Raw genomic sequence first — 57,671 nt, 5'->3', positions numbered from 1 at the left:
TTGCCGCGGATCGTCATTTCGCTTCTGATTGGTGCCGGGTTGGCGATATCCGGCTGCGTTATGCAGGGCATTTCCCGTAATGAGCTGGCGGACCCCGGCATTTTGGGGATCAATGCGGGAGCCGGATTAATGGTTATGCTGTTCATTTCATTTTTTCCGAGCACGGCCGCGGCTCCGGTCTTTCTGCTGCCGGTACTCGCCCTGATTGGTGCGGGCGGCACCGCGGCATTGATATGCGTGCTGGCTTACAAGAAGAATCAAGGCTTTAAGCCGACGAGCCTTCTGTTGACGGGAATCGCCGTAGCGGCCGGCATTAGTGCGGCTATGATCGTGCTGACGCTGCGTTTAAGCCCGGAAAAATATCAGTTTGTTGCCACCTGGCTAGCAGGCAGCATCTGGGGCTCGAGCTGGAAGTTCGTCCTGGCATTGCTCCCATGGATGCTTGTGCTGCTGCCCTTCGTGATGTACAAAGCGCAGGTGATGAACGTTCTCAATCTTGGAGAGCCGACGGCGACCGGACTGGGAGCCTCCGTTACAAGGGAGCAATTGAAGCTGCTGGCAGCGGCGGTCGGTCTGGCTGCCTCCTGCGTCGCGGTGAGCGGCGGCATCGGATTCGTCGGGCTTATAGCGCCGCATCTGGCCAGGCGCTTGGTCGGTGCGAAGCATCAAATGCTGCTTCCGGTAACGGCGCTGGTCGGAGCCTTGCTGGTCATCACTGCCGACACTTTGGGCCGCTGGATCATTCAACCGTCCGAGATTCCGACCGGGATCGTGGTTGCCGTGATTGGCGCTCCGTACTTCCTGTACCTGCTATCCAGGACAAAAGCTTAGCTGCCCAAGATCGCTGGGATCTAGCGCAATCTTGCGACGGGTAAGGGCTTGCACATTTTTTAACGCCATTACGGATTTAAGGAGGTCCTTATGCTGCGCCGATTTTTTTCCTATTACAAGCCTTATAAAGGGCTATTCATATTGGATTTTTGCTGCGCTATCTTTGCCGCTTTGTTGGAATTGATATTCCCGGTAGCCGTCAACCGCGTGATCGACGACTTGCTGCCAAGCGGGAACTGGAAGTGGATTTTATACGCTTGCCTTGGGCTTCTCGGCATTTATGTCGTCAGTTCTTTCCTGCATTACGTAGTTACGTATTGGGGTCATAAACTCGGTATCAACATTGAAACGGATATGCGCAAAAAGCTGTTCGATCGGGTTCAGAAGCAATCCTTCCGTTTTTTTGACAACAACAAGACGGGACATCTTGTTTCGAGAATGACCAACGACCTGATGGATATCGGTGAGATTGCCCACCATGGCCCGGAAGACCTGTTCATCGCCGTCATGACGCTTGCCGGAGCGCTGGGCATCATGCTCGGGATCAACTGGCAGCTTGCCGTGATGACGTTTGTGATCGTTCCTTTGATGATCTATTTATCGCTGTATTTCAGCGGGAAAATGTCGGCAGCGTTCAAGCGCATGTTCTCCGATATTGCCGATTACAATGCACGCGTGGAGAACAACGTCAGCGGGATCCGCGTGGTTCAAGCCTTCTCGAACGAGGAGCATGAAATCACGCGTTTCGCCGAGAACAACAACCGCTTTCGCGTGACGAAGCTGATTGCTTACCGCATCATGGCTTGGAACTCGTCGATCAGCTTTATCCTGATGAAATTCATCTCCCTGTTCGTGCTGGTATGCGGCACCTGGTTCGTGATTGAGGGCCGGATGACCAACGGGGAATTTATCGCTTTTGTCATGCTGTCTAACGTGTTCCTCGGTCCGATTAAACAAATCAATGCGGTCATTGAGATGTATCCGAAGGGAATCGCCGGCTTTAAGCGGTATTTGGAGCTTCTGGAAAGCGAACCCGACGTCGCGGATATGCCGGGTGCCAAGCCGTTCGGCCATGTACGTGGTGACATTGCCTTTCACGGCGTAACCTTTGGTTACGAGAACAAAGACCACGTCCTGGAGGATGTCCATTTGTCCATTCGCGCAGGCGAAACCGTCGCGCTTGTAGGGCCGTCCGGAGCGGGCAAGACCACGTTGTGCTCATTGCTGCCTCGTTTCTATGACACGGAAGCCGGAAAGATAACGATAGACGGGATCGATATTCGCGACATGACGCTGCAATCCCTTCGTTCCCATATTGGCATCGTCCAGCAGGACGTGTTCCTGTTTGATGGCAGCATCCGCGAAAATATCGCTTATGGCAGGTTAGATGCTGACGACAGCGACATCATGAAAGCGGTGGGCCGTGCCCAGCTTGAAGAGCTGGTTGCTTCGCTTCCGGATGGGCTGGACACCTTGATTGGCGAGCGGGGCGTGAAGCTGTCCGGCGGACAGAAGCAGCGACTGTCGATAGCCCGGATGTTCCTCAAGAACCCGCCGATCCTCATTCTCGACGAGGCGACGTCCGCGCTTGATGCGGAAACCGAAGCGGCGATTCAACAGGCGCTTGCCGAGCTCTCGGAAGGACGAACGACGCTGGTGATTGCCCACCGGCTCGCAACCATCAAGAATGCGGATCGCATCGTGGTCGTTGCGGACAAAGGCATCGCCGAACAAGGAGCCCATGAGGATCTGCTCGCGACGCACGGCATATACAGCCGTTTGCATCGAGCTCAATTCGGGGCTTGATTCAACTAACACCATACTTAGGAGGATGTAAAATATGTTCAAGTCAAAATTACGCGTCATGCTCACCATCCTTGTCTTATGCTCGATCTTCATCTCGGCATGCGGCGCAAATGGAAATACGGCGAATCAAGCCGGTTCCGCAGGCGAAACAGCAACAGGGACGGATACTGCGAAGACTGAAGCCTCAGCCCCAACAATCAAAAAGGTGCCGACAATTAACGGAGACATCGAAATTCCGACGGATCCTCAGCGTATTGTAGTGGATGCCTACTTGCCAACGCTGCTGCTGCTCGGTGAAAAGCCGGTAGGCGCCACCGCGACGGATTTGGAGAACGTCCATATCCAGGACCTGATCGATGGCATAGAGAACACCGGGGATAGCTCTGCGGAGAAGATAGTGGAACTTAACCCCGATCTGATTATCAGCGCGAACTCGGACCCGGAGCTATACGAGAAATTGTCCAAAATCGCACCGACCGTCATTCTTCCTTATGAAACCTATCGAGGCGTGCACGAAGAAGTAGAGGGACTCGGCGCAATCCTTGGCAAGGAAGAAGAAGCAAAAGAATGGCTTGCCGGTTTTGATGAAAAAATCGAAGCGCTGCGCACAAAAGTGAACGGTGTGTTGGAAGAAGGTGAGACGTTCTCGATCTTCGGCGCATTCGGCAAAACCTTCTACCTGTACGGTGACGGCATTTATCGCGGGGGCTTGGCCATCTATAAGGAACTCCAGCTAACGCCTCCGGCAACGATCCAAAAGGAATTGATTGATGCCAACGTGACTTACAAGGAGGTTTCCTTGGAAGTGCTCAAAGATTATGCTGGCGATTATATTTTCTTTGATGAGTCCAACGGGGCCGAGATGGATAAGAAGGATAAGGTGTGGACTTCGATTGAAGCGGTGAAGCAGGATCGCGTGTTTTATCTGGATGCCAAGCGATTCTGGCCGTTTGATCCCATTGCGGTCCTGGCTCAGGCCGAGGAAGTGACGGACATGATCGTCAGCCAAAAAGAGAAGGAGAATGCGAAATAATCAATTTTCGAACATGCGATAGAGATGGAATATATGAAAAGGGCAAGGTCCGTGATCACGGACCTTGCCCTTGCTGTTGTATCAGGAGTGCTTATACTTATAAATCAGGTCAAGCGTGCATCTGAGGTTGTGGGCTCGTCTGAGACTTTTAACTTATCGTTCAGGATGCTGTCTTCAAGCACGCTGAATTTGTCCCCGTATACTTTCGTAATATGTTTTTCGCCCCATGCACAGAGCATATCTAGAATTCCGCTCAAACTTCTGCCGTACTCGCTGAGCTCATATTCCACTTTAGGCGGCACTTGATTATGAATAATGCGATTGATCACGCCATCTTCCTCCAGCTCTCGCAGCTGCTGCGTCAGCATTTTTTGGGTGATGTGCGGCATGAGGCGCTTCAACTCGTTGGTCCGTTTACGGCCATGGGTCAGATGGCAGAGGATCACGCATTTCCACTTGCCCCCGATTACTTCCAATGTTGCTTCGACGGCTATATTGTATTTCTTCGTTTGCATATGGAGCCTCCTATTCTTGATAGGCACTAAAAAGTGCCTAGGGTACTGTCAGGTACCTACATTACAAAAAAGTACGTTCTTCACACAAGTGATGATATGAATCATAATAGCATTTGCCAGCTGGATTACACCATACGTCATATTTTTACAATATACAAGCAAGAGAATAGGATAGGGGGAAAATAGGAACATCATGACTATAGATAAAAAAAGAAGTTTGCTTGCGCTAATAGCGCTTGCCGTCAGTGCCTTCGCCATTGGAACAACGGAATTCATCAGCGTAGGGCTTCTGCCGTTGATTGCGGAGGATATGAATATCTCCGTGACGACAGCCGGATTAACTGTGTCGATGTATGCGCTGGGCGTTACCTTCGGTGCGCCGATTCTCACGTCGCTCACATCCAGAATGTCCAGGAAAACCTTGCTGCTCTGGATTATGATCATTTTTATTATCGGTAACAGCTTGGCAGCGAGCGCAGCTTCCATTGGCGTCCTGCTTGCAGCACGGGTCCTGTCGGCCTTTTCACATGGCGTATTCATGTCGATCGGCTCGATTATTGCCGCAAGCGTGGTGCCTGAGAACCGCAGGGCATCGGCGATCTCCATTATGTTCACGGGCCTTACTGTAGCCACGGTCACCGGCGTTCCGCTCGGAACGTTTATCGGTCAGCAGTTGGGCTGGAGGTTTGCTTTTGTCGCGATTGTTGCCGTCGGCATCGTTGCGCTGATTGCGAACAGCATCCTGGTCCCTTCGGACCTGCCTAAGGGAGAACGGACTTCATTCCGCGACCAGGCTAAATTGATGACGAACGGCAGACTGCTGCTCATGCTCCTGATTACGGCACTCGGTTATGGCGGGACCTTTGTTGTCTTCACTTATTTATCCCCATTGCTTCAGGATATAACAGGCTTTAACGAAAATACGGTGGCCGTCATCCTGCTTGTCTATGGGATAGCCATTGCAGTCGGTAACGTGATCGGCGGAAAGGCGGCCAATCGCAACCCGCTGAAAGCCTTGCTCTATATGTTTATAGCCCAAGCCCTGGTACTGTTCGCGCTTACGTTTACCGCACCGTTTCAAGCGGCGGGACTCATCACGATTATTCTTATGGGATTCCTGGCGTTCATGAACGTGCCGGGTTTGCAGGTTTACGTTGTGATGCTGGCCGAGCGCTTTGCGCCCGGAGCCGTGAATATGGCGTCCGCGCTGAACATTGCCGCATTTAATGCCGGTATCGCCATCGGCGCATTTCTAGGCGGCTTGATCACGAATTCCATGGGCCTGATTCATACGGCATGGATCGGAGCCCTGATGGTGGCCGGTGCGGTCGTGCTCACGGGCTGGAGCTTGAAGCTGGAACGAAAGGATTCGGATAATAAATCGGATAAACCGGATATGCCAGCGGCATGAAGCAACATTTAGGATGAAGGGAGGTGATGACGGAGCGGATCATGGGAGATACTGCACAATAGGTTCATCAATTTATCACTATCCAAAAAAACTTCGGAGGTTTATCAACATGACAGCAAAACACTTACAAGATACAACCACTTTATATAATGGCGTCAACATGCCTTGGTTTGGTCTAGGCGTATTTAAAGTTGAAGAAGGACCGGAGCTGGTGAATGCCGTTCGTACGGCCATTCAGCACGGCTATCGGAGCGTGGACACCGCCGCCATATACGGCAATGAAGAAGGTGTCGGACAGGGCATTCGCGAAGGCTTGGCAGCTACCGGATTAAAAAGAGAAGATCTGTTCGTCACATCCAAGGTGTGGAATGCCGACCTGGGTTATGAATCGACTTTGAAGGCTTATGAGGAAAGCTTGCGAAAGCTGGGATTGGAGTATTTGGACTTATACCTTATACACTGGCCGGTTGAAGGGAAATATATAGAGGCGTGGAAGGCGCTCGAAACGTTGTACAAGCAAGGGCGCGTAAAAGCCATCGGCGTGAGCAATTTCCAAATCCATCATCTGGAGAAGTTAATGAAGGAAACCGACATCAAACCGATGGTGAACCAGGTGGAATATCATCCCCGATTAACGCAAAAAGAATTGCAGGCGTACTGCCAGGCGAACGATATTCAGCTAGAAGCTTGGTCTCCCTTAATGCAGGGTCAGCTGCTGGATCAGGAGGACCTTCAGATCATCGCGAAGAAGCATCATAAATCCATCGCGCAGATCATTCTTCGTTGGGATCTACAGAACGGTGTGGTGACGATTCCGAAATCGACCAAAGAGCATCGGATCACCGAGAACTCCGATCTATTTGATTTTGAATTGTCCATGGAGGATATGCAGCGCATCGACAGCTTGAATCAGGATCACCGTGTGGGACCGGACCCGGACAATTTTGATTTCTAAAAAATCGGCGTTTACCGCAAGCATTTAAGTGTAATGAATAGTGCGACTCTCCTGAGCTTCTCCACCCTGGTGGGGATCGGGAGGGTCCATTCCTACATAACGAAAAGGAGCGAGGATCATGAACTTGGATTTACAGGGTAAAGTCGCATTGGTCACAGGCTCGACATCGGGCATCGGCAAAGCGATCGCCATGTCGCTGGCAGCCGAAGGAGCGTCCGTCATTATCAATGGAAGACACGAGGATAAGGTGAAGCAGACGATCCATGACATTCGCGCCGTCCATCCGGATGCCGAGCTGCGTTATGCCGTGGCGGATCTCGGAACCGAGGAGGGCTGCCATCAGGTCAGGGAAGCCGCCCCGGTCGTTGATATTCTAATCAACAATTTAGGCATCTTCGAGCCTGCCGAATTTTTCGATATATCGGATGCGGAATGGTTCAGGTTCTTCGAGACGAATATTATGAGCGGCGTCCGTTTAACCCGACACTATTTGCAGAACATGATCAGCCGCAATGAAGGCCGAATTATTTTTATCGCGAGCGAAGCAGCCGTCATGCCGTCCCAGGAGATGGCGCATTACAGCGCTACGAAGACGATGCAGCTGTCCCTTTCCCGGAGCTTGGCCGAGTTGACGACAGGAACCCGCGTCACGGTGAATACCGTTATGCCCGGCTCCACCCTTACGGAAGGCGTCGAAACGATGCTGGATACGCTGTATCCCGATGAGAATCTTACCATCGAAGAAGCCGAACAGCGGTTTATGAAGGAAAATCGGCCGACTTCCATTATTCAGCGGCTGATTCGTCCGGAGGAAATTGCCGATTTCGTCGCCTACCTGAGCAGTCCCAAATCCTCCGCGATCAACGGTTCGGCACTCCGGATTGACGGCGGCTTGGTACGAAGCGTATTCTGAGCAAGCCAAAGCCTAACGCATTCGATGGCATGCTATCGGGATGAACGGTACTTTAGCCTGAAAGAGTTGGGTTTAAACCCGGTATAACGAACAAAGCAGCGAATGAAATACGGAAACGAGCCGAACCCGGATTCCTCGGCTATGCGTCCGATCGGCTCGTTGGTGTGGATCAGCAAGCGTTTTGCTTGCTCGATCCGATGCCGCGTCAGAAACTCCAGGGGCGTGCAGCCGAACGTTTTTTTCATGCAAATGGAAATATAATTCTGGTGAAAGTGCATGGCATCGGACAATTGCTGGTAGCTGACCGGCTCTTTGTAATGTGCTCTTAAATAGTTGGCCGTTCGTTCGGCAATGGCATAATGAGGATGCTGCTGCTGGATTCCTTCTTCTTCGGCTTGGAACAACAGCAGCAGCTCATGCATCAGCTGCTGCTGTTTCCAGCGTGCCGCGGAAGATGGCGATTGCTGGAGCAGCTGCAGTTGTTCAATCAGACGTCCGGCCTGCGCTTTCGAAGACAGTTCTCCGTACTTGGGAATATAGAAAGAGAAATTATCAAATTGCACATAAGGGTGATCCGATTGCGATAAGGCAAACGGGATCCGTTCCTCCGCTTCAATCCACGGTGCGACCGTCTGAAAATGCAGCCAATAAAAATGGGTTTCCTTCTGACAGGGCAGGTACGTACGGTGTGCGGCATCGGGTCTTAGAATCAGGTGATACCCTGCCTTTACGCTGTAAGATACTCCGTTCTCTTCCAGGAATAACTCCCCTCTGGTCACGAGAAGCAGATCAAAGACACCGATGTTATACCGATCCGGATGTCGATCTCCCTCCTGGTAGGTATCTTCTCCGCAAATCATATAATGCGGCAATGGCGGAGCCGTAAACTGGAAAATCATCTCCGGCCGGTCCTCCTTCTCCAACAGGCTTTTCTCCATGATAATCGTTTTGTTGCTCCGGATTCAATCCATCATGATGTTGTAATCGGATAAAAAGATGTTGTTTCTGTGTATAGGGAAACGCCGGTTGAGATGATATATTTCTACCTGAGTAAGCACCTATAAGACAGAACAAGGAGCGTGGAAGTTGATGCTGCATCAGACGGCTTTTAATAGTTTGCCGCTTAGAGCGATTAAGCCGGCCGGCTGGCTTAAGGATCAGCTGGAGATTCAAGCAAGCGGGTTTACGGGACATCTGGAGGAACAGTGGAAGGACGTCGGAGCAGACAACGGATGGCTTGGCGGCCAGGGAGAGAGCTGGGAGCGGGGACCGTATTATGTTGACGGTTTGCTTCCTTTAGCTTATTTGCTGGAGGACGAGTCTTTGATCGCTAAAGCGAATCGATGGGTCGAGTGGTCGCTTGCCAGCCAGCAGGAGAACGGCATGTTCGGTCCGGCGCGCATCACCTCCGTGAATCAGGATATCGATAAGGATCAGGATTGGTGGCATTATATGATCATGCTGAAAGTGATGATGCAGCATGAGGAAGCAACGGGCGACGAACGCATCATTCCGTTTCTGACCAAGTTCTTTACTTACGTCCATTCGGTCATTGAGGAACAGCCGCTGCGGGGCTGGGCCAAAACCAGGGGGGCCGAGATGCTGCTGTGCATCGCGTGGCTGCATAAACGAACGGCGCAGCCTTTCCTGCTGCAGCTTGCGGATACGATCGCGGAACAAACCACGGACTGGAGCGGTATTTTTCATGATTTTCCGTTCTGGCGCAAGGTTGAAGAGTGGGATTGGACAACCCATGTCGTGAACGTGGCGATGGGCATCAAAACGCCGGGCGTGCTGTATGAATTACACGGAAATCCGGTGGAGCGGGAAAGCGTGCACCGGGGCATCGATTCCTTGATGACGTACCACGGGCAAGCGCACGGCATGTTCTCGGGAGACGAGTGGTTGTCCGGCACCCATCCGAGCCAAGGGGTTGAATTGTGTGCCGTCGTCGAGTATATGTTTTCGATGGAGCAGCTGACGCGCATTTTCGGGGAGGGACGCTTCGGGGATATTTTGGAGAAGGTCGCGTTTAATGCGCTGCCTGCCGCCATCTCTGCGGATTGGACCTCGCATCAGTATGATCAGCAGGTCAACCAAATGATATGCAACGTCGCTCCGCGGGCTTGGAGCAACAGTCCCGATGCCAACGTATTCGGTCTGGAGCCGAATTTCGGGTGCTGCACGGCCAATATGCATCAGGGCTGGCCCAAGCTGGCCTCGCACCTGTGGATGAAGGACCAGGAGGACGGGGTAGTTGCCGTTTCCTATGCTCCCTGCACGGTTAGAACAACGGTTGGCCGCCAGGGCGTGTCCGCTGAGATTGCGGTCACCGGCGAATATCCATTCAAGGATCGCATTCAAATCCATCTGTCGCTTGAACGCGCGGAATCATTCCGGATATCGCTGCGCATCCCGGCCTGGTGCGACCATCCCGTCATTACCTTGAACGGGCGCGAAATGCCAATTCAGGCAGAGTCCGGTTATGCCGAGATCATGCAGACCTGGCAGAGCGGCGATCTGCTGGAACTGTATCTGCCTATGGAAGTGAAGACCGAGTCACGCAGCATGTATGCAACCAGCATTACAAGAGGACCGCTGGTGTACGTGCTGCCTGTGAAGGAGAACTGGCAGATGATCCGGCAGCGTGAGATGTTCCACGATTGGGAGCTCTATCCTGCTTCCCCATGGAAATACGGACTGATGGCCGATACGTCGTTCGAGGTGCTGGAGCGGGAGGTGGTCCGTCAACCGTTCCTGGCTGCCGATGCGCCTGTACGGGTGAAGGTGAAGGGCCAGCTGATCCGGGATTGGAAAATGGAAGGCAACAACGCCGGAAACCCACCGCTGCATCCGAACACGGACGGCCAGCCCGTTACGGAATTGGAGTTGGTTCCGTACGGAAGCGCGAAGCTTCGGATCGGAGAATTCCCTCTGATCGGGGATCGGACCAGAATCGCTAAGAATTAAGCAGGTATGTTAACACATTCGAAAACCGCGGATATCGCGGTTTTTTTGTTGTACGAATCTATGTCCAAATCACCAAAAGGAATGAGCAGAAATATTGCGATTACCTCTGAAAGATGTCGCAACCCTTGTTCCGTAGTGCATGAAGAATGCGAACAAGCGGTAAGCACCGCAGGTATTCATGAATGCGGGATATGTATCCATTGCGGGCCGGGCCTAAAAATAGCCTTTACACTCAGCGCGGAGAATCGAATCAAGATAGACGACAATTGTGGGCTGCACTATACGGGCTATTTTTAGATCGCTGTTTTCATTTTGTCACATAATCGGCCTCCTTCCTGTCTTGTTTAATGACAACGCATGAAGGAGGTTTCTTCGATTGAATGCAAAGCATGATGTGGCCATTGTGGGTGGAGGTATTGCCGGACTGACCGCGGCTCTTTATTTAGCGAGAGACCTGACAAACTCAAATATCTAGAGGAGGTAGTGAGATGAGAATCATCGAATTGGAACTGAGAACCGCCCGGTTAGCTGAACTGAAGGAGTTCTACACTGAAAGACTTGGATTTGCTCTAGCAGATATCACGGAACATTCCATCACGATCGTTGCCGGTGAAACGAGGTTGACTTTCGTTCGAGAGGAGGAGGAAGGGGTACGGCCGTCCTACCATTTGGCAATGAACATCCCCGAGAACCAAATTCGCGAAGCGAAAAGCTGGCTCCTGGCCAAAGGCTGTCAGGTGCTTTCCGCTGCACCGCTTCCGTTTGCTGGAATCCAGGCAAACGAAGATATCGCCTATTTCGAAGGAACGGATGCGCATGCCTTCTATTTCGAGGATCCTTCGGGGAATCTGGTGGAGTTCATCGCGCGGCATCGAATGGATAATGCATTATCAGAGCCTTTCGATCATGAATCCATTCTGAATGTCAGCGAGATCGGCTTTCCGCTTCGCGGAAGCGTATCCGAGGCCGTTCAGCGCCTAGATTCTCGATTTGACGTCACGCGTTATATCGGGGACGGAAAGACGTTTCAGATGCTCGGTGACGAGTACGGAATGTTCATCCTGGGGGATATGGCCATCGGATGGTATCCTTCGATGAAGATTCCGGAAGTTCATCCTATCGGAATGACGATTCTCGATTCCAAAGAAGGGGAGTTTCAATTGGATCCGTACCCTTACACCATTCGTGCGGTTTCCGAAAGGTTAGTCTAAGGGAGGAATTAACGATGGAAGTACAAAAAATAACCGCAATCCGCTCTTCGCTGCCGGCAGCCGCTCAATATGCGCGGCTAGGTTTTAGTATATTGAACGTGCTTTTTGCGATCTGCATCGCGCTACAGGTGTTCTTGGCTGGATTCGCGCTGTTCGTGGATTCGTCTCAATGGGGGATGCATGGTAATTTCGCCATGTACTTCGCGCCTATCCCCGTATTGTTGTTTATATTGTCTTTTCCGGCCAGACTGCCCAAGGGCATGAAAGTTAAGAGTTTGGTGCTGATCGGCCTAATCCTTCTGATCTTCGCGACGGCTGTCTTTTCGGAAGAAATCGGTTTTGCGGCAGCGGCACATCCCGTCATCTCGCTGGGCTTATTCTTGAACGCGTTGTTGATTATGAGGGAGATGACGAAAGGGTAGATGAGAGAAAGAAGCCTATAAATTTGCCATAAACAATGATAAAGCAAAAGCTGGAAAACACGAAGTCACGTATATATACCTGTTTCCCAATCGTCTTTTGAATAGAGTGAAAAAAATTTATATATAATTGTATAAAAGTAAATCTATGGTATTCTGAGAGCAGAAGGATTAGGTTGTTCCCCGAACGGGACCATTGTTGAGTAAAAATTTGATATCAAAAATTTAGGAGGATGAAAAATGAAGGTCAAACGAATTGTTACAAATGTTGCGACGCAGGACATTTCCAAAGCTTCGTATTTTTACGGGGAAGTACTTGGACTTGATCAACTAATGGATATGGGATTTATTGCAACATACGGTTCGCATGAGAAAATGGGCACTCAGGTTAGTTTCCTATCAGAGGGAGGCTCTGGAGCACCTGTGCCAGATCTGTCAATTGAGGTTGATGATCTTGATGAGGCGTTAACTCGGATAAAAGAAGCAGGAATTCCAATTGAGTATGGACCAACCGAGGAGCCATGGGGGGTTCGGCGTTTTTTTGTTAGGGACCCATTCGGGAAACTTATCAATATCCTTATCCATCTATAAATAATAAATGGAGCAAATCGTTGCATGGGCAGCGATAGCCCGGCAATGGAACTCGTCCAACAAATGGGGCAGACGTATGGAGAACTTCATCGTTACGGGCCCATTTATGAAGTATATTCAAGCCGGCAACGGACAACGCTTAAGGTTAAGTAAATCTTATGTGGGAGGTCATAATTTCTTGAAATTTGAACTAGGACGTTGCTTACTGAATGAACGATTGGTGGAATCCGGGAAGTCAGCGGAATGGTTGGCAAAAGACTTGCTTATTAAACCGGAACGAGTATACGACTTTATGGAGAACAAAAGAGTGATGCCACTCAAAATTGCCATATCGATCGCCGATTCCATCGGTTGTGACGTTCGTGCTTTATATGAATTAATTCCGCAGCATAATGAAGCAAAGGGAGATTCGCGGAATAATGGATAGGCTGCACTAAGACTACAAATGTGATCCATTGATCTAAGTTAACGGGAATCGATTGCTCTATCAAAATTAGAAGGCAGCTGATCATTTGTGATCGGCTGCCTTTTTTAAACTCTCCGCAATTCATGAACCGATTAGATAAGCATTTAGTTATATTTCACTGCACATAGTTCATTAGCTAACGGGCAGGATTATTCAATTAAATCATAGAATACCTAATATGGGATTTGATCTTAGGAGGGCGGATATGGATTTCACATTTATTCGGCACGGTCATGGAGAACATCTCAACGATTATCCAAATCGGTTGAATACGCTCCATCCTAGTCTTACAGAGTACGGCAAATTTCAAGTAACGCAGCTACGAAATGAAATTAAAATGGATCCTGATGATTTAGTTCTTGTAAGTCCCACTAAACGTACAATTGAGACGGCAACGATTATAAAAAATGGCATGGATTTCATTATTTCTCCATTGGTTGGTCCGAGAATGTTTCCTCAGAACCCCGAACTTCCTTTTTTAGCTTGCGATCACATCCTTTCTAAAACGGAAATTACCCATTTGTATGGAGATACTGAAATTCTTGATTTCAATTTGGATTGCTGGAAAGAAGGGATCAATAGGATCGAACAGAATATTTTCGAAGGATATGCTGCGCGGTTGTTAGAGTGGATCGGGGAAAGTTATAAAAAAATATTCTTTATTTCACATGATGGTACGATAACGAATTATCGGATATTGCTTGGAGAAAAAGGATTGACCAGGAAAGATTTTCTCGGGGAGGCTGGGGTATACCGAATGAGCTTGTAACCTGTTGGTACTTTTGTCAAAGGAGATCTTCATGAAGAAAAAAATAATAGTGGTCCTATTGCTTGGTTTTGTTGTTCTGGTAAGCGGAAATGCTCAACGGGATTCAATCGCTACGCCCCTTTATGAGGGCCGAAGCCTCGTTATTGGTGTAATTGGAGATACACCGCAAGTAGGGGAGAAGGAGCATGTGGATTTTCGGGACATTACGTTTGAGCAGTTAGAGGATCCGTACTTTTCCTCAGACCTTGACGCCATTTTCATAACGAAAGAACATTTGGCTAAAGCATCCGAGCCTAAGTATACGGAAATTTACCAAAAGGCGGACATACCCTTTTTCTTTATCGAGTCCAAGAAGTCCCACGTCCCCTTCACCGTTAAAGAATTGTCCTATAACGAGGTTCCGGATCTTTCACCGGATACGTACGTAACAGGTTTCTACGGCAAGAAGGCTCAATACTGGGATTATGGCTTACATAACGATGCAATGAATGAGACCAATATCAAGGTAACGTACTCCAATATCTTTACGATCATCGAGTCGCTGCACAGCGAAGATTCCGAGCCAATATATCGCACTGGAGGGTAAGCCTGGGGGTTACATTGGTCATGCAATTGATCTTCTATCCGTGTTAAACCATAGAGACATCCTCTGAAAGGCTGTGATGAACATCGGAAACCCATTGCGGGAAATCAATTGGGTGGAGAAAAGCAATACCCTTGAAGTTTTGCTCGAGCATGAAGGTTCATTTCAAACAGTCTCCTTGGATTCGGGGCTGGAAGCAGAAGTAATGAAAATTGCCGCGCCAACGGCAGACTACGTACTGAAAGTATGGAACAAAGCGTCCAAGCCGAATGTACATGCTCAATATCAGATTTTGAATGCATTATTCACGCATGGAAGTTCAGTCTCTGAGCCTGTGGGCTGGGGAACGAACCGAAATGGCGATTCAACATTGCTGACCAGTTATGACGGAACGTCCGTTCAAACGGTCGATCCGGGTAAACTAACGAAGCTGGTGAAGATTTTAGCGGATATACATAAACTCCCGCTTGAAGATTTTATTGGTGACCGATTACCCCGATATGAGTTCATTGATTATTTCTTTCCTCGCATCGAGGAGCACCCCGATATCCGGATTCTTCTGGAAGAACTTCTTCAGCGTGCGGATATGAAACCATCATGTTTGATCCATGGCGATTACCACCTAGGCAATATTCTTGAGACTAAAGACAAGCTGACGGTAATCGATTGGACGAACGCCCAATGGGGGGATCCCAGATATGATGTTGCTTGGTCGATTATCGTAATGTGGGTATTTGCAAGCGAAAAGCAAGCCTCCATCTATCGTGCCGTATGTTGTGCCGAGTATCGTTATGATGAACATGACCTTGAATTGTTTGAAGCCATAGCCTGTCTGAGAGGAATCATGCTGTTTAAGGCGAATGATGTACCTATCGGTCATCGTACCATCTCAAGGTTTAGGTCCATATTGTCCAAAAACGAATATTTAAACGACCAATTGCTCTAAAGCACTCCTAGATGAAAATCAAGCTAAATGTGTAGCAGTATCAGGTTATGCTTAAACGGTTGCTAAAGAGCATTAGAAGAGATTACGCAGGAATGGCATTTGGGGAAACTCCCGTATGTCGGTTGCACCGCATTTAATGGATAAAGGAGAGTTGTTGCCCATTGGAAACAATCGCTTGCGTCACGGGAGCCGATCGGGGGTTGGGATTGAGCTTGGCGAAATGGCTTCTTGAAAACGGATACACCGTGTTTGCCGGACGCTATATGGAGGATTGGGACGCGCTGGATCGATTGCTGGAGGATTATCCGGACCAGTTGGAGCTGATTCCGCTTGATATCGGCGACGATGCCAGCGTGCAGCAGGCAGCCAAGCTGATCCGGGATAAGGCGCCGCATTTGGATCTGCTCATAAACAATGCCGGCATCACGAAACGGTCCGATCTGGCGAACATTCAGGGCGAACTGGATTTTGCCGACATGGCCCAAATCTACAACGTCAATACCCTTGGACCTCTTCGGGTAAGTCATGCTCTTATCGAACTGCTGCTTCAAGGAAATAACAAGCTCGTGGTCAATATCTCATCCGAAGCCGGCAGCGTTAGCAGAAATAAACGCAAGGAGATGTACGGCTACTGCATGTCGAAATCCGCGCTCAATATGCAATCCTCGATACTGCATCAGCATCTGTCAGCCGATGGAGGCCAGGTCATGGTGTTCTATCCCGGATGGCTGCAATCCTACATGAGCGGCGAACTGAATCAAGAAGCGGCCGTGCCGCCGGACGTGTCTGCCGATCGCATCATGAAACTTGTGATGGACCATAAGGCATACGTTGGCGAACAGCCGATTTTTCTGGATTATGAAGGACAAGTGTGGCCCTGGTAAAAGGGCGGGAGAGGAGACTGCAAATCTATGAAAGCGATTGCGCTGGGACAATACGAGGGAGCGAAATATCATCCGTTTAAGCAAATTGACCGCGAACTGCAAACCATTTTCGAACCTGCGATGGACGTGGAATGCACGGATGATTACGCCGTACTGCAAAAAGATAAGCTGGAGGGATATGATCTGTTCATATCGTACGCAGAGTTTTCGGATGGGGAGATGCCCGAAAATCAGGTACAAGCGCTTATATCCTATGTGCGCAACGGCGGGGGGCTGTTAGTTATCCACAACGGCATCTCGCTGCAGCGGAGCACGGAGCTGGAAAAGTTAATCGGCGGGCGATTTACGGGACATCCGGCATATACGTCGCTGCCCGTTCGATATCAATCGGGGAGCCATCCGATCGTGGAGAGCTTAACCGATTTTACGATCGATGAAGAACCCTATCGGTTCGAATTGAGTCCGCATGAAACAACGGTCGTCTTTGCGGAATACGAGCATGACGGCCAGCGCTGGCCTGCGGCGTGGGCACATCCATACGGCTCCGGCCGGGTGGTATATCTGATGCCAGGTCATCATTTGCCGTCTTTTCGGATAGAATCCGTGCGTCATCTGATTCGGGAGAGCGGGCTGTGGGCTGCCCGAAAGTGCGTAGACTAGAAAATCGGCACGCATTATAGGCATTCCATCACCGCCATCGAAGGCGGTGATTTTTAATTTGCGCGGAATAGTTCCTGCTGCCAAACGCATTCGTTCCGCCCGGATCTGTATTTTCGGAAAATTCTAAAAAAGAGGGTTGACAGCAGCATGTCCCTTCTTGTAATCTGTGTATGTAATCGTTTACGTAATCGATTACATACAGGAATCAGGATGATATTTTGAGGTGAACGATGATTGGCAAAAGCAACGATTAAACAAGTAGCAGCGGCAGCAGAAGTATCAACGGCAACCGTTTCAAGAGTGCTTAACAACAGCGATTACGTAAGCGAAGAAATTAAAGAGCGGGTGATGGCGGCCGTGAACCGGTTGAATTATCGTCCAAGCGCCATCGCACGCAGCCTGAAGCAGGACCGGACGTACATGATCGGCGTGATCGTGCCCGATATTTCTAACCCCTATTTCATGGGCATATCCCGAGGCGTTGAGGATATTGTAGGCAAAGAAGGCTTTCAGTTAATATTTTGCAGCTCGGACGAAAACCCGGAGAAGGAGAGACGATTGCTAAAGCTTCTGCAGGAAAAGCGCGTGGATGCCGTCGTATTGGCAACGTCGGGCGGGAACGACCCGGCGATCAAGCAGATCGCGGATTCCAACATGCCGATCGTGCTCGTGGACAGGAAGCTGGACTCGCCGGAAACAGGATCGATGCTCGATCTGGTAGCCGAGGACAATACCGAGGGAGCCTCGCGCCTAACCCGGAAGCTGCTGGAGGAAGGACATACGGCTATCGGCGTAGTTAACGGGCCAACGAGATCAAGCACGGGGAGGGAACGTCTTGAAGGCGTCCGGAACGCGATGAAGGCATTTGGCCTGAACGAGGGCCCCATGGTGTATAACGGAGATTTTTCCACGGAGGACGGAATCCGGGCAGTTCAGCAATTTCTGAACGCAGAACGCAGGCCAACCGCCATCATTTCCCTGAATAACCGCATGAGCCTTGGCGTCCTGCTCGAGATTGTGCGCAGCGGCCTGAAGATTCCTGCCGACATGGCAGTAGCTTCTTTTGGCGAGGTGGAAGCCGGGCCTTTACTCAAGGAATCGGGGCTCTACTACATGGAGCAGCATCCCTACGATATGGGAATCAAGGCCGGAGAAATCCTTCTAAGCCGAATACGGGAAGAAGTCCGGCAGGATCCACCGGCTTATGAAATATACAGCAATGATGTCAAACAGCTGAACTGATCGTACATGCCGCCGCTCTAAAAACAGAGAGGATGATGGAGATGCATAATCAATCAAACATCTGCAATCGATTGCAGAACGAATTGCCTAAAATCGGCATTCGCCCTATCGTGGATGGCCGGCGGGGTGGTATCCGGGAATCGTTAGAGGATGTCACCATGGATATGGCGAAACGAACCGCTCGCTTGCTCACCGAACGGCTAAGGCACAGCAATGGGCTTCCAGTGGAATGCGTGATTGCCGACACCTGTATCGGAGGGGTAGCTGAGGCCGCACGAACCGAAGAGAAATTTGCCAGGGAGAATGTAGGTCTTACCATTTCGGTGACACCATCCTGGTGCTATCCGACGGAAACGATGGATACCCACCCGACCAGGCCAAAAGCAATTTGGGGTTTTAACGGGACGGAACGTCCCGGGGCCGTATATTTGGCGGCGGCGCTGGGAGCGCATAATCAGAAGGGTCTGCCGGCCTTCTCCATCTATGGACGCGATGTACAGGATATCGGGGATACCGAAATAACGGCGGATGTTCAGGAGAAGCTTCTGCAATTTGCCAAGGCAGGCCTTGCCGTAGCGACCATGAAGGGGACCTCCTACTTATCGATGGGCACCGTATCCATGGGCATCGCGGGCTGCATTGTCGACGAAAACTTTTTTCAGAGGTATCTGGGGATGCGCAACGAATATGTGGATATGACCGAATTCGTAAGGCGGATCGAGCTGGAAATTTACGATCATGACGAATATGAGCGGGCACTGGCCTGGATTAAACAGAATTGCAAGCCGGGAACGGACGTCAATCCGGAGCATTTAAAGCGGTCCGAAGAACAGAAGGAACAGGATTGGGAAACCGTCGCGAAGATGGCGCTGATTGCACGCGATTTGATGGTGGGCAATCCGAAGCTGGCAGCCATGGGATATGGAGAAGAAGCGCTCGGCCGACATGCACTGGCTGCAGGATTCCAAGGACAGCGTGCCTGGACGGATTACTTCCCGACGGGGGATTTCATGGAGGCGATATTGAATTCCTCTTTTGATTGGAACGGTCTGAGGGAGCCGTATATCGTCGCAACGGAGAATGACAATCTGAATGGAATCACGATGCTGTTCGGTCATCTCCTGACGAATGCAGCCCAGGTGTTTGCAGACGTTCGTACATACTGGAGTCCGGATGCCGTGAAGCGAGTGACGGGATACGAGCTGGAGGGCATTGCGGCCAACGGCGTGATCCACCTGATCAATTCAGGACCGGCAGCACTAGACGGAACGGGAAGGCAATCGAAAGACGGCAAGCCGGCCATGAAGCCGTTCTGGGATATCACGCAGGAGGAAGTCCAGGATTGTCTGGATGCAGTCAAGTGGTGTCCGGCTATTGATTTCTTCCGCGGCGGGGGATTCTCCACGGACTTCACGACCCGGGGAGGCATGCCGGCAACGATCGCCAGAATCAATATGGTCGCGGGTGTCGGACCGGTCCTTCACATCGCGGAGGGAATAACCGTGGAGCTCCCGGAGGCCGTGCACGATGTATTGGACCAGCGAAGCGATCCCACTTGGCCGACGACCTGGTTCGTCCCGAACCTTACCGGCGAGGGACTGTTCAAGGATGTTTACACTGTTATGAGTAATTGGGGATCCAACCATGCCGCCATGAGTTATGGCCATATCGGCGGAGATTTGATTACTTTGGCGTCGATGCTCCGCATTCCGGTATGCATGCACAACGTGCCGGAGGAACGGATCTTCCGGCCAAGCGCTTGGACCGCTTTCGGCGGGCTGGAGCCGGTTTCCGCCGATTACCGGGCATGCGCGTCTTATGGTCCTTTGTACAAATAGGAGGCAGATGATATGAAGCAGTTATACACCATCGGGGTTGATTTCGGTACGGAATCGGGCAGGGCCCTGCTTGTCGATATCACGACGGGCCAAGAAGTAACGACGCATGTGACGCCTTACGCGCATGGAGTCATGGACGAGGTGCTGGTCCATTCGGGTTTGAAGCTGGAGCCGGATTGGGCGCTGCAGCATCCGGAGGATTACTTGGAGGTTCTTAGGCACTCGATCCCCCGCGTGCTGTCGGATGCAGCGATATCGGCTGATCAAGTCATCGGCATTGGCATCGATTTTACGGCATGTACGATGATGCCGCTGGATGCAGGCGGGACCCCGCTCTGTATGACGGAGGAATGGAGGGACCATCCGCACAGCTGGGTGAAGCTGTGGAAGCATCATGCGGCGCAGGAAGAAGCGAACCTGATCAATGCAGCCGCAGCTTCGCGGGGCGAGAAATTTCTTGCGCGTTATGGAGGAAAGCTGTCCTCCGAGTGGATGCTTGCAAAGTCTTTGCAGATTCTGAGGGAAGCTCCCGAATTATATGAACGGTCCGTGTTGTTCATGGAAGCTGCCGATTGGGTGGTCATGCAATTGACCGGCCAGCTCGCGCGAAGCAGCTGCACCGCCGGCTATAAAGCCAATTGGCATAAACGGGAGGGTTATCCGTCCAAGGCGTTCCTGCATTCGCTCGATCCGAGGTTCGGAAATCTCGTCGAGACGAAGCTGAGAGGAGCGATCAAGCCCCTGGGTTCGAAAGCAGGCGGATTAACCGAAAGTATGGCGGCGATGACGGGGCTTCTGCCGGGAACCGCGGTAGCCGTAGCCAACATCGATGCCCATGCGATGGTACCGGCCGTCAGCGTCGTAACCCCGGGGAAGCTGGTACTCGCTATGGGAACCTCTACTTGTCACTTGATTTTAAGCGACAAAGAAGTGACCGGCGAAGGCATTTGCGGCGTCGTCGAGGATGGGATCATTCCCGGTTATTACGGGTATGAGGCAGGACAATCGGCCGTTGGCGATATATTCGCCTGGTATGTGGATGAGGCAGTTCCGGAATACGTTAGGCTTAAGGCTGCAGAAGAGCGGCTTGGCGTTCATGAGTGGCTCGAGAAGGAAGCGGCCCGATACGCGCCTGGACAAAGCGGACTGCTTGCCCTGGACTGGTGGAACGGAAGCCGTTCCGTGCTGATGGATGCCGATCTTAGCGGCGTCATGCTTGGTTTCACCTTGCAGACCAAGCCGGAGGAGATTTATCGGGCCCTGCTCGAAGCCACAGCCTTTGGTACCCGGGCTATTATCGAGGCGTTTACCGATAGCGGCATTGAAGTTCAGGAGCTTTATGCTTGCGGCGGATTGCCGCAGCGCAACCGGCTGCTGATGCAGATTTATGCCGACGTTACCGGCAAAGAGATCAAGATCGCAGATACCGTCCAGACGGCCGCTTTTGGCGCAGCCATGTTCGGTGCGGTTGCGGCAGGCAAAGATCAGGGAGGATATGGCAGTATCGTGGAAGCTTCGGAGGCGATGGCCCGCGTTCGGGAAGAAACATTCAAGCCGATTGAAGCTAACGTCCGAATGTATGACCTGTTATACAAGGAGTATAAAGGACTTCATGATTATTTGGGCAGGGACGAAAATGGGGTGTTGAAACGGTTGAAAGCGTTAAGAAGTAGTTTTAACTCTGAAGGATCAACGGATTCGGCCCGAGGATAGACAACGGGTTATGACTCACATAAGGAATGCAGGCTGTCGTGTTGGTAGCATGGCCTGCATTCCTTAACCACCCATTCTGCAATCGATGTCACATTGTTGGCAAATCGTTTTAAGAAGCGCTTTTTACCAACGCCATCAACTTATAAGGAGCGATCATCCATGGACAATCAAACAGCGTTATTTTCACTCAGCCGCAAGCGATCCGGAAAAAGAAAAAGGGAATCCAGCTACGACCGTTCGGGAGGGAATAAGGATTACTTCTCCATCCAGCCGGGCGACCTGACCGAAATTTGCAGCATTCCGGGAGCGGGTGCCATCACCCATATTTGGATGACCATGGCGACCGACGCCCCTGCCGAGGAATTGTATCTGCCGCGCAAAGTCGTACTCCGCATGTACTGGGACCAGGAGACCGAGCCCAGCGTGGAAGCGCCGATTGGCGATTTTTTCGGAATGGGGCACGGCCTCACCAAAAATTATACGTCAGCGGCGTTGATGATGAGTCCCGAGGATGGCAAAGCATTCAACAGCTTTTTCCGCATGCCGTATGGGAATGGCGCTCGTATAACGATCGAGAGCGAAGCGGAGCATCCGATTAAATTTTATTTCTATGTGGACTATGAATCGTACGATAAGCTGCCCGAGGAGGAGCTGCGATTCCATGCCCAGTGGCACCGGGAAAATCCGACCGACGGGATCGCGGATCGCGGGGTGGATAACGCTTTCTACGAATTCGGCGGCAAGAATACGACGGGCAGCGGCAACTATGTCATTTTGGACGCGGTTGGGAGGGGCCATTACATCGGCTGCAACTTCAATGTCCATAACCTCCGCGATACGCGGGAATGGAACTGGTACGGCGAAGGAGACGACATGATCTTCATCGATGGGGAGCCATGGCCTCCGACTCTGCACGGCACGGGCATGGAGGATTATTTCAATACGGCCTGGTGTCCGCAGCAGGAGGTGTGTACCCCGTATCATGGCATCATTTTGGGCGGCGGCCCGAACTGGAGCGGAAAAATCTCCACGTACCGGTATCATATCCTGGATCCGATCATGTTCGATAGCAGCATTAAGGTCACGATCGAGCACGGTCATAACAATCATCGGAGCGACGATGTTTCCTCGACGGCGTACTGGTACCAGGCGGAACCCCATCGTTCCTTCCCGAAGCTGCCAAAGGTGGATAAACGCTTGCCTATGCCGGATACGAAGCCGCTCAATCCTGCAAGTTTGAATCAGATATTCGGTCATAACAATCCCTGATTTTCGCGGGTGGAATATGGGAATCCACAATCAGATCGGAAAGGGGAGATGAGCTTGAAATGGAAAAATGCCCTCTTCGCAGGCATCATTTTGCTGTTAAGCGGCTGCGCGGGGGGCAGCAAGGTGAATCCTCTGCTTGATGCGACAGACAAAAGCTTTTTATTAAAAGGCATGACCGGCGTGGAGCAGGTTTCGCAATTAACCGGGGAATCCTCCCCCAATCGTACCGATCAATACGCCGTGTACGGCACCGATCTGGGTTCCATGATGAATGACGGGGAACGAACTTACTTCGTGTTCGGGGATACGTTCGGCGAGAGGGCGCCTGATCAGACAGGCGGAGGGGGAAGCTATTGGCGCTCCAATACGATAGCCTATACAACGGACGCTCATCCGGCTGACGGTATCGCATTCGAGGGAATGATCACGGATGAATTCGGCACGGCGAAGGAACTGCTGCCTTCCGCCAAAATCGATTACGAAGAAATGACGAAAATTCCGACCCATGGCATTGCGGCAGGCGGCGCCTTGTATTTGTACTACATGTCGGTCAACCATTGGGGCGATCCGGGGAAGTGGGACGCCAATTACAGCAGCGTGGCCAAATCGACCGATAACGGTGAAACCTGGGAGCTGCAGGACCGGGTCCGTTGGCCGGGAGACAGCAATTTCATCCAGGTTAGCCCCTATAAGGTGGAGAATGAAGCAGGCGGTTCGGATATTTATTTTTGGGGGATTCCTTCGGGCCGCTTTGGCGGCGTTCAGCTTATGAAGGTGGGCGAGGAGCACATCGAGAATATGTCCGAGTACCGATATTACAGCGGATTGAACGATGACGGCAGTCCCAGGTGGAGCGCGGATATGAAGGATGCCAGGTATGTGGTGGATGACACCGTCGGCGAGCTGTCCGTAGTGTGGAATTCTTATCTGGAACGCTGGCTGATGACCTATTTGAAGGAAGGCCAAGGGGTTGTCTTACGTGAAGGCATGACGCCTTGGGGGCCATGGGGCGAGCCCCTGGATTTGGTCCGAGCCGAGGATTATCCGGGGCTATACGGGCCCTATATGAACGATCGGTATACGGAGAATGACGGGCAGACGATCTATTTCACATTGTCTTTATGGGATCCCTACAATGTTTTCTGGTTTAAGGCTTCGCTCGAAAAGTGAGGCGCGGATTCCAAGAATGATCGGTTTAAATGCGGACCAGCGTTTAAATAGTTTGATCCATTATAAGGAGGGTTCATGATGCAGAAAAAAACCATCGGCTTCAAATCCTGGCCTGTTCTGTTCTCCGTTGTTCTTGTTCTGGCGATGCTCGTTACGGGCTGCGGCGGACGATCTGGCGGTCCCGGAGGAGGAGCTTTAAGCAATCCACCGGAAAATGAAAGCGCAAACAACGGAAATGAAGCCAGCGGCAAGGTTGTGATCGATTTCTGGGCGCAAAAATTCGAGGATACCACCGATGCCTGGTTCAAGAAATGGGTCGCCGAGTTCAATAAATCCCAGAGCGAGGTTGAAGTGAAGCTGACCATCGTTCCGGCCGACGCCTGGGACCAGAAGATGAAAGCAGCGCAGGCCGCAGGCAAGGCACCGGACATCCGAACGATCAACTACGGCAATGTGGCCAATGCGGCAAAAACGGGTCAACTGATGGCCCTGAACGATTTAATGGAGCCTTCAGCCTTCGATGATTTGTACGACAACATGAAGGACTTCGTATCCGTTAACGGTCAGTACTATGCTTATCCGAAGCTGGTTGAGCCGTCTGCCGTGATGTTCTATCGGAAGGATATGTTCCAGGAAGCCGGGCTTGACCCCAATCAGCCGCCGAAAACATGGGCTGAGCTTCTGGATGCGGCCCAGAAGCTGACCAAGAAAGGCGTGTTCGGCTTATCGATTGCGCAAACTGCGCCGGATCTGGGCTGGTCGAGCTGGGGGCTGCAGTATAACGGGGCAGGTCATCTGGCGGTTACGGAGGACTGGTCCCAAGCGGACGTGAACAATGACGGTTACAAGGCCGTTTTGGACTTTTACCAAAAAGCGTACCAGTCCGGTGTCATGCCGAAGCAGGCGTTGGCCGGATATGCGGACATCAAGCCTTTCGGCGAAGGCAAGATCGCCATCCAGATTTGCGGTTCCTGGGCGATCGGTCAGCTTCGCAACACCTATAAAGACATGGTGGATAAGGTAGGAATTGCGCCGATGGCATCGATGGACGGCGATTTGACGAAGCCGACGGCAACGCTCGGCGGCTGGTCGTTGGCGGTGGACGGCAAATCCGAGCATCCGCAGGAATCGGCCGATTTCATCTCCTATTTGCTCGCAGGCGACCCGAACATCATGATCGATTTTTTCAAGACGTCCCAGTTCTCCAAGTTCTCCCCGCGCAAATCCGTGGACGAAGCGATGAAATCCGATCCGGATGCATCCAAGGATGAATGGCGTGCACTCGTATCCGAGCGGATCATTCCGCATTCGCAGGCTGAGCCGGTCTATCCGTGGGACATCAGCTTCGCGCTCGCCACGTCCATCGAGTCCGCCATGAAGGGTACTTCGGTGGATAAGGCGCTGGCGAAGGCAGAGAAAGACATTAACGATTTCATCGCGAAGAATAAACTTGCCGGTACGAATCCGAAAAAATAGTGTTGGCAGCCGTCCGGAAATCCGGTTTTCGAAATGTTATTTTCGGATGGCTGCTTCATCCTTGGCCAATGGTGGTGACGCTACATGTTCAAGAAAAATTATCGGCAGGACAACGGCGTGGCTTACATGCTGCTCGCTCCCATCGTCATCCTGCTGACCGTCTTTGTCATCATTCCGTTCTTCTATGCACTGCGGGTGAGCTTCTATAATTGGAGTTTCTATCAGGATTCCACCTTTGTGGGCTTGCAGAATTTCTATATGGTGCTGACCGATGACCTCTTTCTCCAATCCATCTGGGTAGGGCTTAAGTTCGCGCTGATGGTCGTTCCGACGATGCTGATTCTCTCGTTTCTGTTCGCGAACATCATTAAGAATCTGGGCTCCGGTTTCGCAAGCGTTGTTAAGACTTCCGTCTACATTCCCACCATTATTTCCGGAATCGTGGCGTCGGTCATCTTTGTCTTCATCTTCGATTATGCCGGAGGCCTGGCCAATTACATCATCGGGCTGTTCGGATCGGAGCCGAAAGCCTGGCTTGCCGACGTGGCAACGGCGCTGCCGAGCATCGCGGCTCCAGCCGTGTGGCTGGGCTTCGGACTCACGACGCTCATCATGCTGGCAGGCCTCCACGATATCCCAAAAAGTTACTATGAGGCTGCCGAACTCGAGGGGGCGGGCACCTTCGTTCGCATGTGGTACATCACGATTCCGCTCATGCGCAATGTGATCCTGTATCTGCTCGTAACCGGATTTACGGCGCAAATCTCCCAGTTCGAGCTGTCCCTCGTCATGACGGGCGGCGGCCCGCTCAGCGAGACCACGACGCCGAACCTCTACATCCTGAACCACTTCCGAAACGACGTCATGGTCGGCAACTCCATTGCGGCATCGCTGCTGTTGTTTGTGGTCCTTGGCAGTATTTCGGCCATTATCTTCAGAGTACTGAATTCGGAAAAAGCGATCGACGGATAAGAAGGCAGGAGGATAACATGATGAAATCGTTAAACGGGGTCCAAAAAACATTGATGACGCTCTTGACCGGACTGGTGACGATCATGGCGCTGTTCCCGCTGCTCTGGGTCATCATTGCCGGTTTCAAAGATAAGGCGGAGGTGCTTGCAACGCCGTTCCGTTTCTTCCCGAAGAAATGGATGGTTCAGAATTACACGGATATTCTGAGCGACGCGACCTTCATTCAATCGATGCTGGTCACATTCGGAGGCGCCGTTCTCTTCGCGGCGCTGAGCTTGGCCGTGAACGCCACCGCGGCTTACGTCTTCGCCAGGCTGGAATTCCGGTTCAAGTCGATGTTGTGGGTTTATGTCATCGTCACCATGTTCATTCCAGGCATGGCCATTCTGCTGACCTCCTTCATTGTGGTGAATGAGATGGGAATGCTCGATACGCTGGCGGTGCTCGTATTGCCCGGCATTGCTTCCGCGGGTCATATGTTCTTCATCCGCCAATTCTACCTGAATATTCCGATGGCGCTGGAAGAGGCGGCGCTGATTGACGGAGCGGGAAGGATCAAGATTTTTACGCATATCTTCATTCCGATGTCGTTTCCGGTCTTCGTCATCGTGGGCATAGGCTCCTATTTGGCCTATTGGAACTCCTTCGTATGGCCGACGATGACGATCACCAACCCGGAGCTCTTTCAAATCATGCAATATTTATACACCTTCCGTTCCGAACGGGCAACCGAAATGGGCATGCTGATGGCCGGATCGGCGCTTTCCTGCCTGCCGACCATTATCTTGTTCCTCTTCTTCCAGAAGCACATCATTTCAGGAATCAAAATCTCCGGTTTGAAGTAACATTCTAAGCCAACAGGTGGAGGTGGAGCATGATTATACTTGAGAACAGGTATATCCGGCTGGAAATCAGCGAGGTTGACGGCACGGTTCGAGGCATTCGCGATAACGTTAGAGGAATCGGGCTTATCGCGGATACGGGCACGGCGGATCCATTTCGCTTGGAGACGGACGCGGGTTTCAGCAGCTCCTTTCAGAACTTCGGATGGAGCAGGGAAAATACGGAAGACGGGACAGATCAGGTTCGGTTGAGCTGGGACACGCAGGAAGGTATGATCGTCACGGCTTCCGTAAAGCTCGCAGAAGAAGCGGATTGCATTGAATTCCGATGCGCAGCAGAGAACCATTCGGGGACCCGATTGCTGAGCCTGGAATATCCGGTTATTCCGAATTTGACCTCGATCACGGAGCACGGCGAGGAGGATTATATCGCCCATTCCTTTGCAACCGGCTTTGAGGTCAACAACCCGATGAAGGTATTTGAAACGGACGGAATCGGATTTCGTTTCATGCCGTATCCGGAGAGCTTCTCCGGGGCAACGATGCAGTTTTTTGCCTATTACGGCAAAGACAGGGGCGGGCTGCAACTCGCTGCCCTGGACGGCGAGGGCCATCCGAAATGGCTCAATTTCTTCAAGAACGGGAACGGCTTGCTGGAAGCCTCCGTGATCCACGGCTGCAGTGATATGGGACCCGGCAATGGGATCAAGCCGCATTATCCGGTGCAAGTGTCGATTCTGTCAGGAAGCGGCTGGTACGAAGCCGCTGACCGTTACAAGTGCTGGGCCGTGCAACAGAAGTGGTGTAGACGCGGCAATCTTTCGGAGAGGGCTGCGAAGGAAGGCAGTCCATGGCTGCATGAGGATATGGGCGCGGTAACCTTCGGTATCAATGCGGGATCGGATCGTACGGCATGGATACAAAAATACCATGACAGCATCGGAACGCCGATGCTCCACATCCTGGGCCCCGATTGGACGCATCGGCCGCAAACCTTCGGCAGCGGCGTGCCGGGGGGATATGATGATTGGTTTCCGACCCGCTTCAACCCGGAAAACATCGCTCTGATTCGAAAGCTGGGCCATCGCTTCGCTCCGTTCGAATTCGATTACCTTTATCATTTTGACGGAGCCGACGGAGAGCTTGGCAGAGCAGCCGAGCAGAAGTTTCCCGAGCTGAAAAAAAGCGTGGATGCTTACCGCTTTCCGTTCCTTTGTCCGGCGCATCCGTACACCCATGATTTTCATGTGAGGCGGGATACGGCGCTGCAGCAGAGCGATGACATCGATTCGATCTATTACGATATCTCCGCCAACAACATTCTGAAGATCTGCATGGATGACAGCCACGGTCATCCGGTCGGAGCCGGCAGCATCATTGAGGAGGCCTACCGGCGGAACTATGCGGATACGAAGGCGGCCATGTGCGAAACAGCCGGACGCTATATCCCCATGGGTACCGAGATGATGAATGAAACGATGCTGGATCTGATCGACTACTATCAAACCCGGGCAGGGGGGCAGCCGGCGGCGCCGCTCGAAGGATGGCCGATCCGGGAGCTGCTCAAAACAGGTGCGGCCTATCTCATCCCGATGTTCACTTACGTATATCACGAGTACGGCGCGCTGAGATTGGACGGCTGGGGCAAGCTGACCGAGGAAATCGGGGAGCTTTACTATTTTACGGTAGCACGCACGTATCTCTGGGGCGGCCTGTACGAATTGAATTACGAGTACAGTCCGATGGAGGCGCTGGACGGCAACGAAAATACCGCGGAGGAGCATTATTATCCGTTTGAACCGCGCGGGTATGCCTTCTCGGCGAACAGGGCTGATTACTTGGCTCTGTATGCACAGCTGCGAATCGGTGCCGCGAAGCCGTATTGGTCGTATGGCACGATGCTTCGGCCGCTCTCCTTCGACGTTCCTATGACGCCGATGAAGTGGTTTCATTACAACCACGGCAAGGATACGCCGGAATATAACAACTCGGGAGAACTGCTGACCGACGCCGTTATCCACTCGGCATGGCAGAATGATCAAAGGGATGTCGGCTTGTTCTTTGCGAATGTGACCGGAGAGGAGCAGACGATACGCTTCGAGCTCCGTCCGGAAGACTACGGAAAGACGACCGTGACCGGGCAGCTGTACACGAAAGCGGGAGAGCCGGCCATTGATTGCACCATGGAACAAGGCGGATTGCGTTTGCTTAAGCTTCCGGCACGAAGCATAGCGATGTTGGAATTGACTTCGCCTTAACTTGGCACAATGACGCGGTTTTCTAAGGCGGACGATGATAGAAATTGGGGCGGCAACGTCGGACAATTGGATCAGATTGACGATTTCAGCCTGTTAAAGAATGGACGACGTGTCGCTGGCGGGGGATTTCTTGCCGGAATACGAGCAGAATGGAGGACTTATGGCACAATTACCGGACGCTTATGTAAAGCGGTGGGATTATGACCAATTAGGGAGTGCAGCTCCCAAGCTGAGTCTTAAACAAATCGATAAAGGCACTTATCACTGCATAATGACATTTGAGCTGGATCAGGAGACACGACAGGATGATTGGCAGCTGCGCCTGGAGCCTGCGTTCCAGCCGTATTTTCACTGGGCTCCTCATATAACGCCGACTTCCCGGCATGTGATGGATAAGCACTGCTTTCGGTCGCCTGCCCTCATTGCTCATGACGGCACCAGACTGCTCATACTGATACCGGATCTGGATCTGATCGCGAAGGATGCGGACGCTCGTTGGTACTTGGGTCTGGATGCTCCGAACAACCAATTCGTCTTGGGAATGAGCCGGACCCGTGTGAGTGATCACGTGCTGTTTGAGAAGGTGGAGGGTGCTGCTTATTCGCCCGGAACGTTCTGCATCGGCTTCTACCTCATGACGTTGGAGGATGATCAAGCTGCATTGAACCCCTGGCGGCCAGTGCTGCAATTTTTATGGGAGCGATGGGGTCACTCCCGACTCCGTCAGGGCATCGATGACAGAGCTCCTCTCGAACACTATGTAAAACACGCGTACGACTGGGCTTTTCGCCATTGGAAAGACACGGTGTGGCAGGAATTCGAATGGAACGGACTGAAGGTCGGGGCTCCCGTATTCATTGCCGACGTGAGTCAAAGCCCGAATTATCCTGGCGTTCCGAACGAACGGGAAAGCCGATCGATCTGGAACCAAGCGTGGTTCAGCTCCCTTCGTTCGGCGCAAGGCATCTATCGTTACGGTAAGAAACAGGATGATCCGGAACTGGTTCGCAAGGCCAGGCTCATGAAAGAGCTGGCTCTTGCTGCTCCGCAGCGAAGCGGGTTCTTTCCCGCCGTTATTGCGACGGAGATGAAGCGGGTGATGGTGGAGGGACAGGAAGTTAACCGGTCCGGTAGTTGGGACCATGCCTTCTGGGGGAATTCCAATCGCAATCCGGCCGATCCTTGGGGTTCGATCGCGGAAGCGCCTTACCATGTGCTGGACATGAGCTGGACGGCGCTGCTCATGCTTCGCTGGCATGATGAAATCGAGCCGGATCCAAGGCTCATGGAATACGCCGTACGCTATGCGGATGCGCTTCTGGCTCTTCAGGACGAGAAAGGCTATTTTCCGGCCTGGCTTGACCAAGAGACGTTAGCGCCGCTGGATATTCTTCGAGAGTCTCCGGAGACTTCGCTCTCCGTCACGTTTTTGCTGAAGCTGCACGACATGCGGCCGGATCCCACATATCTGGAAACGGCAGTAAGGGCGCTGGAGGTTGTCGTCAACGAGATCGTGCCGTCCGGCAGATGGGAGGATTTCGAGACGTATTGGTCCTGCTGCTCCTATGGCCGCGAAGAGCTCCCCGGCTGCAAGGTGGTTAGGAATAACATGTTCAAGCAGTGCAATTTCTCCATGTTCTGGACGGCGGAGGCCTTATTTCAGATGTACAAGACGACCGGCGAGATGCGATATCTGACATTCGGCACACGTGTGCTGGATGAAATGCTGATGACGCAAGCCTCCTGGCAGCCTCCCTATCTGTATGTTGACGTATTGGGCGGATTCGGCGTCATGAACTGCGACGGGGAGTGGAATGATGCGAGGCAAAGCCTGTTTGCCGAGCTGATCCTTCAATATGGCGTGGAATTGGACCAGCCGGAATATATTGAACGCGGTGTTGCCGCATTGCAGGCCTCTTTTGCCATGATGTATTGCCCCGAGAATATAAAAACAAAACAGCAGTGGGAACGGGCGTATCCTTTCTTTAACGAGAAGGATTACGGCTTCATGATGGAGAATTACGGTCATGACGGCGATGTAGGTGAGGACGGGCGGGGCATGGGGACTTTCACCATTTTTGATTGGGGGAACGGCGCGGCCGCCGAAGCTTACCTGCGGATCAAGGCCCATCTGGGTCAGACGTTGAAAGACCGGTACGGATACGATATCACACATTAAAGGAGCGATTACGGATGATGAACTTTAACGGGCTCAACATGCATCTCGGAAACTTATCCAAGCTGTCTAATGCGCAGACGAGATCCATCAGCGCGGAGAATTTTACCGGCGAGAAAGGAAAAGGGGGCATGGCGACGGACGGCACGGGTGCAGCGGCTTCCAGGGATCTGGGCGCGGGCTGGAAAGTGTCTCCTTCCGTGGAGATTATGCCGGGAGAAACCTTTACTATGGGTGACATTCAAGGCCCTGGGGCCATTCAGCATATTTGGCTGACCTGTCATCCGTCGCTGTGGCGCAATATGATTATCCGCATGTATTGGGACGAAGAGCAGGACCCTTCGGTTGAGGTTCCGGTAGGTGATTTGTTCTGTAACGGGTGGGGTGAACGAAGCGATGTCAATTCGATTCCGGTTGCTGTCAATCCGGCCGGCGGCATGAACAGCTACTGGCAGATGCCTTTTCGCAAGCAAGCCCGATTGACGATGGAGAATCGCGCGCCGGAAAAGGCGGTCCTTTACTACCAAATCGACTATACCCTGACGGACATCCCCGAAGACGAGGCTTATTTCCATGCACAGTGGCGGAGAACGAATCCCGTTCCTTATAAGGACGTTTACACGATCCTGGATGGCGTGAAGGGACAGGGGCACTATGTAGGGACTTACCTAGCCTGGCAGGTGAACAACAGCGGCTGGTGGGGCGAAGGGGAGATCAAGTTTTATATGGACGGGGACCAGGATTACCCGACCATCTGCGGTACGGGAACGGAGGATTATTTCGGCGGAGCTTGGAACTGGGAACAGCCGATCGGTACGTACCGAACCTACTCGACGCCTTATCTGGGGATGCACCAAGTGCTGAAGCCGGACGGATTATATCGTAGCCAGCAGCGCTTCGGCATGTATCGATGGCATGTCATGGATCCGATCCGCTTCCAAAGCGATCTTCGCGTCACGATCCAGGATCTCGGCTGGAGGTCAGGAGGCAGATACCTGCCGCAGCAGAGCGATATTGCATCGACGGCCTTCTGGTATCAGGCGGAGCCCCATGCGCCATTCCCGGAACTTCCGGATAACGATGAGCGGGAGGTTATATAAGCAGGCGCTATTGCTTAGCTTCCGGTATGGTGATAGTGTGAAGCCATGGACCCTGTTGCATCTGCTTGTCGGTTTCATGGTCGTTAATGGAGGATAGGATGGACAAACATACAATTTATACCATTGCAGATCGGGTAGGCGTATCTCCTTCCACGGTGTCCAGAGCCTTGTCGGGGAGAGGTTACTGCAGTCCCAAGACGAAGAGCAAAATTCTGGCGGCTGCGCAAGAAATGAACTATGCGCCCGATCATGCAGCGAAGATGCTGAAAATGAGGCAAACCAATAAAATCATTTTTGCCGTTCCGGATATATGCAACCCTTTCTATTTCGATATGATCAACGGCATCAATCAGGTGCTGGAGGAGCATGATTACCTGATGATTCTGTTCTACACCAAGCACAGGCTCCAGGAGGAGATGAAGGCGATCCAGACGCTTCGGGAAAACGTCGCCGACGGCATGATCATGGTGTCTTTCGATTTTGGAGAAGAAAATATCGGGGCTATCAATGCGCTGCAGGCTCCGGTCGTGCTGACGAATAAATACGTGTCGCCGGATGGCAGCGACCGCTTCGATTACGTATATGTGGATACGTATGACGGAATCAAGCAAAGCACGGAGCATCTGATCAAGCAAGGCCTGCGCAGCATCGCCTATGTCGGCGGTAATCTCAGCGAGCAGACCGGCCATGAGCGGTTCTGCGGGTATCGGGATGCCATGCTGGAGGCAGGAATCCCCTTGATTCCTCGTTTTATCGCCGAATCCGACTATACGGAAAGCGGCGGTTACGCGATGGCGAAAGCGTGGCTGCAAGGGCCCGACCACCCGGAGGGCATCGTTGCCGCGAACGATCTAATGGCGATCGGCGTCATGAAAGCTTGCGAAGAAGCCGGATTAAAAATTCCCCATGACGTTGCCGTTGTGGGCATGGATAATCTGGACATTGCCTCCCGCGTATATCCCAAGTTGACGTCCGTTGCTTTGCAGCAGGAGGAAATCGGCCGCAAAGCGGCCCAGATCCTGATGGATCGCATAATGGGAATTCCGAGGGAGGAGCGGGCCGTGAAATTGATGCCGCAGATGGTCGTGCGCGATTCCAGCGTAAAGATATGAAGCGAGGATGGAGTATAATGGGATGTTTCCGAATGAACATGGACGTCATGATAAAGGCTCCATCATGAACTAGCATGCTTGCGTTGAATATGGTGTTGAACCGTTCCTAGCAGTACAACTGCCAAGAGAACGGTTCTTTTTTTTGTTGTAAGGAAATTATCTTTGGTGGGGAAGTCCCCAACCTTCGCGCTTGCGTGATCGGGTTGGGGACTTTGTTGTGGATCAAGGATTTTTAGGATCATAGCGAACTGAGAAGCGGAGGTGTTCGCTGTAAGGGTAATAATTATTACTCTTCAGGGTAAATTTTGATTGACTATTAAAGTAATTTAAAATACTCTATAAAGTAACAAGGAGGTTCGCATTGAAAAAGTCCAATCGAATCATGGTTGTTGTGAAGGGAGAGAAACGGATGTCAACAATCCATAGTCTTCAACCGGATATTCACACGCTTCACGGATTTTTTAGCAAGGAGCTGGAACCGGCCCTGTATATTCAGTCCGGGGATACCGTGGTGTATCGAACCTTGGATGCGGGATGGGGACTTGCGAAGCGCTCTGCTCCGGGAGCGCCGAGAACGAAGTTTACGGAGCGTGCGCCGGAGCGGGTGGAGAAGCAGTTCGGGCATGCCTTATTGGGTCCCGTGCATATCCAAGGGGCTCAACCGGGGCATACCTTGGAGGTTCAGATCAACGAGGTCGTTCCCGGGCCGTGGGGTTGGACCTCTGCCGGAGGGTTTCCAAGCTATTGGAACGAGAAGCTGGGCATGACCGATACCCAGGAAATGACATTGGACTTTGAATTGGATGCCAAAACAATGACTGGCAGGAGTCAGTTCGAAAATTTCAAGTATAGCGTCGGACTGAAGCCATTCATGGGGATTATGGGCATGCCGCCGGAGGAAGAAGGTCAGCATACGACTTTTGTGCCGCGCCCTTATGGAGGAAATCTCGATTGCAAAGAATTAACCGCCGGGAGCACCTTGTATCTGCCGATTCCGGTAGATGGCGGGCTGTTCTCAACAGGGGATGGACATGCGGCTCAAGGCGACGGCGAAGTTAGCGGTCCCGCTTTGGAATGTCCCATGGAGAAGGTGAGCCTAACCTTTCATGTCCGTGACGACATGCCCATTAAGATGCCCAGAGCAAAGACGAGTATCGGTTGGCTAACGATGGGATTCCACGAGGACCTGGACGAAGCGATGTGGATGGCCTTGAGCGGGATGCTGGATCTCATGACAGAGCTTTATTCCATTTCGAGAACGGAGGCGTACGCATACGCCACCTTGACGGTGGATCTGAGAGTAACCCAGATCGTGAATATCCTGAAGGGTGTGCATGCATTTTTGCCTTTTGGCGCGTTGAGGTGAAAGAATGCACCAAGTGTTGGCTCAGCGACTGAAAAGGGAGATATCCCGATGATTAAACTTCATATTTTAAATGTCGATTTTATAGGAGGGCTCATGCATGCAGTTATACGAAACGATGGTCAATAACCATGGGGTACATATTCATGTGACGGAGGTACATCGGGAACTTAGGAATGAACAAAGCTCACTGGTTATCATCCCGGGCCTTTCCGAGTCGGCCGAGGATTATATCGACATTATGGAAAAAATGGTAACGCTGTCGCCCAGGCATATCGTTGTCATTACGCTCCGAGGCCGTGGCCAAAGTGATTCTCCTGATTCGGGATACACGCTTGAGAATCATATCAGCGATCTGGATGCGGCCATTCACCATCTTGAACTGGAACAGTTCGTACTCATGGGGTACTCACGAGGGGTAGCCTATCAATTAGGTTATGCCATTCGGAACCCGAAACGCATTGAAGGTCTGATCATCGGAGACTATCCGGCGATACATACCCAGCTGCCAGCGGGATGGGAGGATTTCTTTGCAACGCTGCCGCCTTGGAGAGGGAAGAAGCTATTCGACCGGATGAAACCATCGGCCCTGCATGCCCTGCAGAAGGATTCCGCGAAGGTAGAATTTTGGAGCGACCTGTCCCGATTCACATGCCCTGTTCTCATTATACGTGGCGTAAAACCTAATCCCGGGTTATCATTAGAAGCAGTGGAACAATATAAGCTATCGCTGCCTCAGGCACGAATCGTGGAATTCGAGCAGCATGATCATAATATTTTCGAACCGGATGCGGACGAGTTTGTTCGCACCGCAGACTCTTTTCTGAGAGAGATTAAGAAGAAATCAATAAACTATCACAAAAAGGGTGTACGGACTTGGACAATCTGAAGCTGAATGTATCACTATTACGACAAAGGGTTCCGAACCTCACCAGCGCGGCCAAATCCGTTGGATTGCGGCCCGCCACGGTTTCCAATCTATGTACGGGAAAAATACCCGTAGGCCGGGCGGAAGTTCGCACCATTGCCGCGCTGGCAGCCTTGGCGAAATGCAGCCTTGACGAACTGATCCTGCGCGGGGAAAGCGTGGAGATGATCGAAACGGGCATTAAGCCTCTTGATCTATTCGCTCCTCTGGCAAAAGGCGGTACCGTCGGGCTGGTAGCTCGTCCCGGTATGGGGCAGCTGGTGCTGCTCGGGGAGTTGTTTCATCACTTCAAGCAGGAAGGGTATATGACGATTCTCCTGAAGCCGGAAGGGAACTACCCGGAGCTGCAGGATATGCTGAATGACGTAGAGCGGGTTGCTTCTTCAATAGAAGAAATCTATTCTATCGTATCGCATGCGAATACCGATAAAGAAATTGTGTTTGCCGCGGATCGGGAGCATGTCTTAACCGGCAAAATCTATGATCTTCAGGAACGTTTTCAACAGGAAGGCATGCAGCAGATCACGACTTTTCTTGTGGACCTCAAAGGTGCGGTTGTTGATGAAGACATGCCTTATGGGCCACTGGAGACGCTGTGGTATTTCGATGCCGATCTGGCGGCAAGACATCTGTTTCCTGCCGTGAACCCCTTATATTCCACCTCTTCCGTATTAGAAGGCGTTCATCTGGATCAGGCTCACTTAGCGGTCCAACAGCGGGCCCAGAAGCTGCTTCGCCGCTATCGGGAGCTGCGTTCGCTGGTTCAAGTACGAGGATTGGAGGCCATTCCGTCATCCGAAATGGAGGTTTATGAGCGGGGAGAACGGCTCGAAGCTTATCTAACGCAGCCTTTTTACGTTGCTGAAGCTTATACCGGACTGCCAGGCGAGCGTGTCCACTTGCAAGAGGCGCTGCATGACGTGCAAGCCATATTGAACGGCAGCATGGATCATCGAACGGTGGAGAGTTTATCCTGGATCGGGACAATAAAATAAGAAGTTAGTTGACCAAAGCTGAATTCCCTAAGTTTGTTCATCGGGAATATCGGCTTTTTTACATGATTTTGCATAATATAATCCGTACGTCCCATAGCTGATACGCAAAGGTCAGTATATAATATGTGCTAGTTTGTACCGTACAGATGGCAAGAAGTGTATTTAACAACTGAAACTCTGCTGACTCCGTACGGACACGAAACTATATATACATAAGGGAGAAATGGACATGAAAAGAAAAGGTTGGCTAATCGCATTTGCAGCGGCATTATTGTTAACGCTTATCGTAGTACCGGTTCAGCAGTCTTTTAGCGCAGAGGGCAATCCGACGGCAACGGCCATTACGCAGAGCGCCCTGAACAATCAGTTCCACTTGGATCACGTCGTGAAGATTTACGTGCCTTCCACCGTAAAGGGGGATATTCCCATCACGGATGCGGCTCACCAGAAGTTTGTCGATCAAGCGTTGACGAAGCTGTCCGGCTGGTTTGGCGGGGCAACGGCAATACCGGGCGAAGGGGCTTGGGTGGATAACAACAAAACCTTGATCAAGGAAAAAGTAACCATCGTGTACGCTTTTGCCGAGAAACTCGACAAGGATTCGCTCAATCAAGTGGTGGACTATGCGAAGAAGCTCAAGGATGATCTTTCGCAATCTGCCATTTCGCTTGAGGTTGACGGTAAACTGTATTTCATTGAATAGCAGTCTCCGATCCATGAAGTGATCATAGGGGAGGTCTCCCAGCTGTCTGTTGTATGGCAGAAGAGGGAGACGTCCTCTTTATTTTGTGTGGACTTGTTAGTAGAGAAACCTCCACAGATAAAAAGTGGCGTAGGATTCCCAGTTCGCCCATCCTGCGGACAGCTCCAGAATCTCCCTCTTCGTCGGCTTCGCCTCTAGGCCTAGCAGATGTTTGATGGCATTATGCAGTCCCACATCATCGATGGGAAAAGCCGCCGGCATTCGCAAACAGCGCATCAGCACATAATTGGCCGTCCACGGCCCGATGCCGCGGATGCCGACCAGTTGTTTCTCCGCTTTCTTTAAGCTGCCAGCTTCCAGCAGCAGTTCTTTCGTTAATTTTCCATCCGTCATAAGCCCAGCTACTCCGAGGAGATACTCGCATTTTTTCACGGTCATCCGAAGTCCACCAAGATCTTCAACACGCAGCGGCGCGATGTCCTCAGGCCTTGGAAACATCAAGTAAACCTCGCCTTCACACTCGAAACGTCTGCCGAAGGCCTCGACGAAACGCCTTTTTAGCGTATACGCGTAAGCCAGGTTAATCTGCTGTCCCAGAATGCCCCAGCATAAAGCCTCGAACAGATCCGGAATGCCCATGTTGCGAAGCCCGTAGAAGGACTGGACGGCTTGACTGAGCAGGGGATCGGTCTCGGCCATCGAATAGAACGGCACTAAATCGGTGTTTAGATCGAACCAGTCCCGGACATAAATGGCTACCTCCGCCCGCTTGCTTGGTTCGGTCGGGGTGGTATTCCCCAAAAATCGAACCAGAATCGCTTGCTCTTGATTCCTGGCGCTGACTTCGATCACGGCAACGTCATCTTCAAGCGCGATCGCCCGGTAGATGCTGTCGTTCCGAATCGTAAAGAGACATTCATTCGGCGATCTTTGCAAATAATTGAGGTTCTCCTGAAAGCTGAATTCCTTCGGCACGAATAGCTTTAGCGTATGGATATGATCCTCCCAGCTGTCTTCCTTGGGAAGCCGTTGTTGTTGTTCCATGGTATACGGCTTGTCGCCGCGATTGTGGTCCTGTTCATGCATGATCATCGTTTCCTTTCGTTCCTGATCTACTCTATACTAGTTGTACCATAAACGCGGACCTCATAATTTTGTTATCTTGCTCTTATATTCCAAAAAGCGTACAACCGGATCTTCCTGTGGTTATAATGTTAGCGGAGGTGAGGAAACGTGGCAAACCGGATACAACCGACCGAAGCCCAGTGGAAAGCCATTATCGACAATGACAAGGACAGTGACGGCCAATTTTTCTACGCGGTGCAGACGACGAAAATCTTCTGTAGGCCATCCTGCAAATCCAGGCCCCCGAAGTTTGAAAATGTGCGCGTGTTTCAATCGGCGGATGAAGCGAGGGCCGAGCGCTTCCGGCCATGCAAAAGGTGCAAGCCGACCGGCGAGCGCCTGCCGGACCACGAATGGATCGAACTCGTTGCCGAGTATATCGATGCGCACTATACGGATCATTTGACGCTGGATGTCTTGGCGGATGTAAGCCACGGCAGTCCGTACCATCTGCACCGGATTTTTAAGCGGGTCAAAGGGCAGACTCCGATGGAATACATTCAGGATTACCGGATCGGCAAGGCCAAAGAGCTTCTTGCGAATACCAGCCTGGCTATTTCGGATGTCGGCCATCAAGTGGGCATCGAGAACACGGCTTATTTTATCACGCTGTTTAAGAAGAAGACGGGGATGACCCCCCTAAGCTATCGAGGGCAATATATGAACAATACGAGTGCGGAGGTGCATAATCATGAAATCTAATCATTCAATCATTAGCTGGACACGATTGCGGCATGAGGACTGGAACATATATATCGCGGCCACGCCGCAAGGTTTATGCTACATCGGATCACCGGATAAACCGTTTAAAGAGCTGGAGGAATGGGTGAACGCGAAATTTCCTGGCTGTGAACTATTCCAGAATGATAAGGGCATGCAGCCATATGCCGCCGAGCTGGCGGACTATTTACAGGGGAAACGGGAACGGTTTGAGTTCGCAATGGATTACAAGGGTACCGATTTCCAGATGGCGGTATGGGATGCACTGTGCCAGATCCCGTATGGGCAAACCTTCACGTATTCTGACATTGCGCATCAGATCGGCAAGCCGGCGGCTATGCGTGCTGTTGGTGCGGCTATCGGGGCGAACCCGCTGCTTATCACCGTGCCTTGTCATCGGGTAATCGGCAAAAGCGGCGCATTGACGGGATATCGCGGGGGACTTGAAATGAAAACAAGATTGCTGCAATTGGAGCGAATGAACGTCTCCGTGAGGGAGACGAAGGAGTATGCCTAATCCTTTGCTGCAGCGCATAAAGAATCTGGATTGGCCTGCCGTACAGGCAGCTTTGGATGAACAGGGATATGCGGTCATTCCCAAGCTGCTCTTGCCCGAGGAATGCGCAGAGATCATAGGCACGTATACGGAAGAGCAGCGTTTTCGCAGCACGATCCAAATGGCCAGGCACCGGTTCGGACTGGGGGAGTACAAATATTATCAGGCGCCGCTTCCCGAAACGCTGCAGCAGCTTCGGGAAGGCTTGTATCCTGAACTTGCGCTGACGGCGAACCGCTGGTTGAACCGGCTAGGGCATGAAGAGAAGTATCCGGCAAGTCTGGATGAGTTTCTGGGGATGTGTCATGCTCAAGGTCAGGAGCGGTCAACGCCGCTGATTTTAAAATATGAACAAGGCGGATATAATTGCCTGCATCAGGATTTGTACGGGGATGAGTTCTTTCCGTTCCAAGCGGTCTTTGTCCTGAATGATAAGGAAGTCGATTACACGGGCGGGGAGTTTCTGCTGGTGGAGCAGCGGCCGCGGGCACAGAGCCGGGGACATGCGATCGCCTTGGATCAGGGAGCGGGACTGATCTTTCCGACCAACCATCGTCCGGTGCAGGGAACAAGGGGATATTACCGGACTACGCTCCGGCATGGCGTCAGCACGGTCACGTCGGGGACAAGATACAGCTTGGGAATTATTTTTCATGACGCGAAGTAAAGGAGCTGGGTGCGCATTCACTCATTCGTTATGAGAGGAGGGAAGTCGTATAATAGAAGAAAGTATAGGAATGAGGTGTCCCAGGTGAAACATGAAGTGCTTTATAAAACGCCGAAGACCCTGCTCAATAAAGGAACCGGCTTCCTGAATGGATACAGCCATACCTTGAATCCGTATACAGGCTGTACCTTCGCTTGCTCCTACTGCTACGTCCGGCAAATGCCGGTTTCGATATTCCGAAATCAGGAATGGGGGAGTTGGGTTGACGTTAAGCTCGAATCTGCTGCCATTCTGCGTAAAGAACTGAAGCGTGCCAAGTCCAAGGGGCCCGTCACGATCTTCATGTCATCCAGTACCGATCCCTATCAGCCGATTGAGGCCAAGGAAGAAGTGACCCGTGCCATGCTGGAGGCCATGGTAAGCGAGCCGCCGGATTTCCTGCTGGTGCAGACTCGCAGTCCGTTGGTCCGACGGGATATCGATTTGCTGCAGCAGTTAGGAGCGCGCGTGCGGGTAAGCATGACGGTCGAGACCGATCGAGAGGATATTCGCAAGCATTTTACGCCTTCCGCTCCGCCGATCCAAGCCAGATTGAAAACCCTTGAGCTGCTGAGAAACGCAGGAATACCGACGCAAGCAGCGGTTGCTCCCGTCCTTCCAAGCACGGAGGCATTTCCTCAGATCCTCAAACCGCTCGTCAATCGCGTGTGCATCGACGATTATTTCATGGGGGACGGCAGCGGAGGCAAACGTACGAAACGGCTGCCCGTTCAGGCGTTGTATGAGGAGCTTGGTATGGAAGAATGGTATGATCCCGCCGCCTATCAGGTGGTGTACGATCGATTCAGCAGGGCGTTTCCGGAAGAGCAGCTATTTGTCAGTCAGAAGGGTTTTGAACCTTAAACGGTAGATAGCTCGTCTAGCAGATGAGCGCTTGCTGTTTGGATGTTAAATGAAAGAGGCGAGGACCGGGAGGTAGCTTCCGGTCTTTTTATCATGCCCAGCAGTAGATGATTATGGTATGATAGGCGAAAATAACCAGTCAAACGTAGAGGAGCGAATGAACAATGAAGTTGAATTTGACGGATCAAATTGCGTTAATCACCGGTGCTGCGGGCCAATTGGGCCGGGTCATGGTCCGAACCTTGGCGGAATGCGGCGCCGATGTGGTTATCCATTATCGGGGAAGCTTAGCCAAGGCGGAAGAGCTTCAGCGCGAGGTGGAGTCGATGGGCAGACGCGCGTTCACGGTGCAAGCCGACGTGACGGATCAAGCATCCGTGAATGCCATGCGGGATGCAGTGCTTGAACACTTTGGCATGCTGCCTCATATCATCGTTGCGAATGCCGTGGAATCCTATCAATGGACGTCTGTCTTGGAGCAAGCGCCGGAAGATTACGAGAGCCAGTTCCAATCCTGCGTCATGCAAAGCGTCTACTTGGCAAAAGCCTTCGTGCCTGCCATGATCGAGCGAAAGAGCGGCCGCTTCATCGGCATCAATACCGAATGTTCGATCCAGAACTTCCCGAGTCAATCCGCCTACGTAGCAGGCAAGCGCGGCATGGACGGCGTATACCGCGTACTCGCGAAAGAAATCGGCGAGCATGGGATCACCGTCAATCAAGTCGCGCCCGGCTGGACGATCAGCGACCGCGATCGGGAGAACGGTACCGAGCATAGCGCCTCCTACGAAGCCTCCGTGCCGCTGAATCGCCGCGGAACGGACCAGGAGATTGCCAATGCCGTGGCATTCCTGGCTTCGGATTTGTCATCATTTATTACAGGGGCTTATATTCCGGTATGTGGCGGCAATGTGATGGTGGGGATTTAGCGGTTCGACACATGGTTTGTGAGTGGGAAACGTCCACGAAATTCGGATTCGCATTGCGATTAAGGGAAGGCGAAGTTCGTGGAGGTGTTAAGCGGACGGTCCCTCGTAAACACGAATACATATATCTCAGGAATTCAGTAAGATATAAAAGGAGACGAGACAATGACGGCAAAACCACAACTGGTATTGGATTTAGCTGGCGTATTGGTGAGTAATTTTTCATCTGCTTTTTGGCTTACATTAGCGGAGGGCTCCGAAATCTCGTTTCAAGATATCAGGGTACAATTTGATGAGGTTCGTAGAGACTTATGGACAGGAAAGATGAAGGAAGATGAGTTTTGGGGATGGATGAGCCTGCGAATAAATCAGATCAACAAAGAGGAAGCCAGGGAGTTAATAACTCAATCGTTGCAACCGCTTCCTGGATTAAATCACTTGGCGCAATGGAGCGAAATCGCGGATATCCATGTACTAAGCAATCATTGCAAGGAATGGCTGGAGCCGATATTAGAAAAAGTAGAACCTTATGCTAGGAGCATTACCATTTCGAATCAAGTCGGTTTGAGGAAACCTGATCTGCAAATTTATAAACATGTTGTGAAACAATTCGAACGTTCAGAACTGACGGTTGTTTATGTTGATGATCAGGAAAAGAACCTGAAACCGGCTATCGACCTTGGATGGAAAACCTTGCTGGCCGATCAAGAGCATAAATGGATAGAACAAGTGGGACCTATGTTGGTGACAAACGTCTTGTAAGACAGGCGAGAACCACTAGAAAAAATGTTATCGGAAATGTAGTCAATGAAAAGTGAGGAATTCTAAATGTTTGGACGAGGGAATCAAAAGTACCCTATACCCGCAACGCTGCTCAAGTTGAAAGAAATGAATGAGCAAATCGTACATGATCTCGAGGTGGAACTGGACGATATTCTGGAAATCTATATGGATTATGATCTTAACAATCAAGACGCCGAATTTGCATACAGCGGCCATCCGTTGGATGTAATTCCATTTGCCTTTACCGCTTTTGGAGGCGAGCATTTCGGATTTTTGACCGATTTTGGATCGGTGACTGATCTCGAGGATGCCCCTGTCGTGTTTGTCCAAGCTTTACCATCAGAGGAGTTTCATGTCACTCTAATTGCGAGAAACATAAGGGATTACCTGGGTTTATTTTTAACCTATAGATGTATGATAAATATGTTTTCCACGGTTAATGAACCAAGTCAAGAACCGAGTGCTGTTGAAACGCACCCTCATTTATCAGCCGTAGAAGCCAAACTTATTCATGAGTTGGGAATCCAAAAGATAGAACCGGTTTCTTACCGTCAGAACATGCTGAGGGAGCGTTCCAAAGAAGTTGTGCAAACCATAAACGGAATCGGCGTAAAACGAATGACTGCGGGTGAGTTAGGACCAACCTTTAATGTAGAGGAATATGATAAATATGATGTATTGAACAATAAAGTGCGGGAGTTTTTTCAAGAAGCTTGCTTAGAGAATAAACTGGCTTGCATAGCAGATCTTCAAGAAGCGGGCATCTTGTTGACTCACACGTACGACCTAAATGAGTTTTTAATAAATGAACTTAGAGCGATGGGCTGCATTTATGAGTCGAGAATACTTGAATTAACAACGAAGTCTTACGATTTTTTGATGAGTAGCACACTTCATGAAATCATTCCAGAGATTTGAACGAAGCATCAAGCATGCAGGGAGGACGCCATGTAAATGATCATATTAATCAGCGGAAACAGCTGCACCGGAAAGACATATATGGCTCAACAATTACTTGAAAAGTATCACGTGCCTTATCTGTCCATCGATCATTTGAAAATGGGCTTGTACAGAGCCGACATGAACTGCGGTTTCACGCCGGTGGATTCAACCGAGCATATCGGTGCACAATTATGGCCGATCATCAAAGGGATCATCATGACAAACATCGAAAACAAGCAAAATCTAATCATCGAAGGCTGTTACATACTGCCTCATCATCTGCAAGATTTTGAGCCGCCCTATTCGCAACACATCATTTCCGCGTTCTTAGGATTCTCCACCTCGTACATCCGGCAGAATTTCCAATCCAACATCGTTCAACACCGCAATGCTATCGAAGCGCGAATGTATCCTGAAGAGAGAACTGTTGCCGAGTATACTCATGAGCATGATGTATTCCGTGAAGAGTGTGCGTCATCGAATGTCCCTTATTTTGAAATTCGAGAGAACTATGAAGAAGAAATCGCAAATGTATATGCCTACATAGATCGTGAGAAGAAGAAACTCGAGTATGAACAGCGGTAAGCAAAGTTCTCAAAGGAGGTTAAGATGCGATTATCTAACAAAAAAATAGCTATGATCTCCATTGTGGTTATTACAATCGGCATTTCGGCTTTCTTTGTTGGGTCATTGACGAAGGGTACCGTTTATAATCAAATCGATAAAGCTCTACATGAGCTGGAACCTGACTTCAGTAAGATATTGCATGTACATATGGATCGACATCGAGCCCTCGTGTTTTTCACCACGATTCGCAGTGAATTAGGTGTTGCAACATTAAGAGAAACCTCCAGAGGTTTTAAAATAAATGCGTATCTTGGAAAAGACCAGCTGGATATTGAGAATCAATTAAGCTGGTACGGAAAAGAATCACAGTCGGAAAATGTTCATTTGTTGTATGGAATCGTTAATAATCCGAAGATTAGTCAAATTGTTCTGTTGAGTGAACAACATCAAGCTGCCACCATAATAAAGGATACGTCATTTACCATGTGGTATGCAGTTATGGACGACGGCTTGAACTCACCGATCACCATACGAGGGTTCGACGAAGAGGGCGAGAAAATTTATGAAACGGGAGACCCTGAGTTTTGGAACAAACCATAACATAGGTTGACGAAGAAAGGACAGTCGCCATGGATTTATATCTATATCATTATTATGATGCGGCAACAGGACCCTTTCAAAATCTATCCTCGTTATCCATCGAAGAAGCGTTGCAGGTACAGAGGAGACTCAAACAAAACAAAAATTGGTTTGCGAGTCAACGTGCGGATGATTATATGACCATCCGTCGCGATCTGGAAGCACGGGCGAGAGCTCTATTCACGGCCAAAGGCGGCAAACCAACAAAAGAATATCCGCATTACATGACGCTTGGATCTTGCGAATGGATTAAGGAATGGTATCCGAATGGAAAAGAAATCAGGATTCTGCTGGATGATATGCAACCCGAAATGATGAGTTTCACTTATGGCGACTTATTTCCGACCATGCGGTATCAAGACGACAAGCCTTATAGAGGAAAGGTATATGTAAAAAACGAAATCCTTCAACTTGTAGACGAGTTTGGCTGGCCGCAAGATTGGAACAAAGACGGACATCATGGACCCGAGCGGTATATTGAAGTGCAGGTTTGGGACGATCGGGCACTCGGTCCTTTTATGAAATCCTAGATTGGATGAAATTGTTAAAATGAAATGTTCTGACCACAATTCGATTAAAACTCGACTTGTGGTTTTTCTTTTCACCAAATTGATCCTTTTGAGCTATTGATAATGATTAACATATAAAGTAAATTTTTTACATATTCATCAACTTACGACATACGTAAAAGAATCAAAATTGAGTATGAACAATGCATCCACATGGTTTTGAAAAATAACAAGATCTTTTTCATCAAGGAGGTGATGCCGGCTTACATCAAGATAGGCTAACGTTTAATTATCAATGATTGAGGAGGGATTAATGGATGAAAAGGGATTTATCCAGATTGCTGGACAAATCGAGAGTGATGTTATTTCCTTTCATGGTCGTCATGTCTATGATTATGAACTTTTTTCCCCTTGAAGTTTCTGCAGCAGAACGGGGCGCTTGGGCACCCCATGTATCTTATGTCGTTAACGACAACGTGACGTACGACGGGAAGGCGTATAAAGCGATTCAATCGCATACCTCATTACCGGGATGGGAACCACCCAATGTTCCTGCATTGTGGCAGTTTGTTCAAGGTGGTGGAGGTAATGATACAGTAGCTCCGACAACTCCTACGAATGTAATTGTAAGCGCAATCACCTCTTCAACCGTTACTTTATCCTGGCAAGCATCTACGGACAATGTAGGTGTGGCAGGATATGATGTATACCGAGGAACATCCCTCGCCATCTCTGTTACAGGAACGACAGCGACAATAACGGGTCTCTCACCGAACACGACGTATTCTTTTAAGGTCATTGCAAAGGATGCTGCCGGGAATCTTTCTCCTGCCAGTGCGATCGTCAATGCAACCACTTCAGAAGGAACGGGTGGAGGTCCCCAGCCGACGAAGCATATATTGACAGGGTACTGGCAGAACTTTGTCAATGGCGCCAGCAAATTGAAAGTAAGAGATATACCGGATCAGTACGACATCATTGTTTTAGCGTTTGCCGAGATGGATCCTGCTAACCCTGGTGGTGTCACTTTCAACGTTGATTCCGCACTATCCGCAGCTCTTGGCGGGTACACCAGTGCCGAACTAATCGCGGATATTCAGGCTAAACGCGCTCAAGGTAAGAAGGTCATCATATCCATTGGAGGGGAATTAGGGAACATCAATTTGAATAATCCTTCCCCGAATGTAGCGAACTTTGTGAACAGCATGTACGGAATCATGACTCAATATGGGCTTGATGGGTTAGACATTGATCTGGAGCATGGCATGAATGTACCTAATTTAACCAATGCGATCCGCCAACTGAAACAAAAAGTAGGGAATGATTTTGTTCTGACGATGGCTCCCCAAACGATAGACATGCAGAATCCAAACACTTCTTACATGCAGCTATATAACAATCTGAAGGATATGACAACCGTAATTAACGTCCAGTATTATAATTCTGGATGCATGTTAGGACGTGACGGGAAATGCTATTCCCAAGGCACGGTTGATTTCCTGACGGCTCTTTCGGACTTAACGCTGCAGTGGGTATCACCTTCCCAATTGGGAATAGGAGTACCTGCTACCTCTTCAGCTGCCGGAGGTGGATATGTTTCTCCAACGGTCGTAAATAATGCCCTCAATTGTCTAGCAACCGGAAACAGCTGTGGTAGTTATAAGCCCGCTGCTAAATATCCCGATATACGAGGAGCGATGACTTGGTCCATTAACTGGGACGCGACCACGAATTACGCGCTTGCCAAAACGGTGAGACCATTCCTAAACACCCTTCCTTAACACGCATGATATTTGTACAACTTAAGTAGATTGTATTATGTATATAAAATAAGGAACCTCTCCTAGATGAGTGGTGGTCTCAAACCATCAAGATCACAGAGAGGTTTCTGTATGGATATCTAGCCTCAACGGAGCAGGCGGAATCATGCTGGAGAAGCAGAGAGGTCCCCTTTGTCCCCGGATTTCAACCATATAATAGGATCATAAGAAATCTGGGGGCAACAGGGATCGGAAGCATGATCCGCATGCGTAGTGCTGCATTGCCTAGTAAAGAAATGAAGCGACCGTTACCCAGCAATATTTGAGGGAGAACGGTCATTCTTTGATGCAGACAGTGCAATAACAGCAATGCGCCCCGGCCTAAAGCCAGGGCGCATCTTCTATCTGAATATAGCTTTGAAATACAAACTGAGTTTCACGGCTCCCATATCACCGTTGGATACGGGAGTTGGTCATAAGCACTTGCCCAGTAGTAGGAGTCCGCCATGATTCGCCTCGGCAGGAAGCCGATCTCGCCGCGGGATACGGAGACGAGTTCGGACTGCGATTGGAATATGCCTTCCGCACTCGTCGCGGCCGTAACGTATTTGCCTGCCATATGGGTGAATCGTCCGCTGATCTTGGCCGCAACAGGCATTCTTGTCTCCATATCGACCATCTTAAAAGTGACTTTGGCGATGCCGGCGGTGTAAGTGATGTTCATCTGGTCGATCACCATCGGTTTCATCGCAGACGGCATCGTCGTTGCGGATGCAGCCAAACTGGGAGCTCCTTCATTGCCGCTGATATCGACTGCAGTGATTTTGTAATAATAGGTGGTGTCCGGCAGCAGCCCTGTATCTTTATAAGAAAGTCCTTTCGAGGTTCCGGCGTAAGTAGCGGGTCCAATCTCAAAGCCGGCTTCGGTTCCCCGATAGATCCGATATGCATTTACGGCACTGTTATCCATAGCCATATCGTAGGTTATATTGATCCGTTGATAATCAAATGCGATAGCTGCCGCTCCGCTGACCGCGCTTGGCGGTTCATGGTCGGCAGGAGGCTGCCAGGTATAGCCGCCAGGTCCCCATTCGCTTGGAAAATCCAAGATCGAGGAGTAATGGTGGAGGGCAATGCCTCCAAACGCCGGATCATTCTGTACAGCGTTGTACACCTTGTTTAACTCCGACTCCATATAAATTCGTCCTTCTTCATGGAAGCTGATGGTTTCGGGGTCCCCGCCGTCCGCGATGTCTTTGGTCTCGACACCGATTACAACCGATTTCGGCTTGCCGATCAGATTGGCGTAGGCCAGCTCATTCAGCGCTTGCGCAATAATGCCTGCACTGCCATCCGCTTGATCGCGGTAATTCATGATCGAGATGTAATCGGCAGTATCCTGAATGTGTTCAGACAGCCATTTGGTTTGCCCGGTCCACGGGATATTGCTCGCATCGGCCGAAGTGTCATACCATCTCGGGATCGCTGCGCCAACCGACAAGGTGAGTCCCGATGCTTGTTTGCGTTCCATGAGCAGCTGCAGCATATCCAGATACTGAATCTGGACGGAGGGCTTTGCGGTTTTGAAGTCCGCCAGGATATACGGCTCCGTATCCACGTTCACGCCGTCGAAGCGAGCGGAATCGCCGGAAGCCAGGTTGTAATTCAGGATTTGCTCAAACTCCCGCACGGCGTGAGTATGATATCGGCTGTAGGCTCCGAAGTAAGGCGGCACGGTCCCCCCGGCGATTAAGGCTTGAACATAAAAACCCTCGGCGTGAGCCCACTCGACGAACTGTTGGACTTCGCTCCGGTAATCCTCCAACATTTTTGCTCCATTATATTGCCCCACAGCCAAATAGAGCGTCGTGATGGGACGTTGATGAAAAGTCGTAACATCCTTCGCCATGGAAGAGAGAACGGCTCGGGAATTCGGATTCAGAACCAGGGGATAGGAGGCATTTTCCCAGATCCAGATCGCACGATCCTGATCCGGCAGCGGTTCCGGGTCATACGTGCTGCTGGTCACCGTCTCAGGATTCGTCGCCGAGGGATTGTCAACATCACCCATTACATTAGCGAGATGTGGGTTGATATGATCATCCGCCATATAAACGGTATTCGTAACCGCTGCGAAATCCTGATTTTGTTGAGCCAATGTCTGTCCCCCGGTTCTTGCATAGACCGTCAGACTATAACCTGTATTGCCGCGTGTATCGGTTGCCCTTGCCTCCAGACTGTGAACCTGGCGAGGGGATTGTCGTAAATCCAATGTATATGGATATCCGTTCTTGGCAGGGGAAACCTGCAGCCAGTCGCCGCCGTCGATGCGGAGCTCAACCAGCGCTATCGGATTCTTCCCTTCTGCGGATATGTTGATTTTCATTTTGTTGCGCTGCAGCGTAGACTCGGAAGGACTGGTAATCTCCACTTCCGGTGTATCAGCTTCAGGATTATCGGTGATCAAGTGAATCCAAGGAGACCAGATGCCATAACGCGTTATCGCGTCATTGCCTTTCAGGACCATTTCGACGGGGCCGTCAAGTCGGCTTGTGTCGAGTTTATAGGACCAGTTCCCGCTGTCATCGCCGTTTGGATCCTCCATCTGAACATCCGTTACGAACTCGCCGTTCACGATGAGTTGAAGCTCATACACCCCGGAATAGGTTCCGAATAACTCCGTTACGCCCGGCTGCAGTGCTTGCCCGTCCTGATGGGAGTCAATCGTAATGAACGTTGCCGCTTTAACCTGCGGTAATGGAACGCAGAGTGTAGTAAACAGAACGGCCGCCAGAAACAAAAGCCCGCACCTTCGTAAATGTGAAAGCATCATCTTAGCCACATCCTTGTCAGTTTTGATGTAAACCAAATGGACTCAACGGCAGCTATCATGATCTGAAGAGCCTAAAAATACTATGCTGCGCAAAATTAAAGCGCTTACTTTTTAATATTACGAAAATAATCGATTAGAACCGATGCCTGGCATGTGTCAGGTTATTTTTGTTGTGCTCGAATGAGTGTTCATTCAATCGACACGTGCAGTTTGAAACGGGCCTCCGCCCTGAGACCGAGTAAAACTCTATACCTGAGGCGGTGTGAACCTGCGCAGATCTCCATTAAGATGTGAGTAACGATTTTTTCCTGACTAATGATGGAATGTAATATTCATCAAAAAATGGGGTGTTGAATCTGCTGCAAAAATCACTTAAAACCATCATGCAGAGCACATGGATGATATGGGAACGTTTCTTCAGCTTTATTTCCAGATTCCGCAGCTCGCATATCTCGCGCTTTGGCATATGCACGGTCATGATCAAGAAGCATCGGGGGGAGCGCATCGTCTGCGAGGATTCCACGGTCATTCAGGATGGGGATCTGGTAGGCGAGCTTCATTTGGATAATGAGACGATTCTGAAGCTCATTCGAGCAGAAGGGCCCGACCGCGCGGCCCTGAAGATTGCGAGACTTGGAAGAAAATCCATGCAGCAGATTAGCCGGGCTTATGAAAGCCAGTCCGAGTTCAGCGAGGTTAACGCATTGGTCGGGATTACGCTGCTTCACCGGGGATTAACGCATGGGCTTGGTTTTGAGCATCAAGCAATGAAACCGGATCTGTTTCAGAAGCTGACCACTTCCTATCTGCGCATGCTGTTGTCCGTGATGCACCCGGAGGGTAAGAGCCGCATCGATCGAAGAACCGAATTGCTCGTACCGATGAAGTTGATACATACCCGATCCTCTTTAAGGAAGCGATTTTCGATGGGAGATCGGAGACAGCCACATGAAGAGGGGAGCGCGATCTTCGCATCGGCTGCGATCGAAGGTTGAGTATAAGGGCGATGTATCCATATAGTAGACCGGTATGCTGTTTAAACGGGAGAACATGTAGAAACGGGGAGAACGTACATGGAAGAATGGTATAAACTTGACCACGCGGGAAAGCTGTTCCCCGCGGTTGCGGGGAGGGAGAATTCATCCACCTACCGGCTGTCGATGATGCTGACAAGCCGGGTGAAACCATCGGTTTTGCAAGAGGCGCTCGATAGCGTAATTAAGAGATTTCCACTATTGAATGTTGAGCTAAGAAATGGACTGTTCTGGAAATTTCTGCGGGAGAAGGAGACACGCTTGATGGTGGAGCCGGAATCCGCCTATCCCTGTGCCCCCGTCACTCTTTCGCATGAGAACGGAAGCTTGGTGAGGGTTCTGTATTACGGCTGTAAGATCAGCGTGGAAATTTTTCATGCTTTAACGGACGGGGGAGGGGCATTGGAGTTCCTCAAAACCTTGGTATTCCAGTATTTATTTCTGCTCGGCGAGGACGTGGAGGACAAGGAAGGCCTGATTCTGCCGCCCGCTTCATTTGCCCGTTATGCTGAAGCTCAAGATAGCTTTCAAGCGCATTATACTTCGGCCACTCCCGATGCCAGGATGCCGGATGCACTTCAGATTCCGGGCACCCGTTTCTCGCCTTATGGACACAACGTCATACACGGGATGGTTCATGCATCGCGGCTGAATGCGGCAGCCAAGCAGAAGGGAGTAACCCTTACCGCTTACCTGACGGCAATTTTGATTATGGCGGTTTACGATACCACACTGCCCTTCAATAACGATAACCGGCCGATTGTGATCAGCATGCCGGTAAACCTGCGAAAAATCTTTCCTTCCAGCAGCCTCCGCAACTTTTTTGCGGTCATCAACATTGGCGTGCAACTAAAGGAAGGCATGACATTCGAGCAGGTGCTTGAAATCGTTCATGCACAGATGAAAGAGAAAACGACCAAGTCTTATTTAAGCCAAGCGATGGCCGGGAGCATGAAGTACGAAAAAAACCTGTTTTCCCGCTTCACGCCGCTGAAATTAAAGGATCTGGCAATCCGTTACGGCTTTGACCATTTCGGGGAAGAAGCCAAAACGCTTACGCTTACCAACCTAGGCCGAGTCGACATTCCAGCGAGCATGGCATCCCATATCGAGGCGATGGAAACCACGATGTATCCCACAGCCAAAAGTCCCATGAACTGTGCCGTCAGCTCGATCAACGATCAGCTCACCATCACGTTTGCCCGAAATATCGTCGAAAGCGATGTGATCATGCGCTTTTTTCGCCAGCTTGCCAGCCTGACCGAATTGGACATTACGATTGTCAGCAATGATTGGGGGATGGGCGCATGAGATGCGAAAGCTGTGGCGTATCCGTAGATCCGGCGCATCAAGCGTGTCCCTTATGCCGAAGGAATGTGCAAGGTAAAGATGAGAATCACCTCGTAAGAAATTCATGGTATCCCGTCTACGAGTCTGCCGAGGAGCAGCATGCGAGCAGCAGTCTTGTGTCCAAGTGGCTTACCTTTCTTGCGGTATCCGTCATGGGGTTATCCGTCCTGATTAACCTACTTGGGAATCGCGAGGTATGGTGGAGTTTAACCCTCATGCCCTGCGTGCTGTATGCGTGGTTGTCCATCAGGCATACCCTGATGTCCGGGTCGCATCTCGGCGGCAAAATTATCGTTCAGCTGCTCGGACTGTCCGGCATGCTGCTGTGGATCAACGTGGCGTCGGGAACGTCTTACTGGTCGACCGGTTATGTCATTCCATTCCTGATGATGGCGGCAACCTTGCTCATTACCGTTATATGCTGTTCGCGAAAAATGGGCTGGCGGGAGTTCGCAGGTTACTTATTAACACTGATCCTTCTTGGTATCGTTCCCTTATTGCTGTATGCCGTTGGCATGTCGCACGTATTATGGACAGCCGTTGCTGCGGCGGTGTACGCCTTGCTGACATTCGGCGGGATGTGCCTGATTGCAGACAAGGGATTCCGCAAGGAAATGAAGCGCAGACTACATTTTTGACAGGAGGTAATCAAGATGTGCTCGATCACGGTTAGAAGCATGGCCGATTACGAACGCGATGTTCGCGGCGAAGTGGCCGAGGTGTTTGTTAACGGGTATTATAAGGAGTTGTCTTATTTCTCCCGAGACCGGAACATGCTGGAGAACGCCTTCCGGACGTTGTTCAGCCCGGAGGTGTTTTATGTGGCGGAGGTCCAGGGAATCATTGTCGGAATCTTGGCTTGTTCCCATAATGGGCAGCGGGCCATGCCGGTCGCGTTAGCCCCGCTTCAGGATGCTTTTGGGGACAAGACGGGAGAGCTTGCATATAACGTCATGAAGAACGAATTCAACCCGGCATTGCCCTATGATGACGAGACCGGATATATCGAATGCGTGGCCACAACCGAAAAAGCACGCGGCAAAGGCGTATCAACCGCTTTGATGAAACACGTCATGTCGGAGCTGCCATACAGGCGTTACGTTCTGGAAGTGACGGACAGCAACCAAACCGCGCTTCGATTATATCAGAAATTAGGATTTCGGGAGTTTAAGCGTATACCCGAGGACTCGAATGAGAAAGGCTTCGACGACCGGATTTATATGGAGTGGACCAAATCGGCTCCACACGGTTAGGCAAGCGTGTTATGTTTTGGTTTTAATTAGAAAAAGTGAATAGCTTACAGAAAAACCGTCCACGGAGATCATCCATGGACGGTTTCTTTTTTCTGGAAAAGATAGCCACGGGCAAACATGCCCAAGCCATCGGAGATTCGTGCAAATAATCGACAGGCTATCGCTCATAAGATGAAGTGTTAAGGATTCATGTAACGGGATTGTGGGGAGGTGGCATGGCTTGTTGACGATGCTGCTTTTTATGTTTGCGGTCGGTGCCGCAATGGCCAGCGTGGATACTACCTGCGGACTGAACGTGCTAGGCAGCCTGGACAGCACGAAGGTCAGTAAATTCAACTATGCGCTGGTCTATATCGTGACCTGTACCCTTGGCGGCGCCGTAACGGGGCTTACGGTCGGGGGCTTCAATTATGTGCTGAAATTAACCCCCGCGGGCTTATATCAAAACTACGTCATCGTTATGCTGTTGGTCGTGTTTCTGGTCTTGGAGTTGATTCAAAAATCGGGAATCCTGCCCTCCGGCAATTTCATCGTTCCCTCGGAATGGATCAAGGCTGCAGGGTATCGATCCGCGGCGTTATGGGGCCTGATTCTGGGCTTGGGTTTCATCACGCTGCAAGTGGGCGTCCTCTATCATGCCTACATCGTGGTTTCCTTGTTTGCGGCTCCGTGGTGGTTGAGCCTGCTGGCAGGCGCGACGTTTGGAATGGTTCGAGGCACCGTGTTCAGCCTTCCGCTGATGCGGTCCATCGTATACAGCATGCTTAAAAGAAGAGTATACAGCTTCACGCTGCTGACGGCGGTGCGGCTGACGGCTTCCATGCTGCTGATCATGGGAGCCATCATCTGCATCATCAGCTGATGATGCCAAAAAGGAGCATACAGGTCCATGTACGATGTTCTCGCGATATTCGTTACGCTTCCCATGCTATTGTCGGTGGCAAGTTATGCCTGGGGCCGTGCCTTCGGTGATCCGGATCCATTCCCCGGGGGAGCCGGGCTGCATGTGCTGCTCATTCTTCTGCAAATTTTGACGGTGACCTTGGTATACAGCTTTCCGTCGTTGATCAGCTTCCTAGGCATTTCCTTGCTCTATTTCATTCAAGGACTGGGCGTGGCTTATTTCATCCGTAAAAAAGGAAAGGTGGACTGCGGCTGCTTCGGGCCTCAGATCAGCTCCAGGCTGGGGTTTCCGTTGATAGGGTTTAATCTGGCGATGGGCTTCGCGGGATTGGTTTGCAGCTATACCGCAAGGCTTGCGTTTCATCAGTCGTTCACAGTTACGGGTCTGCTTATGGAAGGCATGATATTACTGCTTGCGCTGTTTGTTGTTGTAGGGGTGCCGGATGCCTTACACGCGATCCGAATATACCGCCATATTGCCGAACCGCATATTTCAAAGATAAAAAGAAGGTAGAGGAGGCCGCGATGAACACGTTCTTCTGGATCTCATATGCCATACTGTGGATTTTGGTCGTGCCTTTGGTGATTCTGAACTTGGTCCTGTTCCGGCAGCTCGGGATTATGGTGATGGGCACCGCAAGAGGAGTGAATCAGTCCGGTATCCCGGTCGGCAACAAAATGCCCGGAGCCACAACGACAACCTTGCAAGGAGCCGAGTGGTCCACCAGCGAGCTGATTGGCACGCCATCCCTCATGCTGTTCGGATCCCCGACGTGCAAGGAATGCGCCGAAATCCTGCCGGATTTTCAGCGGATCGCCATGATGAATAACGTGAAACCGATCCTGCTGTTATTTTCGTCCGCGGATTTGGCTTCGGATTATGTCCGCAAAATAGCATATGACGATGAGGTGCTGATCGTAAGCTCGGAGTTCGCAAATCACTTGGATGTCCAGGTCACGCCTTACGCCTACGCGGTGGATACAAACGGCATCATCAGGCATAAGGGTCTGGTCAACAGCCGGGAGCAGCTTGAAGCGTATGCGAAAGCATCAAATGTTTCCTAAGACGAGGTGAGAGCATGTGGAGTAAGCCGGAGAGCAAGGACGAAGAGACGCAGGTGCTGATCAGCCGGGTTACCCGGAAAATGAACCGCAAGACGCTCCTGAATAAATTCGCGCAAAGGACGGCCGAGGCGCTCGCCAAAGTGTTGGTACGGCCCAACGATGACGATATCCTTAAACACGCTTTTACCGCGGGGCCCTGCAGACCGCCGCACGGACAATATTGCACGGCCTGCGGCGCAGATGCCTCCTGCCCGTCCGATTATATCATTTGCACGCCAAAGACGGTGATCAACGATTGCAAGGGCTTATGTCCTTATCCTTCCGGGTGGTGGTATACAAGCGATCCGGTGGGACATCGGGCCAAGTGTCAGGATTGCATCTCGCAATACGTACATCCTTATGTCGGACGGGACTGGTGTTACCAGGGGGCCAGAGTCTATGGGCGGTATGTAATCTGTGCATGCCGATCAACGGAAATGTATTGATCGAAAGAATGTGGCATGCATAGATAACCCATCCCGTCGCTCAGAACCGTACGGACAAGTTCCGTCGGCTGAAAACCACGTGCGTGGTACAGCCCTGTCGATAAGGCGACATCCCCGTGATCTGGCGGAAACGGCGACTGAAGCAGTACTCATCCATGTATCCCACTTCTTGGGCGATGGATCGCAGCGGCTCATTTTTCCGTAGCAGAAGTTCTTTGGCACGGTTAATACGCAAATCGGTTACGTAATGCAATGGTTTCTTCCCTGTGAGTTCCTGGAATATAGGCGTGAAACGCCAGGTCGATAATCGGGCCATGTGCGCCAGCTGTTTTACCGTCAAATCAGGATCCATGTAATGCTCGTCTACATAGTGAAGGACGTTTTCAACGGTTTGTGCCAAAGTCGGCGATTGGCCGTCCTGAATATTTTGCTGGAACACATACGCCATCAATTCATAAAACCGGGCAGCCGTTTAATGCGGATAGCGAATGTGACAAAATTCATTTCCATGGCTTCGATCATCGTTCATAC

At 51.0% G+C, this 57,671-nt stretch carries 57 protein-coding genes (1 of these 57 only partly in view); 52 read left to right on the top strand and 5 right to left on the bottom strand.

Annotated elements, in window-relative coordinates; translation table 11 throughout:
- From GYMC10_RS18850 to GYMC10_RS18840, 3 genes are all read left to right on the top strand, one after another.
- A protein-coding gene (locus tag GYMC10_RS18850; RefSeq protein ID WP_015736017.1) for a FecCD family ABC transporter permease crosses the window boundary here: on the top strand, positions 1-831 show its 3' portion. It extends 204 nt beyond the left edge of the window; only the last 831 of its 1,035 coding nucleotides appear in the window; its start codon lies off the left edge, out of view; it ends in the stop codon at positions 829-831.
- A gap of 90 nt (positions 832-921) precedes the next feature.
- Positions 922-2,637, top strand: a complete 1,716-nt coding sequence (locus GYMC10_RS18845; RefSeq protein ID WP_015736016.1) for an ABC transporter ATP-binding protein — start codon at positions 922-924, stop codon at positions 2,635-2,637.
- 34 nt (positions 2,638-2,671) lie between these two features.
- A complete protein-coding gene (locus GYMC10_RS18840; RefSeq protein WP_015736015.1) occupies positions 2,672-3,670 on the top strand; it encodes an ABC transporter substrate-binding protein in 999 nt (332 codons plus the stop codon).
- A 104-nt stretch (positions 3,671-3,774) separates the two neighbouring features.
- Here the strand turns inward: GYMC10_RS18840 and GYMC10_RS18835 are convergent, their stop codons facing one another.
- The gene (locus GYMC10_RS18835) at positions 3,775-4,185 is read right to left on the bottom strand and encodes a winged helix-turn-helix transcriptional regulator (RefSeq protein ID WP_015736014.1); all 411 of its coding nucleotides are present in this window, start codon (positions 4,183-4,185) and stop codon (positions 3,775-3,777) included.
- 193 nt (positions 4,186-4,378) lie between these two features.
- On the opposite strand from GYMC10_RS18835, the gene GYMC10_RS18830 reads away from it, so the two are divergent.
- The 3 genes from GYMC10_RS18830 to GYMC10_RS18820 all read left to right on the top strand — a co-directional run bounded on the left by GYMC10_RS18830 (position 4,379) and on the right by GYMC10_RS18820 (position 7,464).
- On the top strand, positions 4,379-5,596 hold the full coding sequence (locus GYMC10_RS18830) for an MFS transporter (RefSeq protein ID WP_015736013.1): 1,218 nt from the start codon (positions 4,379-4,381) through the stop codon (positions 5,594-5,596).
- Positions 5,597-5,705: 109 nt separating this feature from the next.
- Positions 5,706-6,551 carry an aldo/keto reductase gene (locus GYMC10_RS18825; protein WP_015736012.1) on the top strand — a complete coding sequence of 282 codons (846 nt, stop codon included), beginning with the start codon at positions 5,706-5,708 and terminating at the stop codon, positions 6,549-6,551.
- 118 nt (positions 6,552-6,669) lie between these two features.
- Positions 6,670-7,464 (top strand): SDR family NAD(P)-dependent oxidoreductase, encoded by a 795-nt coding sequence (locus GYMC10_RS18820; protein WP_015736011.1) that lies wholly within the window; start codon positions 6,670-6,672, stop codon positions 7,462-7,464.
- A 32-nt stretch (positions 7,465-7,496) separates the two neighbouring features.
- Here GYMC10_RS18820 and GYMC10_RS18815 read toward each other — a convergent pair whose 3' ends face one another.
- Positions 7,497-8,387 carry a helix-turn-helix transcriptional regulator gene (locus GYMC10_RS18815; protein WP_251496953.1) on the bottom strand — a complete coding sequence of 297 codons (891 nt, stop codon included), beginning with the start codon at positions 8,385-8,387 and terminating at the stop codon, positions 7,497-7,499.
- 166 nt (positions 8,388-8,553) lie between these two features.
- Here GYMC10_RS18815 and GYMC10_RS18810 point away from each other — a divergent pair, with 166 nt between their 5' ends.
- The 27 genes from GYMC10_RS18810 (at position 8,554) to GYMC10_RS18685 (ending at position 38,120) form a co-directional block, all read left to right on the top strand.
- On the top strand, positions 8,554-10,434 hold the full coding sequence (locus tag GYMC10_RS18810; protein ID WP_015736009.1) for a beta-L-arabinofuranosidase domain-containing protein: 1,881 nt from the start codon (positions 8,554-8,556) through the stop codon (positions 10,432-10,434).
- A 394-nt stretch (positions 10,435-10,828) separates the two neighbouring features.
- Positions 10,829-10,909: an NAD(P)-binding protein gene (locus GYMC10_RS33335; protein WP_410002345.1), complete on the top strand. Its 81-nt coding sequence runs from the start codon at positions 10,829-10,831 to the stop codon at positions 10,907-10,909.
- Positions 10,910-10,922: 13 nt separating this feature from the next.
- On the top strand, positions 10,923-11,645 hold the full coding sequence (locus tag GYMC10_RS18805; protein WP_015736008.1) for a VOC family protein: 723 nt from the start codon (positions 10,923-10,925) through the stop codon (positions 11,643-11,645).
- A gap of 14 nt (positions 11,646-11,659) precedes the next feature.
- Positions 11,660-12,067, top strand: a complete 408-nt coding sequence (locus GYMC10_RS18800; protein ID WP_015736007.1) for a DUF6220 domain-containing protein — start codon at positions 11,660-11,662, stop codon at positions 12,065-12,067.
- A gap of 237 nt (positions 12,068-12,304) precedes the next feature.
- Entirely contained in the window at positions 12,305-12,655 is a 351-nt protein-coding gene (locus GYMC10_RS18795; RefSeq protein WP_015736006.1) for a VOC family protein, read from the top strand.
- 178 nt (positions 12,656-12,833) lie between these two features.
- Complete coding sequence (locus GYMC10_RS18790; RefSeq protein WP_015736005.1) at positions 12,834-13,082, top strand: hypothetical protein; 249 nt, start codon at positions 12,834-12,836, stop codon at positions 13,080-13,082.
- A 244-nt stretch (positions 13,083-13,326) separates the two neighbouring features.
- On the top strand, positions 13,327-13,890 hold the full coding sequence (locus GYMC10_RS18785) for a phosphoglycerate mutase family protein (protein WP_015736004.1): 564 nt from the start codon (positions 13,327-13,329) through the stop codon (positions 13,888-13,890).
- A gap of 31 nt (positions 13,891-13,921) precedes the next feature.
- Positions 13,922-14,476 (top strand): hypothetical protein, encoded by a 555-nt coding sequence (locus GYMC10_RS18780; RefSeq protein ID WP_015736003.1) that lies wholly within the window; start codon positions 13,922-13,924, stop codon positions 14,474-14,476.
- 112 nt (positions 14,477-14,588) lie between these two features.
- Positions 14,589-15,419, top strand: coding sequence for an aminoglycoside phosphotransferase family protein (locus GYMC10_RS18775; RefSeq protein WP_261979315.1), 831 nt, complete (start codon positions 14,589-14,591; stop codon positions 15,417-15,419).
- A gap of 161 nt (positions 15,420-15,580) precedes the next feature.
- Positions 15,581-16,303, top strand: coding sequence for an SDR family NAD(P)-dependent oxidoreductase (locus GYMC10_RS18770; protein WP_015736001.1), 723 nt, complete (start codon positions 15,581-15,583; stop codon positions 16,301-16,303).
- A 27-nt stretch (positions 16,304-16,330) separates the two neighbouring features.
- Complete coding sequence (locus GYMC10_RS18765; protein WP_015736000.1) at positions 16,331-16,963, top strand: ThuA domain-containing protein; 633 nt, start codon at positions 16,331-16,333, stop codon at positions 16,961-16,963.
- Between the two features lie 234 nt (positions 16,964-17,197).
- Positions 17,198-18,205, top strand: a complete 1,008-nt coding sequence (locus GYMC10_RS18760) for a LacI family DNA-binding transcriptional regulator (protein ID WP_015735999.1) — start codon at positions 17,198-17,200, stop codon at positions 18,203-18,205.
- A 41-nt stretch (positions 18,206-18,246) separates the two neighbouring features.
- Complete coding sequence (locus GYMC10_RS18755; RefSeq protein WP_015735998.1) at positions 18,247-20,043, top strand: L-fucose isomerase; 1,797 nt, start codon at positions 18,247-18,249, stop codon at positions 20,041-20,043.
- Between the two features lie 12 nt (positions 20,044-20,055).
- Positions 20,056-21,756: a ribulokinase gene (locus GYMC10_RS18750; RefSeq protein WP_015735997.1), complete on the top strand. Its 1,701-nt coding sequence runs from the start codon at positions 20,056-20,058 to the stop codon at positions 21,754-21,756.
- A gap of 159 nt (positions 21,757-21,915) precedes the next feature.
- Positions 21,916-23,025, top strand: a complete 1,110-nt coding sequence (locus tag GYMC10_RS18745; protein WP_015735996.1) for a glycoside hydrolase family 172 protein — start codon at positions 21,916-21,918, stop codon at positions 23,023-23,025.
- Positions 23,026-23,079: 54 nt separating this feature from the next.
- Complete coding sequence (locus GYMC10_RS18740) at positions 23,080-24,195, top strand: DUF4185 domain-containing protein (protein WP_015735995.1); 1,116 nt, start codon at positions 23,080-23,082, stop codon at positions 24,193-24,195.
- Positions 24,196-24,270: 75 nt separating this feature from the next.
- Positions 24,271-25,671: an ABC transporter substrate-binding protein gene (locus tag GYMC10_RS18735; RefSeq protein WP_144374259.1), complete on the top strand. Its 1,401-nt coding sequence runs from the start codon at positions 24,271-24,273 to the stop codon at positions 25,669-25,671.
- An 84-nt stretch (positions 25,672-25,755) separates the two neighbouring features.
- On the top strand, positions 25,756-26,643 hold the full coding sequence (locus tag GYMC10_RS18730) for a carbohydrate ABC transporter permease (protein WP_015735993.1): 888 nt from the start codon (positions 25,756-25,758) through the stop codon (positions 26,641-26,643).
- A 17-nt stretch (positions 26,644-26,660) separates the two neighbouring features.
- Entirely contained in the window at positions 26,661-27,488 is an 828-nt protein-coding gene (locus tag GYMC10_RS18725) for a carbohydrate ABC transporter permease (protein ID WP_015735992.1), read from the top strand.
- A 29-nt stretch (positions 27,489-27,517) separates the two neighbouring features.
- Positions 27,518-29,743: a DUF6259 domain-containing protein gene (locus tag GYMC10_RS18720; RefSeq protein WP_015735991.1), complete on the top strand. Its 2,226-nt coding sequence runs from the start codon at positions 27,518-27,520 to the stop codon at positions 29,741-29,743.
- A 160-nt stretch (positions 29,744-29,903) separates the two neighbouring features.
- Positions 29,904-31,922 (top strand): hypothetical protein, encoded by a 2,019-nt coding sequence (locus tag GYMC10_RS18715; RefSeq protein WP_187292998.1) that lies wholly within the window; start codon positions 29,904-29,906, stop codon positions 31,920-31,922.
- A 14-nt stretch (positions 31,923-31,936) separates the two neighbouring features.
- Complete coding sequence (locus tag GYMC10_RS18710) at positions 31,937-33,019, top strand: glycoside hydrolase family 172 protein (RefSeq protein ID WP_015735989.1); 1,083 nt, start codon at positions 31,937-31,939, stop codon at positions 33,017-33,019.
- Positions 33,020-33,117: 98 nt separating this feature from the next.
- A complete protein-coding gene (locus GYMC10_RS18705; RefSeq protein WP_015735988.1) occupies positions 33,118-34,131 on the top strand; it encodes a LacI family DNA-binding transcriptional regulator in 1,014 nt (337 codons plus the stop codon).
- 409 nt (positions 34,132-34,540) lie between these two features.
- A complete protein-coding gene (locus tag GYMC10_RS18700; RefSeq protein ID WP_041622220.1) occupies positions 34,541-35,497 on the top strand; it encodes an acetamidase/formamidase family protein in 957 nt (318 codons plus the stop codon).
- Between the two features lie 97 nt (positions 35,498-35,594).
- The gene (locus GYMC10_RS18695; RefSeq protein WP_015735986.1) at positions 35,595-36,383 is read left to right on the top strand and encodes an alpha/beta fold hydrolase; all 789 of its coding nucleotides are present in this window, start codon (positions 35,595-35,597) and stop codon (positions 36,381-36,383) included.
- Positions 36,371-37,417, top strand: coding sequence for an ATP synthase subunit B (locus GYMC10_RS18690; protein WP_015735985.1), 1,047 nt, complete (start codon positions 36,371-36,373; stop codon positions 37,415-37,417). The genes GYMC10_RS18695 and GYMC10_RS18690 overlap by 13 nt, the downstream gene beginning before the upstream one ends.
- A gap of 229 nt (positions 37,418-37,646) precedes the next feature.
- Positions 37,647-38,120 carry a hypothetical protein gene (locus GYMC10_RS18685; protein ID WP_015735984.1) on the top strand — a complete coding sequence of 158 codons (474 nt, stop codon included), beginning with the start codon at positions 37,647-37,649 and terminating at the stop codon, positions 38,118-38,120.
- 96 nt (positions 38,121-38,216) lie between these two features.
- Here GYMC10_RS18685 and GYMC10_RS18680 read toward each other — a convergent pair whose 3' ends face one another.
- Positions 38,217-39,164 (bottom strand): DNA-3-methyladenine glycosylase family protein, encoded by a 948-nt coding sequence (locus GYMC10_RS18680; RefSeq protein WP_015735983.1) that lies wholly within the window; start codon positions 39,162-39,164, stop codon positions 38,217-38,219.
- 189 nt (positions 39,165-39,353) lie between these two features.
- On the opposite strand from GYMC10_RS18680, the gene GYMC10_RS18675 reads away from it, so the two are divergent.
- The 11 genes from GYMC10_RS18675 to GYMC10_RS18625 all read left to right on the top strand — a co-directional run bounded on the left by GYMC10_RS18675 (position 39,354) and on the right by GYMC10_RS18625 (position 48,238).
- Positions 39,354-39,947, top strand: a complete 594-nt coding sequence (locus GYMC10_RS18675; RefSeq protein WP_015735982.1) for a bifunctional transcriptional activator/DNA repair enzyme AdaA — start codon at positions 39,354-39,356, stop codon at positions 39,945-39,947.
- Positions 39,937-40,482, top strand: a complete 546-nt coding sequence (locus tag GYMC10_RS18670; protein WP_015735981.1) for a methylated-DNA--[protein]-cysteine S-methyltransferase — start codon at positions 39,937-39,939, stop codon at positions 40,480-40,482. The genes GYMC10_RS18675 and GYMC10_RS18670 overlap by 11 nt, the downstream gene beginning before the upstream one ends.
- Positions 40,475-41,188 carry a 2OG-Fe(II) oxygenase gene (locus tag GYMC10_RS18665; protein WP_015735980.1) on the top strand — a complete coding sequence of 238 codons (714 nt, stop codon included), beginning with the start codon at positions 40,475-40,477 and terminating at the stop codon, positions 41,186-41,188. The genes GYMC10_RS18670 and GYMC10_RS18665 overlap by 8 nt, the downstream gene beginning before the upstream one ends.
- Positions 41,189-41,272: 84 nt before the next feature.
- Complete coding sequence (locus GYMC10_RS18660) at positions 41,273-42,091, top strand: SPL family radical SAM protein (protein WP_041622219.1); 819 nt, start codon at positions 41,273-41,275, stop codon at positions 42,089-42,091.
- 164 nt (positions 42,092-42,255) lie between these two features.
- Positions 42,256-43,020 carry an SDR family NAD(P)-dependent oxidoreductase gene (locus GYMC10_RS18655; RefSeq protein WP_015735978.1) on the top strand — a complete coding sequence of 255 codons (765 nt, stop codon included), beginning with the start codon at positions 42,256-42,258 and terminating at the stop codon, positions 43,018-43,020.
- 162 nt (positions 43,021-43,182) lie between these two features.
- Positions 43,183-43,779 carry an HAD-IA family hydrolase gene (locus GYMC10_RS18650; RefSeq protein WP_015735977.1) on the top strand — a complete coding sequence of 199 codons (597 nt, stop codon included), beginning with the start codon at positions 43,183-43,185 and terminating at the stop codon, positions 43,777-43,779.
- A gap of 66 nt (positions 43,780-43,845) precedes the next feature.
- Entirely contained in the window at positions 43,846-44,718 is an 873-nt protein-coding gene (locus GYMC10_RS18645; RefSeq protein ID WP_015735976.1) for a hypothetical protein, read from the top strand.
- A gap of 36 nt (positions 44,719-44,754) precedes the next feature.
- Positions 44,755-45,327: an AAA family ATPase gene (locus GYMC10_RS18640; protein ID WP_015735975.1), complete on the top strand. Its 573-nt coding sequence runs from the start codon at positions 44,755-44,757 to the stop codon at positions 45,325-45,327.
- Between the two features lie 24 nt (positions 45,328-45,351).
- Positions 45,352-45,909, top strand: a complete 558-nt coding sequence (locus GYMC10_RS18635) for a hypothetical protein (protein ID WP_015735974.1) — start codon at positions 45,352-45,354, stop codon at positions 45,907-45,909.
- Positions 45,910-45,938: 29 nt separating this feature from the next.
- Positions 45,939-46,478, top strand: a complete 540-nt coding sequence (locus GYMC10_RS18630; protein ID WP_015735973.1) for a hypothetical protein — start codon at positions 45,939-45,941, stop codon at positions 46,476-46,478.
- Positions 46,479-46,774: 296 nt separating this feature from the next.
- Positions 46,775-48,238, top strand: coding sequence for a chitinase (locus GYMC10_RS18625; protein ID WP_015735972.1), 1,464 nt, complete (start codon positions 46,775-46,777; stop codon positions 48,236-48,238).
- Positions 48,239-48,653: 415 nt separating this feature from the next.
- Here the strand turns inward: GYMC10_RS18625 and GYMC10_RS18620 are convergent, their stop codons facing one another.
- Positions 48,654-51,050, bottom strand: a complete 2,397-nt coding sequence (locus GYMC10_RS18620) for an Ig-like domain-containing protein (protein WP_015735971.1) — start codon at positions 51,048-51,050, stop codon at positions 48,654-48,656.
- A 383-nt stretch (positions 51,051-51,433) separates the two neighbouring features.
- Here GYMC10_RS18620 and GYMC10_RS18615 point away from each other — a divergent pair, with 383 nt between their 5' ends.
- The 8 genes from GYMC10_RS18615 to GYMC10_RS18580 all read left to right on the top strand — a co-directional run bounded on the left by GYMC10_RS18615 (position 51,434) and on the right by GYMC10_RS18580 (position 57,140).
- Complete coding sequence (locus tag GYMC10_RS18615) at positions 51,434-52,045, top strand: YkoP family protein (protein WP_187293032.1); 612 nt, start codon at positions 51,434-51,436, stop codon at positions 52,043-52,045.
- 78 nt (positions 52,046-52,123) lie between these two features.
- Positions 52,124-53,395, top strand: a complete 1,272-nt coding sequence (locus GYMC10_RS18610) for an alcohol acetyltransferase (RefSeq protein ID WP_015735969.1) — start codon at positions 52,124-52,126, stop codon at positions 53,393-53,395.
- Complete coding sequence (locus tag GYMC10_RS18605) at positions 53,392-54,072, top strand: DUF6320 domain-containing protein (protein ID WP_015735968.1); 681 nt, start codon at positions 53,392-53,394, stop codon at positions 54,070-54,072. The genes GYMC10_RS18610 and GYMC10_RS18605 overlap by 4 nt, the downstream gene beginning before the upstream one ends.
- A 15-nt stretch (positions 54,073-54,087) precedes the next feature.
- Positions 54,088-54,687, top strand: a complete 600-nt coding sequence (locus tag GYMC10_RS18600; protein ID WP_015735967.1) for a GNAT family N-acetyltransferase — start codon at positions 54,088-54,090, stop codon at positions 54,685-54,687.
- A gap of 229 nt (positions 54,688-54,916) precedes the next feature.
- Positions 54,917-55,549 carry a hypothetical protein gene (locus GYMC10_RS18595; RefSeq protein ID WP_261979749.1) on the top strand — a complete coding sequence of 211 codons (633 nt, stop codon included), beginning with the start codon at positions 54,917-54,919 and terminating at the stop codon, positions 55,547-55,549.
- Between the two features lie 27 nt (positions 55,550-55,576).
- Positions 55,577-56,104: a MauE/DoxX family redox-associated membrane protein gene (locus GYMC10_RS18590; protein ID WP_015735965.1), complete on the top strand. Its 528-nt coding sequence runs from the start codon at positions 55,577-55,579 to the stop codon at positions 56,102-56,104.
- 11 nt (positions 56,105-56,115) lie between these two features.
- On the top strand, positions 56,116-56,655 hold the full coding sequence (locus GYMC10_RS18585; RefSeq protein WP_015735964.1) for a redoxin family protein: 540 nt from the start codon (positions 56,116-56,118) through the stop codon (positions 56,653-56,655).
- Positions 56,656-56,669: 14 nt separating this feature from the next.
- Positions 56,670-57,140, top strand: a complete 471-nt coding sequence (locus GYMC10_RS18580; protein WP_015735963.1) for a hypothetical protein — start codon at positions 56,670-56,672, stop codon at positions 57,138-57,140.
- Positions 57,141-57,180: 40 nt separating this feature from the next.
- Here GYMC10_RS18580 and GYMC10_RS18575 read toward each other — a convergent pair whose 3' ends face one another.
- Positions 57,181-57,588 carry a helix-turn-helix domain-containing protein gene (locus GYMC10_RS18575; protein WP_036661147.1) on the bottom strand — a complete coding sequence of 136 codons (408 nt, stop codon included), beginning with the start codon at positions 57,586-57,588 and terminating at the stop codon, positions 57,181-57,183.
- Positions 57,589-57,671: the final 83 nt, after the last annotated feature.

Origin of the sequence: Paenibacillus sp. Y412MC10, assembly GCF_000024685.1 — a bacterium.
Lineage (GTDB): Bacteria > Bacillota > Bacilli > Paenibacillales > Paenibacillaceae > Paenibacillus_AQ > Paenibacillus_AQ lautus_A.
The sequence above is the reverse complement of the archived record's forward strand: the minus strand, read 5'-3'. Positions and strand labels throughout refer to the sequence as shown.

Bases quoted from the DNA above. Each gene is read 5' to 3' on its own strand.
- GYMC10_RS18845 (WP_015736016.1), top strand. From the start codon at position 922: ATGCTGCGCCGATTTTTTTCCTATTACAAGCCTTATAAAGGGCTATTC.
- GYMC10_RS18840 (WP_015736015.1), top strand. From the start codon at position 2,672: ATGTTCAAGTCAAAATTACGCGTCATGCTCACCATCCTTGTCTTATGC.
- GYMC10_RS18835 (WP_015736014.1), bottom strand. From the start codon at position 4,185: ATGCAAACGAAGAAATACAATATAGCCGTCGAAGCAACATTGGAAGTA.
- GYMC10_RS18830 (WP_015736013.1), top strand. From the start codon at position 4,379: ATGACTATAGATAAAAAAAGAAGTTTGCTTGCGCTAATAGCGCTTGCC.
- GYMC10_RS18825 (WP_015736012.1), top strand. From the start codon at position 5,706: ATGACAGCAAAACACTTACAAGATACAACCACTTTATATAATGGCGTC.
- GYMC10_RS18820 (WP_015736011.1), top strand. From the start codon at position 6,670: ATGAACTTGGATTTACAGGGTAAAGTCGCATTGGTCACAGGCTCGACA.
- GYMC10_RS18810 (WP_015736009.1), top strand. From the start codon at position 8,554: ATGCTGCATCAGACGGCTTTTAATAGTTTGCCGCTTAGAGCGATTAAG.
- GYMC10_RS18805 (WP_015736008.1), top strand. From the start codon at position 10,923: ATGAGAATCATCGAATTGGAACTGAGAACCGCCCGGTTAGCTGAACTG.
- GYMC10_RS18800 (WP_015736007.1), top strand. From the start codon at position 11,660: ATGGAAGTACAAAAAATAACCGCAATCCGCTCTTCGCTGCCGGCAGCC.
- GYMC10_RS18795 (WP_015736006.1), top strand. From the start codon at position 12,305: ATGAAGGTCAAACGAATTGTTACAAATGTTGCGACGCAGGACATTTCC.
- GYMC10_RS18785 (WP_015736004.1), top strand. From the start codon at position 13,327: ATGGATTTCACATTTATTCGGCACGGTCATGGAGAACATCTCAACGAT.
- GYMC10_RS18780 (WP_015736003.1), top strand. From the start codon at position 13,922: ATGAAGAAAAAAATAATAGTGGTCCTATTGCTTGGTTTTGTTGTTCTG.
- GYMC10_RS18765 (WP_015736000.1), top strand. From the start codon at position 16,331: ATGAAAGCGATTGCGCTGGGACAATACGAGGGAGCGAAATATCATCCG.
- GYMC10_RS18755 (WP_015735998.1), top strand. From the start codon at position 18,247: ATGCATAATCAATCAAACATCTGCAATCGATTGCAGAACGAATTGCCT.
- GYMC10_RS18750 (WP_015735997.1), top strand. From the start codon at position 20,056: ATGAAGCAGTTATACACCATCGGGGTTGATTTCGGTACGGAATCGGGC.
- GYMC10_RS18745 (WP_015735996.1), top strand. From the start codon at position 21,916: ATGGACAATCAAACAGCGTTATTTTCACTCAGCCGCAAGCGATCCGGA.
- GYMC10_RS18735 (WP_144374259.1), top strand. From the start codon at position 24,271: ATGATGCAGAAAAAAACCATCGGCTTCAAATCCTGGCCTGTTCTGTTC.
- GYMC10_RS18730 (WP_015735993.1), top strand. From the start codon at position 25,756: ATGTTCAAGAAAAATTATCGGCAGGACAACGGCGTGGCTTACATGCTG.
- GYMC10_RS18725 (WP_015735992.1), top strand. From the start codon at position 26,661: ATGATGAAATCGTTAAACGGGGTCCAAAAAACATTGATGACGCTCTTG.
- GYMC10_RS18720 (WP_015735991.1), top strand. From the start codon at position 27,518: ATGATTATACTTGAGAACAGGTATATCCGGCTGGAAATCAGCGAGGTT.
- GYMC10_RS18715 (WP_187292998.1), top strand. From the start codon at position 29,904: ATGGCACAATTACCGGACGCTTATGTAAAGCGGTGGGATTATGACCAA.
- GYMC10_RS18710 (WP_015735989.1), top strand. From the start codon at position 31,937: ATGATGAACTTTAACGGGCTCAACATGCATCTCGGAAACTTATCCAAG.
- GYMC10_RS18705 (WP_015735988.1), top strand. From the start codon at position 33,118: ATGGACAAACATACAATTTATACCATTGCAGATCGGGTAGGCGTATCT.
- GYMC10_RS18700 (WP_041622220.1), top strand. From the start codon at position 34,541: ATGTCAACAATCCATAGTCTTCAACCGGATATTCACACGCTTCACGGA.
- GYMC10_RS18695 (WP_015735986.1), top strand. From the start codon at position 35,595: ATGCAGTTATACGAAACGATGGTCAATAACCATGGGGTACATATTCAT.
- GYMC10_RS18685 (WP_015735984.1), top strand. From the start codon at position 37,647: ATGAAAAGAAAAGGTTGGCTAATCGCATTTGCAGCGGCATTATTGTTA.
- GYMC10_RS18680 (WP_015735983.1), bottom strand. From the start codon at position 39,164: ATGGAACAACAACAACGGCTTCCCAAGGAAGACAGCTGGGAGGATCAT.
- GYMC10_RS18670 (WP_015735981.1), top strand. From the start codon at position 39,937: ATGAAATCTAATCATTCAATCATTAGCTGGACACGATTGCGGCATGAG.
- GYMC10_RS18665 (WP_015735980.1), top strand. From the start codon at position 40,475: ATGCCTAATCCTTTGCTGCAGCGCATAAAGAATCTGGATTGGCCTGCC.
- GYMC10_RS18655 (WP_015735978.1), top strand. From the start codon at position 42,256: ATGAAGTTGAATTTGACGGATCAAATTGCGTTAATCACCGGTGCTGCG.
- GYMC10_RS18650 (WP_015735977.1), top strand. From the start codon at position 43,183: ATGACGGCAAAACCACAACTGGTATTGGATTTAGCTGGCGTATTGGTG.
- GYMC10_RS18645 (WP_015735976.1), top strand. From the start codon at position 43,846: ATGTTTGGACGAGGGAATCAAAAGTACCCTATACCCGCAACGCTGCTC.
- GYMC10_RS18640 (WP_015735975.1), top strand. From the start codon at position 44,755: ATGATCATATTAATCAGCGGAAACAGCTGCACCGGAAAGACATATATG.
- GYMC10_RS18635 (WP_015735974.1), top strand. From the start codon at position 45,352: ATGCGATTATCTAACAAAAAAATAGCTATGATCTCCATTGTGGTTATT.
- GYMC10_RS18630 (WP_015735973.1), top strand. From the start codon at position 45,939: ATGGATTTATATCTATATCATTATTATGATGCGGCAACAGGACCCTTT.
- GYMC10_RS18625 (WP_015735972.1), top strand. From the start codon at position 46,775: ATGAAAAGGGATTTATCCAGATTGCTGGACAAATCGAGAGTGATGTTA.
- GYMC10_RS18620 (WP_015735971.1), bottom strand. From the start codon at position 51,050: ATGATGCTTTCACATTTACGAAGGTGCGGGCTTTTGTTTCTGGCGGCC.
- GYMC10_RS18615 (WP_187293032.1), top strand. From the start codon at position 51,434: ATGCAGAGCACATGGATGATATGGGAACGTTTCTTCAGCTTTATTTCC.
- GYMC10_RS18610 (WP_015735969.1), top strand. From the start codon at position 52,124: ATGGAAGAATGGTATAAACTTGACCACGCGGGAAAGCTGTTCCCCGCG.
- GYMC10_RS18605 (WP_015735968.1), top strand. From the start codon at position 53,392: ATGAGATGCGAAAGCTGTGGCGTATCCGTAGATCCGGCGCATCAAGCG.
- GYMC10_RS18600 (WP_015735967.1), top strand. From the start codon at position 54,088: ATGTGCTCGATCACGGTTAGAAGCATGGCCGATTACGAACGCGATGTT.
- GYMC10_RS18595 (WP_261979749.1), top strand. From the start codon at position 54,917: ATGCTGCTTTTTATGTTTGCGGTCGGTGCCGCAATGGCCAGCGTGGAT.
- GYMC10_RS18590 (WP_015735965.1), top strand. From the start codon at position 55,577: ATGTACGATGTTCTCGCGATATTCGTTACGCTTCCCATGCTATTGTCG.
- GYMC10_RS18585 (WP_015735964.1), top strand. From the start codon at position 56,116: ATGAACACGTTCTTCTGGATCTCATATGCCATACTGTGGATTTTGGTC.
- GYMC10_RS18580 (WP_015735963.1), top strand. From the start codon at position 56,670: ATGTGGAGTAAGCCGGAGAGCAAGGACGAAGAGACGCAGGTGCTGATC.
- GYMC10_RS18575 (WP_036661147.1), bottom strand. From the start codon at position 57,588: ATGGCGTATGTGTTCCAGCAAAATATTCAGGACGGCCAATCGCCGACT.